This is a genomic window from Rhizobium pisi, assembly GCF_003938655.1.
GTDB classification, from domain to species: domain Bacteria; phylum Pseudomonadota; class Alphaproteobacteria; order Rhizobiales; family Rhizobiaceae; genus Rhizobium; species Rhizobium pisi.
This window is the reverse complement of record NZ_RJJT01000009.1, coordinates 56062-110766: the sequence shown is the minus strand read 5'-3', so window position 1 is coordinate 110766 and position 54705 is coordinate 56062. Positions and strand designations below refer to the sequence as shown.

General features: G+C 60.9%; 61 protein-coding genes, 1 tRNA gene and 1 riboswitch (2 of these 63 cut by a window edge). Of the genes, 31 read left to right on the top strand and 31 right to left on the bottom strand.

Annotation, left to right across the window (positions count from 1 at the left end):
- On the top strand, window positions 1-180 hold the 3' end of the coding sequence (locus tag EFD55_RS14335; RefSeq protein ID WP_125845719.1) for a YhdP family protein. The gene continues 3219 nt to the left of window position 1, outside the view; 180 of the gene's 3399 nt are visible here — the last part of the coding sequence; its start codon lies beyond the left edge, outside the window; it ends in the stop codon at window positions 178-180.
- A 206-nt stretch (window positions 181-386) separates the two neighbouring features.
- Window positions 387-671 carry a hypothetical protein gene (locus EFD55_RS14330; RefSeq protein ID WP_125845718.1) on the top strand — a complete coding sequence of 95 codons (285 nt, stop codon included), beginning with the start codon at window positions 387-389 and terminating at the stop codon, window positions 669-671.
- A gap of 133 nt (window positions 672-804) precedes the next feature.
- Here the strand turns inward: EFD55_RS14330 and tyrS are convergent, their stop codons facing one another.
- Window positions 805-2061: a tyrosine--tRNA ligase gene (tyrS, locus tag EFD55_RS14325; protein ID WP_125845717.1), complete on the bottom strand. Its 1257-nt coding sequence runs from the start codon at window positions 2059-2061 to the stop codon at window positions 805-807.
- 131 nt (window positions 2062-2192) lie between these two features.
- Between tyrS and EFD55_RS14320 the strand changes: the two genes are divergently transcribed.
- Window positions 2193-3311 (top strand): anhydro-N-acetylmuramic acid kinase, encoded by a 1119-nt coding sequence (locus tag EFD55_RS14320; protein WP_125845716.1) that lies wholly within the window; start codon window positions 2193-2195, stop codon window positions 3309-3311.
- 55 nt (window positions 3312-3366) lie between these two features.
- Here EFD55_RS14320 and EFD55_RS14315 read toward each other — a convergent pair whose 3' ends face one another.
- Window positions 3367-4044, bottom strand: coding sequence for an alpha/beta hydrolase (locus tag EFD55_RS14315; protein WP_125845715.1), 678 nt, complete (start codon window positions 4042-4044; stop codon window positions 3367-3369).
- A gap of 217 nt (window positions 4045-4261) precedes the next feature.
- Between EFD55_RS14315 and EFD55_RS14310 the strand changes: the two genes are divergently transcribed.
- The 9 genes from EFD55_RS14310 (at window position 4262) to EFD55_RS33165 (ending at window position 12340) form a co-directional block, all read left to right on the top strand.
- Entirely contained in the window at window positions 4262-5428 is a 1167-nt protein-coding gene (locus tag EFD55_RS14310; RefSeq protein WP_125845714.1) for a cysteine desulfurase family protein, read from the top strand.
- 191 nt (window positions 5429-5619) lie between these two features.
- Window positions 5620-7089, top strand: a complete 1470-nt coding sequence (gene sufB / locus EFD55_RS14305; RefSeq protein WP_125845713.1) for a Fe-S cluster assembly protein SufB — start codon at window positions 5620-5622, stop codon at window positions 7087-7089.
- A gap of 1 nt (window position 7090) precedes the next feature.
- Window positions 7091-7336 carry a hypothetical protein gene (locus EFD55_RS14300; RefSeq protein ID WP_125845712.1) on the top strand — a complete coding sequence of 82 codons (246 nt, stop codon included), beginning with the start codon at window positions 7091-7093 and terminating at the stop codon, window positions 7334-7336.
- Between the two features lie 80 nt (window positions 7337-7416).
- Window positions 7417-8172, top strand: coding sequence for a Fe-S cluster assembly ATPase SufC (gene sufC, locus EFD55_RS14295; protein ID WP_125845711.1), 756 nt, complete (start codon window positions 7417-7419; stop codon window positions 8170-8172).
- A gap of 25 nt (window positions 8173-8197) precedes the next feature.
- A complete protein-coding gene (gene sufD / locus EFD55_RS14290) occupies window positions 8198-9472 on the top strand; it encodes a Fe-S cluster assembly protein SufD (protein WP_125845710.1) in 1275 nt (424 codons plus the stop codon).
- 12 nt (window positions 9473-9484) lie between these two features.
- Window positions 9485-10726 carry a cysteine desulfurase gene (locus EFD55_RS14285; RefSeq protein WP_125845709.1) on the top strand — a complete coding sequence of 414 codons (1242 nt, stop codon included), beginning with the start codon at window positions 9485-9487 and terminating at the stop codon, window positions 10724-10726.
- A gap of 12 nt (window positions 10727-10738) precedes the next feature.
- The gene (locus tag EFD55_RS14280) at window positions 10739-11119 is read left to right on the top strand and encodes an SUF system Fe-S cluster assembly protein (protein ID WP_003559708.1); all 381 of its coding nucleotides are present in this window, start codon (window positions 10739-10741) and stop codon (window positions 11117-11119) included.
- Window positions 11120-11210: 91 nt separating this feature from the next.
- Entirely contained in the window at window positions 11211-11603 is a 393-nt protein-coding gene (gene sufA / locus EFD55_RS14275; RefSeq protein ID WP_125845708.1) for a Fe-S cluster assembly scaffold SufA, read from the top strand.
- A 284-nt stretch (window positions 11604-11887) separates the two neighbouring features.
- The gene (locus EFD55_RS33165) at window positions 11888-12340 is read left to right on the top strand and encodes a hypothetical protein (RefSeq protein WP_165504843.1); all 453 of its coding nucleotides are present in this window, start codon (window positions 11888-11890) and stop codon (window positions 12338-12340) included.
- Here EFD55_RS33165 and EFD55_RS14265 read toward each other — a convergent pair.
- The 3 genes from EFD55_RS14265 to EFD55_RS14255 all read right to left on the bottom strand — a co-directional run bounded on the left by EFD55_RS14265 (window position 12327) and on the right by EFD55_RS14255 (window position 14603).
- A complete protein-coding gene (locus tag EFD55_RS14265; protein ID WP_125845707.1) occupies window positions 12327-12632 on the bottom strand; it encodes a flagellar basal body rod protein FlgC in 306 nt (101 codons plus the stop codon). The genes EFD55_RS33165 and EFD55_RS14265 overlap by 14 nt on opposite strands.
- A 152-nt stretch (window positions 12633-12784) precedes the next feature.
- The gene (locus EFD55_RS14260) at window positions 12785-13825 is read right to left on the bottom strand and encodes a glycoside hydrolase family 25 protein (RefSeq protein ID WP_125845706.1); all 1041 of its coding nucleotides are present in this window, start codon (window positions 13823-13825) and stop codon (window positions 12785-12787) included.
- 193 nt (window positions 13826-14018) lie between these two features.
- A complete protein-coding gene (locus EFD55_RS14255) occupies window positions 14019-14603 on the bottom strand; it encodes a TetR/AcrR family transcriptional regulator (RefSeq protein ID WP_125845705.1) in 585 nt (194 codons plus the stop codon).
- Between the two features lie 134 nt (window positions 14604-14737).
- Here EFD55_RS14255 and EFD55_RS14250 point away from each other — a divergent pair, with 134 nt between their 5' ends.
- Window positions 14738-15706 (top strand): SDR family NAD(P)-dependent oxidoreductase, encoded by a 969-nt coding sequence (locus EFD55_RS14250; RefSeq protein ID WP_125845704.1) that lies wholly within the window; start codon window positions 14738-14740, stop codon window positions 15704-15706.
- Window positions 15707-15770: 64 nt separating this feature from the next.
- On the opposite strand, the gene EFD55_RS14245 is transcribed toward EFD55_RS14250, so the two are convergent.
- From EFD55_RS14245 to gcvT, 4 genes are all read right to left on the bottom strand, one after another.
- The gene (locus EFD55_RS14245) at window positions 15771-16016 is read right to left on the bottom strand and encodes a DUF982 domain-containing protein (RefSeq protein ID WP_165504844.1); all 246 of its coding nucleotides are present in this window, start codon (window positions 16014-16016) and stop codon (window positions 15771-15773) included.
- A gap of 128 nt (window positions 16017-16144) precedes the next feature.
- A complete protein-coding gene (gcvP, locus tag EFD55_RS14240; RefSeq protein WP_125845702.1) occupies window positions 16145-19009 on the bottom strand; it encodes an aminomethyl-transferring glycine dehydrogenase in 2865 nt (954 codons plus the stop codon).
- Window positions 19009-19371 carry a glycine cleavage system protein GcvH gene (gene gcvH, locus EFD55_RS14235; protein ID WP_125845701.1) on the bottom strand — a complete coding sequence of 121 codons (363 nt, stop codon included), beginning with the start codon at window positions 19369-19371 and terminating at the stop codon, window positions 19009-19011. The genes gcvP and gcvH overlap by 1 nt, the downstream gene beginning before the upstream one ends.
- A 26-nt stretch (window positions 19372-19397) precedes the next feature.
- Window positions 19398-20534 (bottom strand): glycine cleavage system aminomethyltransferase GcvT, encoded by a 1137-nt coding sequence (gcvT, locus tag EFD55_RS14230; protein ID WP_125845700.1) that lies wholly within the window; start codon window positions 20532-20534, stop codon window positions 19398-19400.
- 158 nt (window positions 20535-20692) lie between these two features.
- Window positions 20693-20785, bottom strand: a riboswitch (glycine riboswitch).
- Window positions 20786-20943: 158 nt separating this feature from the next.
- Between gcvT and EFD55_RS14225 the strand changes: the two genes are divergently transcribed.
- Both EFD55_RS14225 and EFD55_RS14220 read left to right on the top strand, forming a co-directional pair.
- The gene (locus EFD55_RS14225; RefSeq protein WP_125845699.1) at window positions 20944-21324 is read left to right on the top strand and encodes a hypothetical protein; all 381 of its coding nucleotides are present in this window, start codon (window positions 20944-20946) and stop codon (window positions 21322-21324) included.
- 73 nt (window positions 21325-21397) lie between these two features.
- Window positions 21398-22402 (top strand): copper chaperone PCu(A)C domain-containing protein, encoded by a 1005-nt coding sequence (locus EFD55_RS14220; protein WP_125845698.1) that lies wholly within the window; start codon window positions 21398-21400, stop codon window positions 22400-22402.
- Between the two features lie 75 nt (window positions 22403-22477).
- Here EFD55_RS14220 and EFD55_RS14215 read toward each other — a convergent pair whose 3' ends face one another.
- Window positions 22478-22744, bottom strand: a complete 267-nt coding sequence (locus tag EFD55_RS14215) for a hypothetical protein (RefSeq protein WP_125845697.1) — start codon at window positions 22742-22744, stop codon at window positions 22478-22480.
- Between the two features lie 120 nt (window positions 22745-22864).
- Here EFD55_RS14215 and crcB point away from each other — a divergent pair, with 120 nt between their 5' ends.
- The 7 genes from crcB to EFD55_RS14180 all read left to right on the top strand — a co-directional run bounded on the left by crcB (window position 22865) and on the right by EFD55_RS14180 (window position 28461).
- Window positions 22865-23242: a fluoride efflux transporter CrcB gene (crcB, locus tag EFD55_RS14210; protein ID WP_125845696.1), complete on the top strand. Its 378-nt coding sequence runs from the start codon at window positions 22865-22867 to the stop codon at window positions 23240-23242.
- 95 nt (window positions 23243-23337) lie between these two features.
- Complete coding sequence (locus EFD55_RS14205) at window positions 23338-24330, top strand: RluA family pseudouridine synthase (RefSeq protein ID WP_125845695.1); 993 nt, start codon at window positions 23338-23340, stop codon at window positions 24328-24330.
- Window positions 24327-24980: an HAD-IA family hydrolase gene (locus EFD55_RS14200; protein WP_125845694.1), complete on the top strand. Its 654-nt coding sequence runs from the start codon at window positions 24327-24329 to the stop codon at window positions 24978-24980. The genes EFD55_RS14205 and EFD55_RS14200 overlap by 4 nt, the downstream gene beginning before the upstream one ends.
- A gap of 9 nt (window positions 24981-24989) precedes the next feature.
- The gene (locus EFD55_RS14195) at window positions 24990-25775 is read left to right on the top strand and encodes an ATP12 family chaperone protein (protein WP_125845693.1); all 786 of its coding nucleotides are present in this window, start codon (window positions 24990-24992) and stop codon (window positions 25773-25775) included.
- Between the two features lie 66 nt (window positions 25776-25841).
- Entirely contained in the window at window positions 25842-26300 is a 459-nt protein-coding gene (locus tag EFD55_RS14190) for a calponin homology domain-containing protein (RefSeq protein WP_125845692.1), read from the top strand.
- Window positions 26301-26396: 96 nt separating this feature from the next.
- A complete protein-coding gene (locus EFD55_RS14185) occupies window positions 26397-27929 on the top strand; it encodes an acyl-CoA carboxylase subunit beta (protein WP_125845691.1) in 1533 nt (510 codons plus the stop codon).
- Between the two features lie 139 nt (window positions 27930-28068).
- Window positions 28069-28461, top strand: a complete 393-nt coding sequence (locus EFD55_RS14180) for a DoxX family protein (protein WP_125845690.1) — start codon at window positions 28069-28071, stop codon at window positions 28459-28461.
- A gap of 48 nt (window positions 28462-28509) precedes the next feature.
- On the opposite strand, the gene sugE is transcribed toward EFD55_RS14180, so the two are convergent.
- The 8 genes from sugE to lipB form a co-directional block, all read right to left on the bottom strand.
- Complete coding sequence (sugE, locus tag EFD55_RS14175; RefSeq protein WP_125845689.1) at window positions 28510-28824, bottom strand: quaternary ammonium compound efflux SMR transporter SugE; 315 nt, start codon at window positions 28822-28824, stop codon at window positions 28510-28512.
- Between the two features lie 179 nt (window positions 28825-29003).
- Window positions 29004-29468 (bottom strand): YaiI/YqxD family protein, encoded by a 465-nt coding sequence (locus tag EFD55_RS14170; protein ID WP_125845688.1) that lies wholly within the window; start codon window positions 29466-29468, stop codon window positions 29004-29006.
- A 43-nt stretch (window positions 29469-29511) separates the two neighbouring features.
- Window positions 29512-29910, bottom strand: a complete 399-nt coding sequence (locus EFD55_RS14165; protein WP_125845687.1) for a hypothetical protein — start codon at window positions 29908-29910, stop codon at window positions 29512-29514.
- 190 nt (window positions 29911-30100) lie between these two features.
- Entirely contained in the window at window positions 30101-30574 is a 474-nt protein-coding gene (locus tag EFD55_RS14160) for a GNAT family N-acetyltransferase (protein WP_125845686.1), read from the bottom strand.
- A 116-nt stretch (window positions 30575-30690) separates the two neighbouring features.
- Window positions 30691-32700, bottom strand: coding sequence for an acetyl-CoA carboxylase biotin carboxylase subunit (locus tag EFD55_RS14155; protein WP_125845685.1), 2010 nt, complete (start codon window positions 32698-32700; stop codon window positions 30691-30693).
- A gap of 90 nt (window positions 32701-32790) precedes the next feature.
- Entirely contained in the window at window positions 32791-33495 is a 705-nt protein-coding gene (locus EFD55_RS14150) for a hypothetical protein (RefSeq protein WP_125845684.1), read from the bottom strand.
- A 97-nt stretch (window positions 33496-33592) separates the two neighbouring features.
- Window positions 33593-34549 carry a DMT family transporter gene (locus EFD55_RS14145; RefSeq protein WP_376774093.1) on the bottom strand — a complete coding sequence of 319 codons (957 nt, stop codon included), beginning with the start codon at window positions 34547-34549 and terminating at the stop codon, window positions 33593-33595.
- Window positions 34550-34593: 44 nt separating this feature from the next.
- Window positions 34594-35313, bottom strand: a complete 720-nt coding sequence (lipB, locus tag EFD55_RS14140; RefSeq protein WP_125845682.1) for a lipoyl(octanoyl) transferase LipB — start codon at window positions 35311-35313, stop codon at window positions 34594-34596.
- A gap of 180 nt (window positions 35314-35493) precedes the next feature.
- On the opposite strand from lipB, the gene EFD55_RS14135 reads away from it, so the two are divergent.
- Together EFD55_RS14135 and EFD55_RS14130 are read left to right on the top strand one after the other, a co-directional pair.
- Window positions 35494-35578, top strand: a tRNA-Leu gene (locus EFD55_RS14135).
- 230 nt (window positions 35579-35808) lie between these two features.
- On the top strand, window positions 35809-36450 hold the full coding sequence (locus EFD55_RS14130; RefSeq protein ID WP_125845681.1) for a methyltransferase family protein: 642 nt from the start codon (window positions 35809-35811) through the stop codon (window positions 36448-36450).
- Between the two features lie 70 nt (window positions 36451-36520).
- On the opposite strand, the gene EFD55_RS14125 is transcribed toward EFD55_RS14130, so the two are convergent.
- The 3 genes from EFD55_RS14125 to EFD55_RS14115 form a co-directional block, all read right to left on the bottom strand.
- The gene (locus EFD55_RS14125; RefSeq protein WP_125845680.1) at window positions 36521-36886 is read right to left on the bottom strand and encodes a hypothetical protein; all 366 of its coding nucleotides are present in this window, start codon (window positions 36884-36886) and stop codon (window positions 36521-36523) included.
- Between the two features lie 315 nt (window positions 36887-37201).
- Window positions 37202-37735 (bottom strand): BON domain-containing protein, encoded by a 534-nt coding sequence (locus EFD55_RS14120; protein ID WP_125845679.1) that lies wholly within the window; start codon window positions 37733-37735, stop codon window positions 37202-37204.
- 71 nt (window positions 37736-37806) lie between these two features.
- Window positions 37807-38301, bottom strand: a complete 495-nt coding sequence (locus EFD55_RS14115) for a peptide deformylase (protein ID WP_125845678.1) — start codon at window positions 38299-38301, stop codon at window positions 37807-37809.
- A 239-nt stretch (window positions 38302-38540) separates the two neighbouring features.
- Between EFD55_RS14115 and mgtE the strand changes: the two genes are divergently transcribed.
- A complete protein-coding gene (gene mgtE / locus EFD55_RS14110) occupies window positions 38541-39953 on the top strand; it encodes a magnesium transporter (RefSeq protein WP_125845677.1) in 1413 nt (470 codons plus the stop codon).
- A gap of 63 nt (window positions 39954-40016) precedes the next feature.
- Window positions 40017-40409 carry a MerR family transcriptional regulator gene (locus tag EFD55_RS14105; RefSeq protein WP_164737485.1) on the top strand — a complete coding sequence of 131 codons (393 nt, stop codon included), beginning with the start codon at window positions 40017-40019 and terminating at the stop codon, window positions 40407-40409.
- Window positions 40410-40433: 24 nt separating this feature from the next.
- On the opposite strand, the gene EFD55_RS14100 is transcribed toward EFD55_RS14105, so the two are convergent.
- Both EFD55_RS14100 and EFD55_RS14095 read right to left on the bottom strand, forming a co-directional pair.
- Window positions 40434-41423, bottom strand: coding sequence for a heparan-alpha-glucosaminide N-acetyltransferase (locus EFD55_RS14100; protein ID WP_125845675.1), 990 nt, complete (start codon window positions 41421-41423; stop codon window positions 40434-40436).
- Window positions 41423-42187 (bottom strand): DUF599 domain-containing protein, encoded by a 765-nt coding sequence (locus tag EFD55_RS14095; RefSeq protein ID WP_125845674.1) that lies wholly within the window; start codon window positions 42185-42187, stop codon window positions 41423-41425. The genes EFD55_RS14100 and EFD55_RS14095 overlap by 1 nt, the downstream gene beginning before the upstream one ends.
- Window positions 42188-42504: 317 nt before the next feature.
- Between EFD55_RS14095 and EFD55_RS14090 the strand changes: the two genes are divergently transcribed.
- Window positions 42505-43701: an acyltransferase family protein gene (locus EFD55_RS14090; protein WP_125845673.1), complete on the top strand. Its 1197-nt coding sequence runs from the start codon at window positions 42505-42507 to the stop codon at window positions 43699-43701.
- Window positions 43702-43752: 51 nt separating this feature from the next.
- Here EFD55_RS14090 and EFD55_RS14085 read toward each other — a convergent pair whose 3' ends face one another.
- On the bottom strand, window positions 43753-44190 hold the full coding sequence (locus tag EFD55_RS14085) for a VOC family protein (protein WP_125845672.1): 438 nt from the start codon (window positions 44188-44190) through the stop codon (window positions 43753-43755).
- 416 nt (window positions 44191-44606) lie between these two features.
- Here EFD55_RS14085 and EFD55_RS14080 point away from each other — a divergent pair, with 416 nt between their 5' ends.
- On the top strand, window positions 44607-46010 hold the full coding sequence (locus EFD55_RS14080; protein WP_125845671.1) for an L-serine ammonia-lyase: 1404 nt from the start codon (window positions 44607-44609) through the stop codon (window positions 46008-46010).
- Between the two features lie 184 nt (window positions 46011-46194).
- Window positions 46195-46632 carry a DUF1489 family protein gene (locus EFD55_RS14075; RefSeq protein ID WP_125845670.1) on the top strand — a complete coding sequence of 146 codons (438 nt, stop codon included), beginning with the start codon at window positions 46195-46197 and terminating at the stop codon, window positions 46630-46632.
- Between the two features lie 58 nt (window positions 46633-46690).
- Here the strand turns inward: EFD55_RS14075 and EFD55_RS14070 are convergent, their stop codons facing one another.
- The 7 genes from EFD55_RS14070 to EFD55_RS14040 all read right to left on the bottom strand — a co-directional run bounded on the left by EFD55_RS14070 (window position 46691) and on the right by EFD55_RS14040 (window position 53167).
- Window positions 46691-46966, bottom strand: a complete 276-nt coding sequence (locus EFD55_RS14070) for a hypothetical protein (RefSeq protein WP_125845669.1) — start codon at window positions 46964-46966, stop codon at window positions 46691-46693.
- A gap of 113 nt (window positions 46967-47079) precedes the next feature.
- A complete protein-coding gene (locus EFD55_RS14065; RefSeq protein WP_125845668.1) occupies window positions 47080-48615 on the bottom strand; it encodes a D-alanyl-D-alanine carboxypeptidase in 1536 nt (511 codons plus the stop codon).
- Window positions 48616-48733: 118 nt separating this feature from the next.
- Window positions 48734-49480, bottom strand: a complete 747-nt coding sequence (locus EFD55_RS14060; RefSeq protein WP_125845667.1) for a hypothetical protein — start codon at window positions 49478-49480, stop codon at window positions 48734-48736.
- Window positions 49481-49768: 288 nt separating this feature from the next.
- Entirely contained in the window at window positions 49769-50374 is a 606-nt protein-coding gene (locus EFD55_RS14055; protein WP_125845666.1) for a transglutaminase-like cysteine peptidase, read from the bottom strand.
- Window positions 50375-50748: 374 nt separating this feature from the next.
- Window positions 50749-51723 (bottom strand): prolyl aminopeptidase, encoded by a 975-nt coding sequence (gene pip / locus EFD55_RS14050; protein WP_125845665.1) that lies wholly within the window; start codon window positions 51721-51723, stop codon window positions 50749-50751.
- Between the two features lie 63 nt (window positions 51724-51786).
- A complete protein-coding gene (locus EFD55_RS14045) occupies window positions 51787-52398 on the bottom strand; it encodes a PilZ domain-containing protein (RefSeq protein WP_125845664.1) in 612 nt (203 codons plus the stop codon).
- Window positions 52399-52522: 124 nt separating this feature from the next.
- Window positions 52523-53167, bottom strand: a complete 645-nt coding sequence (locus EFD55_RS14040; RefSeq protein WP_125845663.1) for a PAS domain-containing protein — start codon at window positions 53165-53167, stop codon at window positions 52523-52525.
- Window positions 53168-53431: 264 nt separating this feature from the next.
- Between EFD55_RS14040 and EFD55_RS14035 the strand changes: the two genes are divergently transcribed.
- Together EFD55_RS14035 and EFD55_RS14030 are read left to right on the top strand one after the other, a co-directional pair.
- Complete coding sequence (locus EFD55_RS14035; RefSeq protein WP_125845662.1) at window positions 53432-54220, top strand: rhomboid family intramembrane serine protease; 789 nt, start codon at window positions 53432-53434, stop codon at window positions 54218-54220.
- A 93-nt stretch (window positions 54221-54313) separates the two neighbouring features.
- Window positions 54314-54705: the 5' portion of a CBS domain-containing protein gene (locus tag EFD55_RS14030; protein WP_125845661.1), read on the top strand. The gene runs 43 nt beyond the window's last position; the window shows 392 of its 435 coding nt (coding positions 1-392); it begins with the start codon at window positions 54314-54316; the stop codon falls past the right edge of the window.

The window sequence follows — 54705 nt, the reverse complement described above, 5'->3', positions numbered from 1 at the left end:
CTCAATCGCCTGTTTGCCGAACTGCCACTGATTGGCGTCATCCTCGGCAACGGCAGCGACCGCGGCCTCATCGGCATCACCTTCAAGCTCACCGGCAAGTTCGACCAGCCGAACCTGCAGATCAACCCGCTGTCGATCATCGCACCGGGCGTGTTCCGGCAGATCTTCGAATTCCAGTGAGGCCGGGACGGCAGAGGTCGTGGCGACAAGTCCCTGAATCTCTTTCCTCCTGAGGAGATCAGAATCATGCACGGGCGGCAGACGGATCAGCCTCGATCCGAAGCCGAGAAGCGCGCCGTCGATGCTCGGCCTGCTATTTTAGAGAGATTTGATGTAAACTGCGGTTCTCGGCTTTGACAACGGCCGTTGCGATGTCGGAGGATGCCATGCAGTGCGCTCGGACAGGCTATTTCGTATGGGTCGCGGCGATCGCCGCTGCGCTCGGCGGCCATCCATCATATTCCGCCGAAAAGAGCGAGCGACTGAAGCAGCCGGAGCACGTTCGCTCCGCCCACGTGCTGACAGTTCCACTCGACGCGATGATGACGCCGCCGATCTTCTCAATCAGTTGGTGGTCGCGCGTGAAGCCTGCGTCAGACGTCAATCCGCCCAGCTATGTCTTCCGGGAGGCCGAAAGAACGGACGCGACATCTCGGCCTGGAGTTGAGTAATCCTGCACTGTGTGGTGCCCAAAAGCTTTCGGCACTCAAACGCCGCCCGGATAAGCGCCTGCCAATGCCATCAGCGGAATCGAAAAAGCCGGCGCGGACGCCGGCTTTGATATCGGTTCGAAATCGAAGCCGCCTACGCGGCGCGGCGGATCAGGATGTGCTTCTTCTTGCCGAGAGACAGCTTGATGATGCCGTCGGCGGTGATTTCGCCGCTGCCGATCATCTTGCGTTCGTCGCTGACTGCCTCGTCGTTGATACGGACAGCGCCACCCTGGACGTGACGGCGAGCTTCGCCATTCGACGAGGCGAGGCCGGCACGAACGATCAGCGACAGCAGACCGATGCCGGCGTCGAGTTCGGAAGCCGGCACGTCGACCGAGGGCAGGTTTTCCGAAAGGCCGCCTTCCTCGAAGGTCTTGCGTGCCGTTTCGGCGGCCTGCTCGGCGGCCGGACGGCCGTGCAGGATCGCGGTGACCTCAGTCGCCAGGATCTTCTTGACCTCGTTCAGTTCCGAACCGCCGATTGCCGAGAGACGAGCGATTTCGTCCATCGGCAGCGTGGTGAAAAGCTTGAGGAAGCGCGGTACATCGGCGTCCTCGGTGTTGCGCCAATACTGCCAGAAGTCATAGACGGGGAGCAGATCGGCATTCAACCAGACCGCTCCGGAAGCCGACTTGCCCATCTTGGCGCCTGATGACGTTGTCAGGAGCGGTGAGGTGAGGGCGTAGAGCTGCGGTGTCCCCATGCGGTGACCGAGATCGATACCGTTGACGATATTGCCCCACTGATCCGAACCGCCCATCTGCAGACGGCAATCATAGCGCTTGGCAAGCTCGACGAAGTCATAGGCCTGAAGGATCATGTAATTGAATTCCAGGAAGGACAGCGACTGTTCGCGATCAAGGCGCGTCTTCACGCTGTCGAAGGACAGCATGCGGTTGACCGAGAAATGGCGGCCGACATCGCGGAGGAACTCCAGATAATTCAACGAGCGCAGCCATTCGGCGTTGTTGATCATCAGTGCGGCGTTGCCTGATTTGCCGTAGTCGAGATAGTTCGAGAAGCAGTTCTTGATCGAGGCGATATTCTGCTCGATCGTCTCGATCGTCATCAGCTTGCGGGCCTCCTCCTTGAAGGAGGGATCGCCGACCATGCCGGTGCCGCCGCCCATCAGCGAAATCGGGCGGTGGCCCGTCGCCTGCAGCCAGTGCAGCATCATGATCTGTGTAAGATGGCCGACGTGAAGGCTCGATGCCGTCGGGTCGTAGCCGATATAGGCGGTCACGGTTTCCTTGGCGAAGAGGTCGTCGAGGCCGCTTTCATCGGAGATCTGATGAATGAAGCCGCGCTCTTTCAGCGTGCGGAGGAAATCGGACTTGAACTCGGACATGGCCTTCGTCTCTTGATATCTGCGCTCGCCCATGCGGGCCTTGCGCAAGTTCGTTGTTGTTGATCTGTCGCGGCGCGTTTAGCACTGTTTTTATAAAAGTGCATCCGGGAATCGCATGGGAGGCAAGCCTCATGAATGTCATCAGGACGGCGATCGGTCTGATGAGCGGCACGTCGATGGACGGGATCGACGTCGCGCTGCTCAGGACCGACGGGCGCGGCTTCATCGAGCGCGGGCCGTTCTTGGGGGTGCCTTATGATGCCGATTTTCGCGGGCGGCTCAAACGGGCATTGGAAATCGCACGTCCGCTGAGCGACAGAAGCGAACGGCCCGCTGAACTTCGCGACATCGAACTGGAACTTACCTTACGGCATGCAATTGCCATTACGGCATTCCTGGAGCGTTTCGGGCTTTCTACCGATGCCGTCGATGTTCTCGGCTTTCATGGCCAGACCGTGCTCCATCGCCCCGACGAAGGTTTGACGATCCAGATCGGTGACGGCCCGGAACTTGCGCGCCGAACCGGCATATCGGTGGTTTACGACATGCGTGCCAACGACATGGTTCATGGCGGGCAGGGTGCGCCGCTGGTGCCGGCCTATCACGCGGCACTTGCGGGAAAATTCCAGCAGGCGGGACAGTCGGTGTGCTTCGTCAATATCGGCGGCATCTCCAATCTCACCGCCATCGGCTCGGATGGCCGGTTATCGGCGTTCGACAGCGGCCCGGGCAATACGCTGATCGACCAGTGGGTGGAGATGCAGACCGGCAGAACCTATGATCCCGGCGGGGAGATTGGCGGGCGCGGCGCGGTCGTCGCAGCGCTTGCGGAGCGTTATCTGGAAAGTCCGTTCTTTCGCGGCAATGTTCGCCGGTCGCTCGACCGCGGCGATTTCGCGCCGCTTCGACCTGGAGAGGCGAGCCTCGAAGACGGCGCCCGGACGCTTGCGCATATCGCCGCCGCGTCGATCATCAAATCCGCCGATTTCCTGCCCGAGACCCCATCGACCTATATCGTCTGCGGCGGCGGGCGGCTGAACAGTACCCTGATGGCAGAATTTTCGACGATGGCTGAACGGCTGGGGTCGAATGTATTGACTGCCGAGGAGGCAGGCTTCGACGGTGATGCGATGGAAGCCGAGGCCTGGGCCTATCTCGCCGTGCGCTCGCTGGACGGGCTGCCATTGACATTTCCCGGCACGACGGGGGTTAGCGCGCCGGTGAGCGGCGGGGTGCTGGCAACGCCATAATCGGTCCGGGTAAACCCCGGACCGTGCCGCATAGGATAATCTCGGCGCAATGAAATCAGCGAATGCGCTTGGCGGCCGGTTCCGGCACCAGCTCGCCGTTGAGGCGGCGATCGAGATAGTCCTCGCATTCGCCCATCAACGTTTCCACCTGGCCGTTGAAGAAGTGGTTGGCGGCAGGCACGGTGCGGTGGGTGATGAGAATGCCCTTCTGGGTCTTCAGTTTCTCGACGAGGCCGTTCACATCCTTTTCCGGCGCGACCTTGTCGGCATCTCCGTTGATGATCAGGCCGGAAGAGGGGCAGGGAGCCAGGAAGGAGAAGTCGTAGGTATTCGGCTGCGGGGCGATCGACATGAAGCCCTCGATCTCAGGCCGGCGCATCAGAAGCTGCATGCCGATCCAGGCGCCGAAGGAATAACCCGCGACCCAACAGGTCTTGGAGTCGGGGTGCAGGCTCTGCACCCAGTCGAGCGCGGAGGCCGCATCCGACAATTCGCCGGCGCCGTGGTCGAATTCGCCCTGGCTGCGGCCGATGCCCCGGAAGTTGAAGCGCAGCGTCGTGAACCCGCGCTTCTGGAACATATAGAAGAGCTGGTAGACGATCTGGTTGTTCATTGTGCCGCCGAACTGCGGGTGCGGATGCAAAATGAGCGCGATGGGCGCGCTTTTTTCCTTGGAGGGCTGGTAGCGGCCTTCAAGACGGCCGGCAGGGCCGTTGAAAATAACTTCGGGCATTGGTACTCCGGGTTTTATTTCGCGTTCGCGCTGCGTTGGATGACAACATGACTTGACTAATGTTGTCAGCTTTTCTAAAACGCAGTTTAGAACAATTCGAAACTTGCATGGCGATCCACGCATCGTGGAACGTGTCATAAGGCAAGCCCGGCGGAAATTTCAAGAAAAATGAACCGCGGATGCTGAAGCAAGCTCGTCAAGCGCAGGACTGAAGATCATGGCGCCGCCACGCCTTTATCTTGATTGGAATGCCACAGCGCCGCTGCACCCCGCGGCGCGCGAGGCGATCATGCGCGCCATCGACATATTTGGCAATCCGAACAGCGTGCATGGCGAGGGGCGCGCCGCCCGCGCCGCCATCGAAGGCGCACGGCGCAAAGTCGCACTGCTGACGGGCGCTGACCCTGCCAACGTGATCTTTACCAGCGGCGCCACCGAAGCCGCCAATATGGTTCTGACGCCGGAATTCAACATGGGCCGCACCCCGCTGAAGCTCGGCCGTCTCTATTTTTCGGCCGTAGAGCATCTGGCAGTGCGCGAGGGCGGCCGGTTCCCAAAGGACAGCACGACCGAGATCCCGGTGACGGAGGCCGGTGTCGTCGATCTGAACGCGCTGGCAGCGCTTCTCGAGGTCCACGACAAGTCGACAGGCCTTCCCGTGGTGGCGATCATGCTCGTCAACAATGAAACGGGCATCGTCCAGCCGGTAGAAGAAGCGGCCAGGATCGTGCATACCCATGGCGGTCTCTTCATTGTCGACGCCGTGCAAGCGGCCGGTCGTCTGCCGATCGAGATCGAGCGCATCGGCGCGGATTTCATGATCATCTCCTCCCACAAGATCGGTGGGCCGAAGGGCGCGGGCGCGCTGATCGCCCGTGGCGAGGCGCTGATGCCGAAGGCGCTGATCCGCGGCGGCGGGCAGGAGAAGGGTCACCGATCGGGGACACAGAATTCGCTGTCGCTGATCGGCTTCGGAGCTGCGGCGGAAGCCGCGCTGGAGAATCTCGGGGAACGCAACATTGCGATTGCCGCGTTGCGCGATCGGCTGGAAGCCGGCATGCGCGCTGCCGCACCCGATGTCATCATCCACGGCGCGGGCGGTCCGCGGGTCGCCAACACCATCTTCTTCACGCTTCCCTGCCTGAAGGCGGAGACCGGCCAGATCGCTTTCGATCTCGAAGGTGTTGCACTTTCGGCAGGCTCTGCCTGCTCGTCCGGTAAGGTCGGTGAAAGCCATGTCCTGACGGCGATGGGACGTGACCCCAAGCTCGGGGCACTGCGCATCTCGCTCGGCTTTTCGACGACGGATGAGGACATCGACAGGGCGATCGCGGCTTTTGCGAAGATCGCCTGCCGGCGCAGGTCGGCGGGCGAGGCGGCCTGACTGGATCAGAAACTTGCGGAAACGCAAATTTCCGCTTGCCAATCGGGCTGAAAAGTCCCTTTTGGCCTCCTACATAAGGGCAAACAATTGCCCGGCATGAGGGGCAAGTACTTGCCCGACGTGAAGGGCAAGTGAATTGCCCAGACGCTACAACCTGCCGGACCTTGTATCCGGCGAGATTGGAGAATGAAATGGCTGCGGTGCAGGAAACAATCGACCAGGTTCGCCTGATTGATGTGGACCAGTACAAATACGGTTTCGAGACCGTCATCGAGATGGACAAGGCGCCGAAGGGCCTGTCCGAGGATATCATTCGCTTCATTTCGGCCAAAAAGCAGGAGCCGGAATGGATGCTGGAATGGCGTCTCGAAGCCTATCGGCGCTGGCTGACGCTGGAAGAGCCGACCTGGGCGCGCGTCAACTATCCGAAGATCGATTTCAACGACATTTATTACTACGCCGCGCCGAAGAGCACGCCGGGTCCGAAGTCGCTTGACGAAGTCGATCCCGAGATTCTCAAGGTTTACGAAAAGCTCGGCATTCCGCTGAAGGAGCAGGAAATCCTGGCCGGCGTCGAAAGGCCGAAGATCGCCGTCGATGCCGTTTTCGACAGCGTCTCTGTTGTCACCACCTTCAAGGAAGAGCTGAAGAAGGCCGGCGTGATCTTCATGTCGATCTCGGAAGCGATCCGCGAACATCCGGAACTGGTGCAGAAGTACCTCGGCTCCGTCGTTCCCACGAGCGACAACTATTATGCGACGTTGAACTCGGCCGTCTTCACCGACGGTTCTTTCGTGTTCGTTCCGAAGGGTGTTCGCTGCCCGATGGAGCTGTCCACCTATTTCCGTATCAACGAGAAGAACACCGGCCAGTTCGAGCGCACGCTGATCATCGCGGAAGAGGGCGCCTACGTCTCCTACCTCGAAGGCTGCACCGCGCCGCAGCGCGACGAAAACCAGCTGCATGCTGCCGTGGTCGAACTGGTGGCGCTCGACGATGCCGAGATCAAATATTCCACCGTCCAGAACTGGTATCCTGGCGACAAGAACGGCAAGGGTGGCATCTACAACTTCGTCACCAAGCGCGGCGATTGCCGCGGCGACCGCTCGAAAATCTCCTGGACGCAGGTCGAAACCGGTTCGGCGATCACCTGGAAATATCCGTCCTGCATCCTGCGCGGCGATGACTCCAGAGGCGAGTTCTACTCGATCGCCGTATCGAACGGCCACCAGCAGATCGACAGCGGCACCAAGATGATCCATCTCGGCAAGAACACGTCGAGCCGCATTGTCTCCAAGGGCATCGCCGCCGGCGTTTCCAACAACACCTATCGCGGCCAGGTCTCGGCCCACCGCAAGGCCTCGAACGCGCGCAACTTCACCCAGTGCGATTCGCTTTTGATCGGCGACAAGTGCGGCGCCCATACGGTGCCTTACATCGAGGCGAAGAATTCGACGGCGCAGTTCGAGCATGAAGCTACGACCTCGAAGATCTCCGAGGACCAGCTGTTCTATTGCCTGCAGCGCGGCATCCCGACCGAAGCTGCGATCGCACTGATCGTCAACGGCTTCGTCAAGGAAGTCCTGCAGGAACTGCCGATGGAATTCGCCGTCGAGGCGCAGAAGCTGATCAGCATCTCGCTTGAGGGCTCGGTGGGCTGACATGAACGAGACGGACAAGAAGCGCATTCTTGAACGTCTGGAGAATATGCGCGGGGAGATATTGGCGAAAATTCGCCCCCGCGAGCAGAGATATGAAACCGAGAAGCCGCCGGAGCAGCCTTATGTGTTTCTCCAGCAGCGCATGGAAAAGCCGGGAAAGATCGTTGAGGGGATCCCGGAATTTCTCGAATGGCTTTGGCTCGTAACGGTCGCGGTTTTCCGTGTTATCCGTTTCTTTTGGCGATAGCACCGAGCCCAACATATTGATGTCCTTAGAAATTACGCGAGGCTCTGATGAGCTACGCAGAGAAAACGCAGGAACCAAAGATGCTTGAAATCAGAAACCTCCATGCCCGCATCGCCGAAGACGGCACCGAGATCATTCGTGGCCTGAACCTGACGGTGAAGGCTGGTGAAGTTGCCGCGATCATGGGGCCGAACGGCTCCGGCAAGTCGACGCTCTCCTATGTGCTGTCCGGCCGCAGTGACTACGAAGTCACCGAGGGCGACATTCTCTATAACGGCGAGAGCGTTCTCGAGCTCGATCCGGCCGAGCGCGCCGCCAAGGGCATTTTCCTGGCTTTCCAGTATCCTGTGGAAATTCCGGGTGTCGCCACCATGCAATTCCTGAAGGTGGCGATGAACGAGCAGCGCAAGGCGCGCGGCGAGGACGAGTTGACGACGCCTGACTTCATGCGCCGGGTCAAGGACGCTGCGGCCAAGCTGCAGATCAATACCGAGATGCTGAAGCGTCCGCTGAATGTCGGCTTCTCCGGCGGCGAGAAGAAGCGCGCCGAGATCCTGCAGATGGCACTGCTCGAGCCGAAGCTTTGCGTGCTCGACGAAACCGATTCCGGCCTCGACATCGACGCGCTGAAGATCGTCGCCGACGGCGTCAACGCGCTGCGTTCGCCGGATCGCGCCGTGGTCGTCATCACTCACTACCAGCGCCTGCTCGACTATATCGTCCCTGATACCGTCCACGTGCTCTACAAGGGCCAGGTGATCAAGTCGGGTGACAAGACGCTGGCGCATGAGCTTGAGGCCAACGGCTATGCCGACATCATCGGCGCGGCAGCCTGAGTTTCGGGCGGAAAGGACGACGTCCATGAATATGCAGACGACGGGCCGCCTGACCGCGGCCGAGGCGGCGCTGATCGAGGCCTTCAACCAGCAGATCGGCGAACTGCCGGGCAATGGCGCTGTGACGGCGCTGCGAGACCGGCTACTCGACGACCTGAAGAAGGCCGGCCTGCCGACGCGCCGAATCGAGGCCTGGCACTATACCGACCTCAAGAATCTCCTGCGCACTATCCCGTCGCAGGCAGGTGATGCCGGCTCGGAGGCTTTGGAGCCGCTCGTTGCCGATGCGACGGTGCTGGCAGTGATCCAGGGCCATTCCAACCAGAAGGCTGTCGCCGACGGTCTCGGTGTTTCAGCCTATTCCGAATATCTGATCAACGGCTCGGCCGCGGACGGCCTGGATGCACTCGGTTCCGATGACGCGGTGGGCCGCATCAACGGCAGCTTCGTGCGCGACGGTTATGTTGTCGACGTGCCCGCCGAGACCGAGTTTGAATCTCCGCTCGAAATTCAGTTCATCCATTCCGGCGGACAGGCGCATACGCGCCTTCCCGTCTCCTTCGGCGCCGGCGTCAAGGCAACCGTCATCGAACGTCACCTTTCGGTGACAGGCGATGCGGCCCTCGTGTCCCACGTCAGTGACATCACTGTCGGCGAAGGCACGGAGCTGACCTGGATCATCCTGCAGCAGCAGGGCGCCGAGGACACGCATCTCGGCCAGATCCGCATTGATCTCGGCGCTGACGCCAAGCTCCGGCTTTTCGTCATCAATGCCGGCGGCAAGCTGGTGCGCCAGGAGCTGCATATCAAGGTGACGGGCGAGGGCGCGGATCTCACACTGCGCGGCATCAACCTGCTTGGGGCCGACAGCCATACCGACGTTACGATGGTGCTCGGCCACGATGTGCCGCACACCGGCTCGACCGAGGTGATCCGCAACGTTGTCTTCGACCGCGCCAAGGGCGTCTTCCAGGGCATGATCCGGGTGGCACCCGATGCACAGAAGACCGATGCCAAGATGGCCTGCAACACGCTCTTGATGTCCGACGATGCCGAATTCTCGGTCAAGCCCGAGCTCGAGATCTTCGCCGACGACGTCCAGTGCGGCCACGGCGCGACGGTGACCGATATCGACGCCAATCATCTCTACTACATGATGGCGCGCGGCATTCCGGAGAACAAGGCGCGGGCAATGCTCGTCAACGCCTTCGTTGCCGAGATCGTCGAAGAACTTGATGACGAAGCCCTGGTCGAGGCGCTGGAAGGCGTGATTTCGGCCTGGCTCGAAAAGCACGCCTGATCGGATTTTGCCATGGACAAGATAGTACCGGCCACGCAATACGACGTCGAAGCCATCCGCCGGGATTTTCCGATCCTCAGCGAGAAGGTGTATGGCAAGCCGCTGGTCTATCTCGACAACGGCGCCTCGGCACAGAAGCCGCAGGTGGTGATCGACGCCATCTCGCATGCCTATAGCCATGAATATGCCAATGTGCATCGCGGCCTGCATTATCTTTCAAATGCCGCGACGGACGCCTATGAGGCGGCGCGCGAGAAGGTCCGCCGCTTCCTCAACGCGCCCTCGGTCAACGACATCGTCTTCACCAAGAATTCGACTGAAGCGATCAATACCGTCGCTTACGGCTGGGGCATGCCCGAGATTGGTGAAGGCGATGAGATCGTCCTGACGATCATGGAACACCACTCCAACATCGTGCCCTGGCATTTCATCCGCGAGCGGCAGGGCGCCAAGCTGGTCTGGGTTCCCGTCGACGATGAAGGCGCCTTCCATATCGAGGATTTCGAGAAGAGCCTGACGGAGCGCACCAAGCTCGTCGCCATCACCCATATGTCGAATGCTCTCGGTACGATCGTTCCCGTCAAGGAAGTCTGCCGGATCGCACATGAACGCGGCATTCCGGTACTGATCGACGGTTCGCAGGGCGCGGTGCATCTGCCGGTCGACGTGCAGGATATCGATTGCGACTGGTACGTCATGACCGGCCACAAGCTCTATGGCCCCTCTGGCATCGGCGTGCTCTACGGCAAGAAGGAGCGGCTGCAGGAGATGCGCCCGTTCCAGGGCGGCGGCGAGATGATTTTCGAAGTCGCCGAGGACGCGGTCACCTATAATGATCCGCCGCATCGCTTCGAGGCCGGCACGCCGCCGATCGTGCAGGCGATCGGGCTCGGTTATGCACTTGATTACATGGAGAAGATCGGCCGCGAGGCGATCGCCCGTCATGAAGCCGATCTTGCAGCTTACGCGGCCGAGCGCCTCAAATCCGTCAACTCGCTGCGGGTTTTCGGAACGGCGCCCGACAAGGGCGGCATCTTCTCCTTCGAACTGGCGGGCATTCATGCCCATGACGTCTCGATGGTGATCGACCGGCAGGGTGTTGCGGTACGCGCCGGCACGCATTGCGCCATGCCGCTCTTGAAACGTTTCGGCGTCACATCCACATGCCGTGCATCCTTCGGGATGTATAATACCCGCGCCGAGGTCGATGCCCTGGCCGATGCGCTTGAATATGCGCGCAAGTTCTTTGCTTGAGGAGTGTCCGTGATGAGCCTGGACGAAAGCGAACAGAAGATCGACGTGCGCGAAGGCATCGTCCATTCCAGCATCCCCGCCGATGAGCTGGCGCGGCTGAGCGACGACGTCATCAGCGCGTTGAAAACCGTCTACGATCCGGAAATTCCGGCCGACATCTTCGAGCTCGGTCTGATCTACAAGATCGACATCGAGGACGACCGGATGGTGAAGATCATGATGACGCTGACCGCGCCCGGCTGCCCAGTTGCCGGCGAGATGCCCGGCTGGGTCGAAAATGCCGTCGGCGCCGTCGAAGGCGTGTCGGGCGTCGAGGTCGCGATGACCTTCGATCCGCCGTGGACTCCGGACCGCATGTCGGAAGAGGCGCAGGTCGCCGTCGGTTGGTACTGATCCCCCGGTATTGATCCGTTTACCTCAGGGTACTACATTTGATTCACGATGCGCCGGATCTTGACCCCGGTTGCGGAAGGAGAATGAGCCGATGGGCTTTGCAATCATGAGCATGACGGACGGGGCTGCGGCCCGCGTCAAGGCGATCGTTGAGAATTCGGGGCCTGAGGCCAAGGGTGTGCGCGTCGGCATCAAGAAGGGCGGCTGCGCCGGGATGGAATATACCATCGACCTGGTGACCGAACCGAATGCCAAGGACGACCTGATCGAGCGCGATGGGGCGAAAGTCTGGGTTGAGCCATCGGCCGTGCTCTATCTGCTCGGCACCGAGATGGGCTTCGAGACGACGACGCTGCGCTCGGGCTTCACCTTCACCAATCCAAACCAGACATCGGCCTGCGGCTGCGGCGAATCCGTCGAGTTGAAGCCTGCCGATCTGGCGGCCCTTGCCGCACAGCGCCAGAGCGAACCGGCGCATTCCTGATAGCGTCGCCCTTCAGGCTGGTGGGAAATTCTCTGCCAGCCAATTCCCAATAAAATCCGGTTCCCGCTCATCGAGGCCATGGCCCGTGGGAACAGTCTTGTCGTGACTCGGGCGCCGCTCTTTTCGATCTGATGGCTGACAAGAACGACATCCTCCGGCGCGCGCCGCTCGTCGCGTTCGCCGGCAAGAATGAGGATGCGATGGTTCTTCAGCTCGGGAAAATCCGCGGCAGGCGCGGGTGAGAGCGGCCGCAGCAGGACGGCACCGATTGCCGTTTCCGGACGATGCAGCAGGACCGAGGCGGCCATGATCGCACCATTCGAAAAGCCGAGCAGCACGGGCGGCCGTTTCAAGAGCCGGGTCTCCAGCGCCTTCTGCAGAAAATCCGCGAGGTGGTGTGTCTGGTTGAAGAGATCGGTATAATCAAGTGTGCGGTCCGGGTTTCGCCGGAAAAAGGCGAAGCCTTCCTCCCATGCGACCGCACCTCTCAGCGACAGATAAGGACGATCCGGGCCGACCCTGTCGGCGAGCGCGATGAGATTGCGTTCATGCATGCCACTGCCATGCAGCAGCACCAGCGGCGGCGCATCATGTTCGGCTCTTGCAGAAAGGCTGAGAAAATCCTGATGCTCAGGCATGGGGTCATCCGCGTCAATGGCGCAGACCGGCATAGGTCTGATTCAAGACGGGGTTATTACAGCGCTGTGCCTTTAAGTGTCGTGCTCAGTCGCGCTTGATGCTCATGAGCATTTCCCACATGTCGGCGCCGGTCTCGAAGACCACCGCATTCGCCTTGTAGCTCTGCTCGGCTTGCATCATGTCGGTCAGTTCGGTCGCGGGATCGACATCAGAAGCCGTCGGTTCGACGACCGCCTGGACACCGCCTGGTTCAACGGAAGTGAGGCTGGTGTTCAGCCTAGCATAGCCCGGTGTACTGACGTTTGCGAGGTTGTTGGCAATCGCGCCGATCCGCGTCGTCTGCGCCCGCATTCCCGAAAGCGCCGTGCTGGCAATGCCCGATATGCTCATCAGCCGTTTTCCCTGAACTGGATGAAATTCTTGTACATGCAAGGGCTTAGGGAATGCTGAAGGCGTTGCGTTAGCAAAGACCTACAGGCGCGCGTCCAGCTCCTGCACCTGTCGCGGATTGGCACGCAACGGGACCAGCGAGGTGGCGTTCGCTATCGCGTCGCCACCCAGTCGTGCCAATCGCTTTCGTTGCCATTGAACACGTTGAGATCGATCTTGCCGTCGACGCCGTCGGAGAGGCCGGAGCCGGAATATTGCCAGAAGAGCCATTTGCGGCCCGGATAGACCTTGGAGGGATGGGCGGCCACCGAGCGCAGCCAGAAGGGATAATTGAGCAGTTCGCCCTTCAGGTTGTCGCGATAGAAGTCCGGCGCGGTATAGATGATCGGGCGCTGGCCGTAATGGCGCTCTACCTTTTCCAGGAACACCTGCATCTTCTCCAGAACGCGAGCGCGGGAGATTCTTTGCTTGCAGCTCGATTCACCGTTCCATTCGACGTCGATGACCGGCGGAAGCGCGTTTGCTTCCTTTGGCACGTTGCGGATGAACCAGTCGGCCTGCTCGCCGGCCGTCCGGCACCAGTAGAAGAAGTGATAGGCGCCGCGTTTCATGCCGGCTTCCTTGGCCTGACGCCAATTCTTCTTGAACATCGGGTCAAGGTGATCGCCGCCGTCGGTCGCCTTGATGTAGACGAAGTTCGCGCCTTGCTTCTGCAATGTCTGCCAGTCGATCTCGCCCTGCCAGCGCGAGACGTCAACGCCGTGGACGGCAAGCTTTCTGGGCGAGGTGGAGCCGAAGTTGATCGGCTTTGCGTCACGGAAGCGGTGGCCGTAAATTCGGCTGCGGGTCGGCGATTTCGTGCCGGCGCCGGGATCGACATCCGGGTCGGCAGGCATGAGCATCGCGACGGGTCTTTCCGTCGGCATCGGCATGCCGACCGGCCTGTCCGCGGGCACGAGCGCTTGCGGCTCTGGAACCGGCCCTGTCCAGCTCAGCGCCTGCTGCGGCGGGCTTGCCTGCGGCGCGGGATTGCCGACGGCTGCAGCCGGTATCGGGCCGCTTGGCTTGGTGATGGCGTTGGTGGTTTCCGATGACGGCACGTTCGCCAGCACATCTTCAGCGCCGGAACTGGCGGAGCATCCCGAAAGAATCAGGGCGGCGAGGAGAATTGCTGGCACAGCCGATGAACGCATGAGAACCTGCACGCAAAACAAAAATCGACGGCAACATCCATGCGGAGTGGAAATCGCCCATTTTGAATTGCTAACAGAGACTTGCTAAGAAAGGTTAAATTTGAACCTATGCCTCGAAATGGGCACACCCGAGTTCGCCCCGCGCGTCGAAGCTTGGCGCGGAAATCCTCCATGTCGATGTCGCCATTCAGCCTCAGCGACCGGCTCTCATTCCGGCAATCAGAATATCGATGAGTTGCCTTGCCGCATCCCGCCAGGCGGGGCCGCAGCTGATGCTCGCGCCGCCCGCCAGCGCGCGCAGGATATCGAGCGGGTCCATAGACAGACGGATTTCACCGGTGGCAACTGCGCGATCCACCAGCAGATTGACGGCACCTATGATCAAATCGGCAGAATCGGCATAGAGTTCGGAGGTGCCGCCGACTAAAGAATCCAGCACCTCGGACATGCCGCGTTTCGTCACGACATAATCGACGAACTGCACCAGCCACAGGCGAAGCGCTTCGACAGGAGGATGCGTTTCGGCGAGGCTTTTGGCGGCAGCGGCAAGCTGCTTCGTCTCGTTGCGGTAGATGGCGGAAACCAAAGCATCGCGCGTCGGGAAATGGCGATAGAGCGTGCCGATGCCGACGCCGGCGATGCGGGCGATTTCCTCCAGGCTGGCGCTGGAACCCTTATCGGCAAAGACGATCTTTGCCGTTTCCATCAAAAGAAGGCGGTTGCGTTCGGCGTCCGCACGCGGCTTTCGGACGGTGGATCGGTCACTTTTTTCGGCCATTTACGAGAAGTCCTCTTGATAAGCGGAGGAGCCCTCCGTATTTATCTGGAGGCATCCTCCTTTTATTCCATTTGAGGCCGGTGGGCAATGGTTCACCAGTCCGGAGCGGTGCGTCCATGATCAAGGAGATAATCATGAGTGGACTTTTTGGCGCGACATCGACCACCGACGAGGTGCTCGCCGGCGTCGATCTCAAGGGCAAGCGCGTGCTGGTGACGGGTGTTTCGGCCGGCCTCGGCGTGGAAACCGCGCGCGTGCTGGCAGCCCACGGAGCGCAGGTGGTGGGTACGGCACGTGACCTTGCAAAGACGAGGGCGGCAACGGAAGTCGTGCGCACGGATGCTACCAATGGCGGTAGCCTTGATATCGTAGAGCTCGATCTTGCTTCACTCGCAAGCGTGCGCGCTTGCGCAGATGCGCTCATTGCGGATGGCCGCCCCTTCGATGTCGTCATTGCCAATGCCGGCGTGATGGCCGCTCCCTTCGGCCGCACTGCCGATGGTTTCGAAACGCAGTTCGGCACCAACCATTTCGGTCATTTCGTGCTGGTCAACCGCATTGCGCCGCTTGTCAAATCGGGCGGCCGCGTGGTGATCGTCGCATCCTCGGGCCATCGCATGGCACCTTTCAGCCTCGATGACCTCAATTTCGAGAGCAAGACCTACGAGCCCTGGGCGGCTTACGCTCAATCGAAAACCGCAAATATCCTGTTCGCGGTGGAACTCGACCGACGCCTGAGGGAGCGCGGCATCCGTGCAACGGCACTGCATCCCGGCGGCATCCAGACCGAGCTCGACCGTCATCTCGACCCCGGCATGATCGAAGGCATATTGGCGCAGATCAACGCCGCACTCGCCGCCGAGGGCAAGCCGCCCTTCCAGCGGAAGACGATCCCTCAGGGTGCCGCTACATCAGTCTGGGCAGGTTTCGTCGCCCCGGCAGACGCGGTCGGCGGCAGATATTGCGAGAATTGCCACATCTCCGAAGTGACGGATGCGGAGGTCAGCCCGATTTCCGAAGGCGTGCGCAGCTACGCGCTCGATCCCGAGACGGCCAGGGCTTTGTGGGCCAAAAGCGAGGATATGGTCGGCGAGCGCTTCTAGGTTTTAAACCGGCAGCGCCGATAGAGAGCAGGGGAACTGGCTCGCATCGTCCGATCGCCGCCGTTCAGGCCTTGATATCGAGGCCTGCTTCGACGGCGGCGGCAATGAATGCCTTGCGTGCATCTTCGCCGGTCCGCTTGCCCTTGATGACATCGGCGCAGATCAGCAGCGCCTGGTCGAGTGCGGAACCGTCCTCCGTCGGCCAGTCCTCGATCATCGCCCACGAGGCTGCTTGGGTGTTATCGATGGTCACGTATTGGCCGGGCTCTTCGAGGGCGAGGACCACAGGCTTCGACCAGGGCGCCTGCATTCTGGCTTCGCTTTGATCCTGGGGCATGGGGACTTCCTTCGCGCATTTCTATCAGAATTTAGAAAGCCCCTCCCATGATGGAAGGGGCTTCGATTGTGAGGCCCTTTACTACGGCATCGGACTTGACGCTACTCCGCTGCCTCTGCGTAGGCCTCGACCGGTGGGCAGGTGCAGATCAGGTTGCGGTCGCCATAGACGTTGTCGACGCGATTAACAGGCGACCAGTACTTGTCGACGCGGAAGGCGCCGGGCGGGAAGCAGGCCTGTTCTCGGCTGTAAGGCCGGTCCCATTCGCCGACGAGGTCTTCGACGGTGTGGGGCGCGTTCTTCAACGGGTTGTTGGTCTTGTCCATGCGGCCTTCTTCGATGGCCCGGGCTTCCTCGCGGATTGCCAGCATCGCTTCGCAGAAGCGGTCGAGTTCGGCCTTGGTCTCGCTTTCCGTCGGCTCGATCATCAGCGTGCCGGCGACCGGCCAGCTCATCGTCGGCGCATGGAAGCCGCAGTCGATCAGACGCTTGGCGACGTCATCGACGGTGACGCCTGCGCTGTCGACCAGCGGGCGCGTGTCGATGATGCATTCATGCGCGACGCGGCCGGTCTTCGACTTGTACAGCACGTCATAGGCGCCCTTCAGCCGGGTGGCGATATAGTTGGCGTTGAGGATCGCCACCTTGGTCGCCTGTGTCAGCCCTTCGCCGCCCATCATCAGGCAATAGCTCCAGGAGATCGGCAGGATCGAGGCCGAGCCGAAGGCTGCCGCCGAAACCGCACCCGAACGGCCGTCGGTTTCGGGATGGCCGGGCAGGTAGGGCGCCAGATGCGCCTTGACGCCGATCGGGCCCATGCCGGGACCGCCGCCGCCATGCGGGATGCAGAAGGTCTTGTGCAGGTTCAAGTGGCTGACGTCGGAACCGATGTCACCAGGCCGGGACAGGCCGACCATGGCGTTCATATTGGCGCCATCGAGATAGACCTGGCCGCCATGCTCATGCACCAGATCGCAGATCTCTTTGACCGTCTCTTCGAAGACGCCGTGCGTCGAGGGATAGGTGATCATGCAGCAGGCGAGGTTTGCCGCATGCTCTTCGGCCTTGGCGCGGAAATCGTCGAGATCGATATCGCCGTTTTCACGCACCTTGACGACCACCACCTTCATGCCGACCATCTGCGCCGAGGCCGGGTTGGTGCCGTGCGCCGAGGTCGGGATCAGGCAGACGTCGCGATGGGCGTCGCCATTGGCGAGGTGATAATTGCGGATCGTCAGCAGGCCGGCATATTCGCCCTGTGCGCCCGAATTCGGCTGCATGGAGAAGGCGTCGTAGCCAGTCACGGCGCAGAGCTTTTCCGTGAGATCGTCGATCATCTCGCGATAGCCGAGCGCCTGGTCTGCCGGCACGAAGGGATGGATATCCGAAAATTCCGGCCAGGTGATCGGCAGCATTTCCGCCGTCGCGTTGAGCTTCATCGTGCAGGAACCGAGCGGGATCATCGAGCGGTCAAGCGCGAGATCGCGGTCGGAGAGCCGGCGGATGTACCGCGTCATCTCGCTTTCGGCGCGGTTCATGTGGAAGATCGGATGGGTGAGATACTCGCTGGTCCTGAGCAGGCCCTTCGGCAGGCGGTAGGAAGGCTCGAAATCGGCGATCGCGAAATTGCCGCCGAAGGCGCGCCAGACGGCTTCCAGCGTTGCCGGACGCGTGCGCTCGTCGAGGCTCATGCCGATCTTCGTTTCGCCGACCTTGCGCAGATTGACGCCTTCGGCGACGGCGGCGCGCAGGATGAGTCCCTGCATGTGGCCGACATCGACGGTGATCGTGTCGAAGAAGGTTTCGGGTTCAACCTTATAGCCGAGCTTTTCCAGGCCCTTGGCCATCAGCACGGCCTTCTGGTGGACCTGCTGGGCGATTGCCTTGATGCCCTTCGGACCATGGAAGACGGCGTACATCGAGGCCATGACGGCGAGCAGCACCTGGGCGGTGCAGATGTTCGACGTCGCCTTTTCGCGGCGGATATGCTGTTCGCGCGTCTGCAGCGACAGGCGATAAGCTCGGTTGCCGCGGGCATCGACGGAAACGCCGACGAGGCGGCCAGGCATGGAGCGCTTGATGGCATCCTTGACCGACATGTAGGCCGCATGCGGACCGCCGTAGCCGACGGGAACGCCGAAGCGCTGCGAGGAGCCGACAGCGATATCGGCGCCCATTTCGCCGGGGGATTTCAGCAGCGTCAACGACAGGATATCGGCAGCGACGACAGCGATGGCGCCCGCCTGGTGCAGGCGGGAGATCAGGCCGGTGAAATCATGCACGTGACCGTGCGTGCCGGGATATTGGAAGATCGCGCCGAAGACATCGACCGGATCGAGATCGGTGAAGGGATTGCCGACGATGACGCTCCAGCCGAGCGGCTCGGCGCGGGTGCGGATGAGTGCGATGGTCTGCGGATGGCAATCGGCATCGACGAAGAAGGCCTTGGCCTTCGACTTGGCGACGCGCTCGGCCATGGCCATGCCTTCGGCGGCCGCTGTCGCCTCGTCGAGCAGCGAGGCGTTGGCGACGTCGAGGCCCGTGAGATCGCAGATCATCGTCTGGTAGTTCAGGAGCGCTTCCAGGCGGCCCTGGCTGATCTCCGGCTGGTAGGGCGTGTATGCCGTGTACCAGGCGGGGTTCTCCAGAATGTTACGCTGGATCACAGGCGGCGTGATCGTGCCGTAGTAGCCCTGGCCGATCAGCGAGACCAGCACCTTGTTCTTGTTGGCGGTCTCGCGCAGTTTGTCGAGCGCCTCGCGCTCTGTCATCGGCGCGCCCCAGACGAGCGGCGCCTTCTGGCGGATTGCGGGCGGCAGCGTCGCGTCGATCAGCCCGTCAAGGCTGTTATAGCCGATCACCTTCAGCATGTCGGTCATCTCGGCCGGCGAGGGGCCGATGTGACGGCGATTGGCGAAATCGTACGGCTGATAGTCGGTGAACTGGAATTCGGTCGGCGTCGTCATTACGCGATGAGCTCCTTGTAAGCGGCCTCGTCAAGCAGGCCGTCGGCATCGGCAAGATTCTTGAGCTTCAGCTTGAAGAACCAGCCGGCGCCCTGCGGATCGGAGTTGACGAGCGACGGATCGGCGACGATCGCCTCGTTGACCGCGGTGATCTCGCCATCGAGCGGACAATAGACTTCGGAGGCGGCCTTGACCGATTCGACGGTGGCCGCATCGTCGTTCTTCGCGAAGCTCTTGCCGATCTCCGGCAGTTCGACGAAGACGAGGTCGCCCAGCTGTTCGACGGCATAGGTGGTGATGCCAACAGTTGCGACATCGCCGTCGAGCTGGAGCCATTCATGTTCAGCGGTAAATTTCAGCATGGAAAAATCCTCTCGGAAAACAGGTTTCAGCGTTTGTAGGTTGGCGTAACAAAGGGCAGGGCGGAGACGGTAACCGGCAGGAACTTGCCGCGCACCTCGGCATAGACCTGTGTGTCCACCGCGGCGTAGGACACCGGCACGTAGCCCATGGCGACAGGGCCTTCGGCGCTTGGGCCGAAGCCACCTGAGGTGACTTCGCCAATTTCGACCTTGCCCTCGGCATCGGCATAAAGCCTGGCGTGGCCGCGCACCGGCGCCTTGCCTTCCGGCTTCAGGCCGACGCGGCGGCGCGAGGCGCCGTTTTCGAGCTCGGAGAGGATGCGACCTGAGCCCGGGAAGCCGCCGGCGCGCGCGCCCCCGGAACGCCGCGCCTTCTGCATGGCCCATTCGAGGGCCGCCTCGACCGGCGAGGTGGTCGTGTCGATATCGTTGCCGTAGAGGCAGAGGCCGGCTTCGAGGCGCAGCGAATCGCGAGCGCCGAGGCCGATCGCCTGGACGTCTGGATGTTCGAGCAACCGCTTGGTGACATCCTCGGCCTTGTCTGATGGGATAGAGATTTCGAAGCCGTCCTCGCCGCTGTAGCCGGAGCGCGAGACCAGACAGGAAACGTCGTGCAGGCGGCAGTGGCGCACGTCCATGAATTTCATCGCCGCGACATCGGCCCAGAGCTCGGCAAGAACCGCGACCGCGCGCGGTCCCTGCAGCGCGATCAAAGCGCGGTCGAGGACGGTGATGTCGCATTGGTCGCTAATGTGTGCCTGCAGATGGGCGACGTCGGCCTCCTTGCAGGCGGCATTGACGACGACGAAGAGGTGGTCGTCGAGATGGGTGATCATCAGGTCGTCGAGAATGCAGCCGGTGTCATCGGTGAAGAAGCCGTAGCGCTGGCGGCCTTCGGCAAGACCCAGGATATCGACGGGCACCAGGCTTTCGAGCGCCAGCGCGGCGTCCTCATAGCTGCCGGATTTCGCCTTCACGATGACCTGGCCCATGTGGGAGACATCGAAGAGGCCGGCTTCAGCGCGGGTATGAAGATGTTCCTTCATCACGCCGGCGGGATATTGCACCGGCATGTCGTAGCCTGCAAACGGCACCATGCGGGCGCCGAGCTGGAGATGCAGGGCATGCAGCGGGGTTTTCTTCAGGGCAGCAGTATCGTCCAAAAGACGCCTCCGGGGTTTGCGCCTTCTTCACGAAGGCGCGGGCTCAAATCTGAAGGCGCGGCTGCGCACTTCTCTCCTGAGCCCCCTCTGTCTTTGACGCCTGAGATTGTTATCCCTTCGGCGAGCGTTTCGAGAACGCTTCTCTCCAGAGTTCCGTCTGCCCCTTGCTGGTCCTTTTGCCTGAGAGTTTCCGGGGCGGTTGCTCCTTCGGCACCGGTGGCGAAAGCACCGGATTCTCCCAACAGGGTTGGCGCAATTATCCGGCGGGCGTAGCGCTTGGCAAGACCAAATGTCGTGACCTGACAAATTTTTGTCGCCATACTTCATGGGTACGCCCGATCCGTGGCAAATCTGCTTTTGCATTCGGCGGGGAAACCGGCTATCGCGAGATGCTGTTGAAGGGGATCTCATGCGGCAGACCAGACTGAAAGCGACGCTCTTCCTGCGCATGCTTTGCGCATTGAGTCTGCTTTTGCTCGGCCTCGCCCATCAGGCGCCGCGAGCCGCCGATTCCGCGGCGTATCAGGCAGGCGCCTATATGCTGCCCGACGGCACCTTTGCCTCGCTCTGCGTGACGGTGAAGGACGACGACGGCAAGACCGCTGCCTTCAGGCCGAATTGCGAAGCGTGCCGGCTATCGGCCTCGGTCATCCTGCCGACGCCGGATGCGGGTTGCTGGCTTGAGCGCAAGCTCGCCTCGTTCGTCAACTCGCCGATCGAAACATCAGCGGTTGCCGGGGCCAGCGCCGTCAGCCGGCCGAATTCCCGAGCGCCTCCTATTCCCGTCTGATTTTTCTCCGCAATCTGAACGCAACATGCCGGTCCGCCTGAGAGAAATGCCGCGGCCGGCGAGGAGATATCCGATGAAAACGATCAAGACGCAGACCATCAAGACGTTGGGGCTTATCGCCCTCTTTTCCGCAACCGCCGCTGCCGGCGCCGAAGCGCATGTGACCTTCCTTGACAAGCAGGCGACCCAGGAAAGCACCATTCTCGCCACGCTGCAGCTGCCGCATGGCTGCGACGGCAAGGCGACGACGGAAGTGCGGGTCAAGCTGCCTGAAGGCTTCGTCTTCGCCAAGCCGCAGCCGAAAGCCGGCTGGGAGCTCGAAGTGATCAAGGGCGATTACCAGAAGACCTACGACAATCATGGCGACAAGGTGAAAACTGGCGCGATCGAGATCCGCTGGAAGAACGGCAATCTCTCCGACGATTTCTACGACACCTTCGTCATCCAGGGTAAAGTTTCAGGCGTCGAGGCCGGCACCTCGCTCGCCTTTCCGGTGATGCAGATGTGCGGCGATACGGTCACGGCCTGGGATCAGGTGGCGCCGGCAGGCAGCGATGCCCATGGCCTCAAAAGCCCGGCGCCGCTGCTGAAGATCGTCGCCAGCGAAGAACATGGCCATGACCATGACGACATGGCCGGCATGGATATGTCCGGCATGGCAGGCATGGCTGCGGCGGCGCCGGCCGGCGAAACGGTCAAGGCCGGCGATCTCGAAATCTCCGGCGGTTTCGCCAAGGCGATGCTGCCCGGTCAGCCGGTCGGCGGCGGCTTTTTCACGGTGAAGAACAACGGCCATGCGGAAGATCGCCTGATCTCGGTGACATCGCCTGCGGCGGGCGAGGTTCAGATCCACGAAATGGTGACCAAGGACAATGTCATGCGGATGCGCCAGCTGAAGGACGGCATCGCCATTGCCGCCGGCGAGACGCTCAAGCTCGAGCCCGGCAACCTGCATCTGATGTTCCAGAAGGTGAAGACGCCGTTCAAGCAGGGCGACACGGTGCCGGTGACACTGACCTTCGAAAAGGCCGGCAAGGTCGATCTGGCGCTGCAGGTACTGTCGGCACAGGGCAAGTAAGGCTAGGCCAGCGAAGACAAAAAAAGCCCGCGACAGCAATTGCAGTCGCGGGCTTTCGTTTGAAAGGCGGTTGCCTCAGAAATCCTCGTAGGATCGCAGCGCCTGCTCCAGGCCTGCCTGCGGCTGGCGGTTGCCCTTGGCCATCAGGTCGAGCGCCACTTCCGTCGACTGGATGATGCTGGAGGGCTCGTCGACATCGTCGGTGCTCTCAGCCTTCAATTGCCTGTCAGCCAGGCGCCGTGCGTCGCGCGCTGCGGTGCTCGTTGCCACACGCTGCGGGATTCGGAGCGATTCGAAGGCAATGGCGGCAGTGCTGGCCGATATCGACAAGAGTTGGGTCATGCCGTCACCGTATCGGCATGATCTTGGCGCCATCATAAGAAAATCGCTGGCATTTTACAAAATGGTAAGAATTCGTCCGACCTGATTGGAATCGCTTTCGAAACGCGATAAATCCGGCTCATGATCCAGGCTCTCCTAGTCGCAGTCGGCGGCGCTATCGGTTCCCTCCTCAGATATTATGTCGGCCAATGGGCGCTGAGGCTCATGGGCCCGGCGTTTCCCTGGGGCACGCTCACGGTCAATGTGGTCGGCTGCTTCGTCATCGGCCTCTTCACCGAGCTGATTGCGCGGAAATTTAACGCTTCGGTCGAACTGCGCCTGCTACTCGTTACCGGCTTCCTCGGCGGCTTCACCACCTTCTCGGCCTTCTCGCTCGATGCCATCTCATTGTTCGAGCGCGGCGAGGCTGTCGCCGGCGGCGTCTACATCGTTGCGAGCGTCGGGCTTTCGATGGCGGCCGTCATCGCTGGGCTCGCCGTGATGCGGGCTTTGGCCTGATTTCTTTTCCGGTTTCCGTTTTCCATGAAAATGCTCTAAAGGCTGCGGCAAGGACGCCGGCTGGGCCTGCGCTGCAATTTCCGAAAGATCCGTTTATGGCTGGCATAGAACATATCAAGGTTGAACCTGACGAGGCGGGCATGCGGCTCGACCGGTGGTTCAAGGTGCACTTTCCGGGCCTCGGCTTCGGTCCATTGCAGAAGCTCCTGCGCTCCGGCCAGGTGCGCGTCGATGGCGGCCGCGTCAAATCGGATGCCCGCGTGCAGCCCGGCCAGACCGTGCGCGTGCCGCCGTTGGATGTCGATGCGAAGCTGAAATCCGGGCCGATCGCCGGCAAGGATCTCAAGCATTCCACGGATTTCGAACTGCTGTCGCGCATGGTGCTGCATGAGGACGAAAAGGTGATCGTGCTCAACAAGCCGCCCGGTCTTGCCGTGCAGGGCGGTTCCGGTGTCGCCAGGCACATCGACCAGATGCTCGAAGCCTGGACCAGCCCGAAAGGCGAGAAGCCGCGCCTCGTCCACCGTCTCGACCGCGACACATCAGGCGTTCTCGTCATCGCCCGCACCCGCGGCGCCGCACAGAAGCTGACGGCGGCCTTCCGCGAGCGCGACACCAAGAAGACCTATTGGGCGCTGGTCAAGGGCGTGCCGCGCAAACACGAGGACAAGATCTCCACCTGGCTCGTCAAGGAGCCCACGATCGACGGCGACCGCATGCGCATCGCCAAGCACGGCGAGGACGGGGCTGACCACGCCGTCTCGTTCTACCGCGTGCTGGAAACCGCCGCGCAGAACCTCGCCTGGCTGGAGATGGAGCCCTATACCGGCCGTACCCACCAGCTGCGCGTGCATGCGCTGCATATCGGCCACCCGATCATCGGCGATCCGAAATATTTCGACGACGATCCGAACTGGGATTTCCCAGGCGGCGTCCAGAAAAAGCTGCATCTGCACGCGCGTCACATCGACATCCCGCATCCCTCCGGCGGGCGCCTGCGCATCAGCGCGCCGCTGCCGCCGCATATGGTGCAGACCTGGAATCTTCTCGGCCTCGATCTCGCCGGTGCCGAAAGGGATGCCGAATGAAACTGGCGCTCTTTGATTGCGATGGCACGCTGGTCGATAGCGCCGGTCTGATCCACGAAACCATGCGCAGGACCTTCGATAAATTCGGCAAGCCGGAACCTCGATTTGAAGACACCAAGGCCATTATCGGCCTGTCCCTCGATATCGCCATTGCCCGCATGCAGGGCAGGCCGCATGTGGAGCAGGACGACATCGAGATGACGGCGCATTACAAATCGCTGTTCTCGATCGTGCGTCAGGACCTCGACTACAAGGAGCCGCTGTTTCCCGGCATCCGCGAGATGATCGATGCGATCAGCGGGCGCGACGACCTGCTGATCGGCGCGGTGACGGGCAAATCCCGACGTGGGCTGAAGCTGGTGATGGAGACGCATGGCTTCGACAAGCATTTCGTCGTCGCGCGCACCGCCGACGATTGCCCCTCCAAGCCGCATCCGGCGATGGTCACCGAATGCTGCGATGAAACCGGCATGAATGCTGCCGACACCATTGTCATCGGCGATGCGGTTTACGATATGCAGATGGCAAAGGCTGCCGGCGCCAAGGCGATCGGCGTTGCTTGGGGCTATGCCAGCGTGGATGAGCTGATCGCCAACGGCGCCGATGCGATCGCCTACCATCCGAACGAAATATTGCGCCATTTTTCCTGAGGTGAGCCCATGCGCGATCTGCTGAACGACCTTACCGAAGGCCTGAGCCATCCCGATCCCATCCGCCGCGCGCAGATCCAGATGAAGAAGCCGCTGCCGAAGCGCTTCTACACTGATGTTTCCGTTGCCGAGCACGAGGGCGGTTTTGCGATCACGCTCGACGGCAAGATGGTGCGCACGCCGGCACGCCAGGTTCTCGCCGTGCCGACCGAGGCACTTGCCCGGCTCGTTGCCGCCGAATGGGAGGCGCAGGCTGAGGTCATCGACCCCGTCACCATGCCGGTAACGAGGCTCGTCAATACTACGCTCGATGGCATCGTCTCCAACTCGCAGGCGATCTTCGAAGATATTCTGCGCTTTTCCTCGAGCGACCTGCTCTGCTATCGGGCAGATGGGCCGGAGCGGCTGGTGGAGCGCCAGGCGGAACGCTGGGATCCGATTGTCGACTGGGCCGCGAACGATCTCGGCGCCCGCTTCATCCTTGTCGAAGGCGTGATGCATCACGAACAGCCGCGCGAGGCAACCGCTGCCTTTGCGGTCACGCTCGCACGGCATGAAAACCCGCTGGAGCTCGCCGTGCTCCACACCATCACGACGCTGACCGGCTCGGCGATCCTGGCGCTCGCCTTCGCCGAGGGCAGGGTGACCACGGAGGAGGCATGGTCGCTTGCCCACCTCGACGAGGATTGGACGATCGAGCATTGGGGACGCGACGAGGAGGCCGAGGAGCGGCGGGCGAAGCGCTTTGCAGAGTTCAAGGCGGCGACGGACGTTTTTTTCGCCCTAAGCGCCTGAAACATATTGCCTTCCCAGACATTATGACGAAATCTGCGACTCCAACGGGGAATGCGGGATTTTGCAATGAATTGGCTGAGGTCGTGTTTTTGCCGGGCCGCACTCGTCTGCATTGCGCTTACGGCCTGCGTCAGCCTCTCGGCCAACAAGCACGAGGCGCCGGTCTACGATGTGCGAAGCGCTGTCGTTCTCTCCGGTCCGAACATGCCGGCCGAATTGCTTTCCGGTATCAATGACCGTGTCAATGCTGCGATCAACTCAACGGTGCGTGACACCGTGCTGCCGCGCGTGGTGCTGACGATCCGGGTGGTTTCCATCCAGAAAGGACTCGGCTTCCAGAACGACCGCAACGTCGCCAAGATCAGCATCGACGCAGCCTCTGTCGAGGACGGCTCCGTCATCGCCGTCAGCGCTTTCGAGGTGACCAGTATCGCTGCCGATCCGAAGCTTGCCGACGAGATCATGGCCGAAGACGTCGCGGCACGGATCCGTTCGGTCTTCTCGCTCAGCGGACGTGGCCGCTAAAGAAATTAAACAGTTTGATATCGTCCGGAAATCGCTCACATTTTTCGGTATCATGCGCTAGCGCATATTGAATACGCAGCGGCGAGGAGAGATCGCATGAAGGAAATTCTCGAAGAACTGGAACGCCGCCGCGGCGTTGCCCGCCTCGGTGGCGGCAAGGAGCGCATCGACGCCCAGCACAAGCGCGGCAAGCTGACGGCGCGCGAGCGCATCGACCTCTTCCTCGACGAGGGCTCCTTCGAGGAGTTCGACATGTTCGTCGAACATCGCTCCACCGATTTCGGCATGGACAAGAGCCGTATCGCCGGCGACGGCGTCGTCACCGGCTGGGGCACGGTCAACGGCCGCACGGTCTTCGTCTTCGCCAAGGACTTCACGGTCTTCGGCGGCTCGCTTTCGGAAGCGCATGCCGAGAAGATCATGAAGGTGCAGGACATGGCGCTGAAGAACCGCGCGCCGATCGTCGGTATCTACGATGCGGGCGGCGCCCGCATCCAGGAGGGCGTGGCGGCACTCGGCGGCTATGCCGAGGTGTTCCAGCGCAATGTGCTCGCCTCCGGCGTCATCCCGCAAATCTCGGTCATCATGGGCCCCTGCGCCGGCGGCGACGTCTATTCGCCTGCCATGACAGATTTCATCTTCATGGTGCGCGATTCCTCCTACATGTTCGTCACCGGCCCGGACGTGGTCAAAACGGTCACCAACGAGACCGTGACGGCCGAAGAACTCGGCGGCGCGGTCGTGCATACGACGCGCTCATCGATTGCCGACGGTGCCTATGACAATGATGTGAAGACGCTCTTACAGGTGCGCCGCCTGATCGATTTCCTGCCGCAGTCCAACACGTCGCCGGTGCCGGAAATCGAATGTTACCAGTCGGTGACCGACACCGACAATTCGTTGGATACTCTTGTGCCAGCCAGCGCCAACAAGCCTTACGACATCAAGGAACTGATCCGGAAAGTGGCGGACGAGGGGGATTTCTTCGAGATCCAGGAGAGCTTCGCCAAAAACATCGTCTGCGGCTTCGGCCGCGTCGAAGGCTCCACCGTCGGCTTCGTCGCCAACCAGCCTATGGTGCTGGCCGGCGTGCTCGACAGCGACGCCTCACGCAAGGCGGCCCGTTTCGTGCGTTTCTGCGATTGCTTCAACATTCCGATCGTCACCTTCGTCGACGTGCCGGGATTTCTGCCGGGCACGGCGCAGGAATATGGTGGCCTCATCAAGCACGGCGCCAAGCTACTTTTCGCCTATGCGGAGGCGACGGTGCCGAAGCTCACCGTCATCACCCGCAAGGCCTTCGGCGGCGCCTATGACGTGATGGCGTCGAAGCATTTGCGCGGCGACCTCAACTATGCCTGGCCGACGGCGCAGATCGCCGTGATGGGCGCCAAGGGCGCGGTCGAGATCATCTTCCGCAAGGATATCGCCGATCCAGAGAAGATCGCCGCCCATACCAAGATGTACGAGGACCGGTTCCTCTCGCCCTTCGTCGCCGCTGAGCGCGGTTATGTCGATGAGGTGATTATGCCGCATTCGACGCGGCGGCGGCTGGCGCGCGGCCTGAAGATGCTGCGCAACAAGGATCTCTCCAACCCCTGGAAGAAGCACGACAACATTCCGCTTTGACATTCGCCTTCGAATAAAGCCGCGCAGTCAGGTGTTTACCCGCTGTCGAAAAAGTGAACGGCCGTCAGCGATCCGTGTGTTCAATCCTTGCGGGGGACAGGCTAACGCTCGGCTCTTATTCTTTTAAAGGAGAGGTTTAATGTCAACTTTCGAGCGTCTTTCTGCCTATCGCCCCTATGGGCTGGCCGCTCTCAGAATCATCACCGCGCTGCTGTTCATCGAGCACGGCACGATGAAGCTTTTCGGTTTCCCGGCTTCTCAGATGTCCGGCTCGTTGCCGCCGCTGATGCTTTTCGCCGCACTTCTGGAATTGATCGGCGGCCTTCTCATTCTCGTCGGCCTGCTGACGCGCCCCATCGCCTTCCTTCTCGCCGGCGAAATGGCGGTCGCCTATTTCATGGCGCATGCGCCGAGCAGCTTCTACCCGGCCGTCAACCAGGGCGACGCCGCAATCCTGTTCTGCTTCGTCTTCCTCTATCTGTTCTTCTCCGGTCCAGGCGCTCTTGCCGTCGACAACCGCAAGACGGCTTGATGCTTATCGGCTGCGGGGCGCTTCGGCGCCCCGCAGTGTTTTCGCGGATCAGGCAGTAAGCTTGAGGCCGGCGATGCCGGCAACGATCAACGTGATGCAGGCAAGGCGGGAGACGCTGGCCGAATCGCCGAGCAACCAGACGCCGAGAAGCACGGTGCCGACAGTGCCGATGCCAGTCCAAATCGCATAGGCTGTGCCGATCGGCAGGTGCTTTACGGCAAGACCGAGCAGCACGACGCTCACCACCATGGATATAACCGTCAGGGCCGTCGGCAGCGGCCGCGTAAAGCCATCGGTATATTTAAGACCGATCGCCCATCCACATTCAAAAAGACCGGCAAGAAAAAGCAGAAACCAGGCCATGCGACTCTCCTTGTTCAAAGAGCGAGGCCGTCCCCGCGACGGTTGCATCCTCAGGATGCCGCAGTCGTCTGCGATGAAAACTATATGCGCGAGGGAACGGCTGTGTTCAAGGTAGGAATTGGCATGGCTGCCATGCCACCCGTTTCTTGCGGGCCTTTGTGGCCGGCGCCTGGAAGCTATTACGTGTTGTCGGCGCCCTGTGAATGGCTCTTGGCGCGTCGGCAGAGGCGATCGAAAGTTTCGAGGAACCGTGAGCGATCCTTGGGGCTGAAGGCAGCATTATAACCTTTGCTCTCGCCGGTTTCGCGCAAATGCGCCCCGAGGTCCCGCATGGCGCTCGCCATGCCGATATTGGTCTCATCGAAGACGCGGCCTGTCGGGCCGCTGACGAAAGCGCCGGTCGCGACACAGCGGACGGCGAGCGGCACATCGGCGGTGACGACGACATCGCCCGAGCCGGCGCGCTCGGCAATCCAATTGTCGGCGGCGTCGAAGGCGTTGGAGACGATGACGTTGTGGATCATGGGATCGCGCGAGGGGCGCAGGCCCGAATTGGCGACGAAGGTAACTTCGAGGCCGTGGCGTTCGGCGACCTTGAGGATTTCCGGCTTCACCGGGCAGGCATCGGCATCGACATAGATCAAGGGTTCTTTACCTCATTCAATGCCGACGCCTGATACGCTCCGATTATTGGCGAGTCCAGGTTTCGCTCGCAACCTTTTCCGAGCCGCCATAGGTCCAGACACCTTGCCAGCTGCCGTCCGGCTGCTCGAAATACATGGCGATGCCGAAATTTTCCTTGGAGACGTAGCCGACGGAGATCGCCGTGTCCTTATCGCTCGCCGGACCCATTTCGAAACTGTTACCACTGAATTTCGCGCCGATACCGGTGCCGACCGACTCGTCCTTGCCGATCATCCAATCGACCACATAGGTCGAGCCGCTGCGAAGCACCTTAACGGTGCCCTGATATTTGCTGCCGTCCTCGCTGGTGCCGGCGACCTTGTAGGAACCTGTGGGGTCCGCAAGTGCGATGGCGGGCAGTAAGACAATTGCACAGGCCGAAATAACAGTCCGAAAAATCATAGAATCCCCCTCTTGCGCAGCATGAGTGCCAAGCACCGAAGCGGTAACATGAAAGGGCTTCACACTTGGTGAAGCCTTGCCAAATCTTTCACGGTGATTTTTGCGACGTAACAACCGATCGCCTGGATTTCAGCTTGCTGACCACTTCGTCTTGCAGGCATCGGCATCGACGTAGATCATGGCGATATCCTCATGCCGGCTGAGGGACCGGCTGGCGGATCATATCGATATGGGGAATGCCGTCCTCCAGATATTCCTCAGACGTGCCGATAAAGCCGAAGGATTCGTAGAAGCGGCGCAGATGGGCCTGCGCCGACAGTGCAATGGGGTTTGCCGGAAAAAGCCGCTCGCAGGCAGCGATCGCTTCGCTCATCAATGCGCCGCCCAGACGCTTTCCGCGATGGGCCGGCGAGACGACGACGCGGCCGATCTTTGACGGATCCTGCGCACTGTGCGGTTTCAGCAGCCGCGCAGAGCCGAGCAGTTCGCCGCCGTCCAGCAGCCGCAGATGCAGGGCATCGATATCCTTGCCGTCGAGCTCGGGATAGGGACAGTTCTGCTCGACGACAAAGACGTCGACTCGCATTCTCATGAGGTCGTAAAGTTCACGGGCAGAGAACTCGTCGAGACCCTTGAGGTCGGTTGTGTAAGTCGTCGGAGCCATCAGTTAATCCCGCTGCGGATGCTCTCGCCGAATACATGAGCTCGAGGTTTTCCGTATATGTACGACGGGACGGCTGACTTCAAGCAAGGAATGACGGGCTGACCCGCGCCGTCGCCTCAGGCGAATTCCATGATCACGGCATCGACGGCCAGGCTTTCGCCAGGCGCGGCATTGATCTTCGAGATGACGAGATCGCGTTCGGCACGCAGCACGTTTTCCATCTTCATTGCCTCGACGACCGCAAGCGTCTCGCCGGCCTTGACCTCCTGACCCTCGGCAACGGCGATGACAACGACGAGGCCTGGCATCGGGCAAAGCAGGAACTTGGACGTATCGGGCGGAAGCTTCACCGGCATCAGCCTGTCGAGTTCCGCGTGACGGGGCGAAAAGACCTTGGTCGTCACCGAAAGCCCCTGCCAGTCGATGCGCAAGCCGTTGAGAACAGGACGGATTTGCGCAATGACGTCGCGACCGCCGACCTTACCGCTCCAAACTGGATCGCCTGGTCTCCAATCAGTGACAACACTCTTGTTTTCACCCTCTATCGCCATATCCATGTCGAAGGGGATGGTGACGAGACCGTCGAGCAATCTGGCGGCGACATAGTTGCCGCCGAGCTTGACCACCCAATCCTCATGCAGAGCGCCCGATGCGGCGCGCAGGCGATCGGCGAAACGTTCGCGGCGGGTCGTCTCGATCAGCGAGGCGGAGAGCGCGATCGCCGCGAGCACAGCCTCTTCCGCCCGATCCGGCTTCATCGGCGCGAAGCCGTCGGGATATTCCTCGGCAATGAAGCCTGTGGAAAGCCGGCCCTCGCGCCAGCGCGGATGTTTCATCAGTGCCGCAAGGAAAGGCACATTGTGCTGGATGCCATCGACGACGAAGCCATCAAGCGCTTGCCCCATGGCCTCGATCGCCTCGAGCCGGGTTGGCGCCCAGGTGCAGAGCTTGGCGATCATCGGATCGTAATACATCGAAATCTCCGCGCCCTCGAAGACGCCGGTATCGTTGCGCACAACGACATTGCCGGTCCTGCCTTCGGCCGGCGGACGATAGCGCGTCAGGCGGCCGATCGAGGGCAGGAAGTTGCGGTAGGGGTCTTCGGCATAGAGCCGGCTCTCGATCGCCCAGCCGTCAAGCCTGATATCGGCCTGAGTGAAGGGTAGGTGCTCTCCCGCCGCGACGCGAATCATCTGCTCGACAAGATCAATGCCGGTAACGAGTTCGGTCACGGGATGCTCGACCTGCAGGCGGGTGTTCATTTCGAGGAAATAGAAGTTGCGGTCGCGGTCGACGATGAATTCGACGGTGCCGGCGCTCTGGTAGTCGACGGCTCTTGCCAGCGCCACCGATTGCTCGCCCATGGCCTTGCGGGTGGCTTCGTCGAGGAAGGGCGAGGGCGCCTCTTCCGCCACTTTCTGGTTCCGGCGCTGGATCGAGCATTCGCGCTCGCCGAGATAGACGACATTGCCATGCGCATCGGCCAGCACCTGGATCTCGATATGGCGCGGCTCGACGACGAACTTCTCGATGAAGACGCGGTCGTCGCCAAAGGAGCTTTTCGCCTCCGAGCTGGCGCGATCGAAGCCGTCGCGCACTTCCGCCGGGTTCCAGGCGATGCGCATGCCCTTGCCGCCGCCGCCGGCCGAGGCCTTGATCATGACGGGATAACCGATCCCGCCAGCGATCAATTCCGCATGGGCGGCGTCCTCGATGACCCCGAGATGGCCGGGCACGGTGGAGACGCCGGCGGCATTGGCGAATTTCTTCGATTCGATCTTGTCGCCCATCGCCATGATGGCTTTGGGCTTCGGCCCGATGAAGACGATGCCCTGCTTTTCCAGCTCGGCGCAGAAGGAAGCACGTTCGGAGAGGAAGCCGTAACCGGGGTGGACGGCCTCAGCGCCCGTCGCCTTGCAGGCAGCGATGATCTTATCGGCGACCAGATAACTCTCGGAGGCCGCGGCTGAGCCGATGTGAACGGCCTCGTCGGCCATCTCGACATGCAGCGCGTCCCGATCGGCATCCGAATAGACCGCAACGGTCGAAATGCCCATGCGGCGCGCAGTCTTGATCACGCGGCAGGCGATTTCGCCGCGATTCGCGATCAGGATTTTCTTGAACATCGAGACTCCACCCAGAAATGCGTTCCGAAGTTTTACGCACAAAACATCGGAACGCACAATCAGGCTTGAGGCAGGTCACGCTGCAAGGCGTCAGGCGACGGCGGCTTCCCAGACGGGTTCTTCGTCGACGATGCGCAGCCAGCGGCTACGCCGCGGCTCGGGACGGTCGCGCAGCTCGAAAGCGGCCATGATGCCGTTCCAGTGCGGATGATTCGCGCTAGGCAGCGTTGCCTGCTCGATCTGCTGGAGCACGCCATATTCGGCCGGCGAGACGGCGATGACGCCGCCTTCGGCGATGGCTCTGAATATGCGCATCGCGAAATCGACATCCTGGCGGGTGATGTTCCGGCGGTCGACGGCGCGCGATAACTTGTAGCCGCCGATGCCGTCGGTGATCGCCAGCCGAAGCTGATCGAGGGCGAGGGCTCTCAGTTCGCCCGGAACATAGGCCGAAATCTCCATAACATGGAGAATGAGCTCGAGCTCCAGCGCCGAGTTGACGACACCATCGGTCGTAAACATGCGCATGATCCAGGCGACGTTGATTTCATCAAGCGAGCCCTGCGGATAGGTGTGATTAACGATGAAACCGGCGAGTTGCTCCACGAAGAAAGCATTCCACTCGGTGCATCTTTCAGGGCAGGAATTGTTCAGCGCCAACATCGCCACGACATCCTGGGATGTCCGGATACCTTCCGGAAAGGCATGTTTGCGCAGCAGCACTATATCTTCGGCCGTCAGCCGATGCTTACCGGCCACGACGGAGGCCGGAAAAGCGAGACGGAATTCGCTCATGTTTTAACTCCAGACTTCATCATGAAGCCGAAGATTGTTCTACCGTCTGCGAATTGACGATCCCTCAAGAAGGGGAGTTAACCCCGTATTTGCCCGGTCAGGAAGATTTTAACGATCGTGCCTGCAGCCGCTCGCGCCAGATGATGAAGAGACCGGAAGCGACGATGATGAAAATGCCGATCCATTTGGAAAAACTCGGGAAATCGTTGAACACCGCATAGCCGAGCACGGTCGCCGAGATGATCTCGAAATATTGGAAAGGCGCAAGCAGCGAGAGCGGTGCGAGCCGGAAAGCCCTAACGACCAACAGGTGCGCATATCCCGAAATCGAGCCGAGGATGAGAAGCAGGACGAGGCCGAGAATGGAGGAGGGCAGGGAGATGGCAAAATCAGCACTGCCGGAACCGCTTCCGACGATAAGGGCGGCCGCCATGAAAACTGCTCCACCGATGCCGGACATCGTCTGCATGGTCAGCGGCGAATCAGCTTCGCCGATCGCGCGATTGAGGAAAAGATAGAGCGCGAAGAGAAAGGCGCAGGCAACCGGCAGCAGGGCCTTCAGGCCGAAGATCTCGTAGCTCGGCTGAATGACGATCATCGCGCCGCCGAAACCGACGACGATCGCCATCCAGCGACGCCAGCCGACCTTGTCGCCGAGAAACAGCGCGGACATGGCGGTGAGCATGAAGGGCTCGACGAAATAGATGGCGAAGACATCGGCGAGCGGCATGTATTTGACGGCGACGAAGAACAGCAGGCTCGCGGCACCATGCAGCACGCCGCGCAGCAGGTTCATCCACGGCCGTTTGGCCGAAAGCGCCTTCCGCCCGAAAAGAGCGAAAAGAAACGGCAGGGTGCAGGCAAGCTGAAAGAAGAAGCGGTAGAAAGTGACCTGGCCCGGCGACATCGCCTCGAAGGTCGCCATGTATTTGGCGATGGCATCCATGGTCGGCAGGATGAGCATGGCGCCGGACATGATGGCCATGCCCTGCAGGGAATTTTGATGGGCTGAATGCTCTGACATGGCTGCCGATTCTGAAGGGAACCATGCCATCAACCACGGGAAAGCCAGGCAAATCAAGCCGGCAACGGCGAAGATCAGACCTCGCTCACCGTTTCGCCGAAAACCTGCTCGAAGGCGGCCCGCAGCCGGATATCCACATCCGCCATCATGACAGGCAGGCCAAGATCGACGAGGCTGGTGACGCCATAGCCCGATATCCCGCAGGGCACGATGCCGCTGAAATGATCGAGATCGGGGTCGACGTTGAGCGACAGCCCGTGGAAAGTCACCCATTTGCGCAGCCTGATGCCGAGGGCCGCGATCTTGTCTTCCGCCATCGTTCCGTCGGCCAGCAGCGGTTTCTCGGGGCGGCGCACCCAGACGCCGACGCGATCCTCGCGCCGCTCGCCGCGCACGTTCATCATATCGAGCGTCCGGATGACGATCTCCTCCAGGGCGGCGACGAAGGCGCGCACGTCCTGGCGCCTCCGCTTGAGGTCGATCATGACATAAGCGACGCGCTGGCCAGGCCCATGATAGGTATATTCACCGCCGCGCCCCGTCCCGAAGACCGGAAAACGGTTCGGGTCCACCAGATCCCGCGCATCGGCGCTGGTGCCGGCGGTATAAAGCGGCGGATGCTCGACGAGCCAGACGAGCTCGTCGCCACCATCTGATATCGCCGCCACCTCGCGCTCCATCGTCTCCACCGCCTCCTCATAGGGAACGAGGCCATCGGCGATGCGCCAGCGCACCGGGCGGGAGCCGAGTTTCGGAAGCATGGAGAATTCGAGATCGGTACGAAGCATAGCCATTCCTTGCCGCTTCCCGTGTTGCCTGCGAAAAAAGGGCGGCAGCAGCCGTATATGGACCCGTTTGGAGGGCAATTCAAATGCTGTGACAGGTTTTCAAAAAAACTGTCATATCGCCCTTGTGCACCCCAGATGCTTTTGCTACATGCTGCCCCGCCGACGCAAATCGGCACCTACCACGATGCGGTCGTGGCGGAATTGGTAGACGCGCAGCGTTGAGGTCGCTGTGGGGCAACCCGTGGAAGTTCGAGTCTTCTCGACCGCACCATCTCCCTTTCAGGGGAGCGCTCGCCGCGCGATAGTTGCGGTAGATCCTGACAGAACTCTACTGCCTGTGACAATGCCTCCGGGCCCGTCATTGTTGCTCCGTTCTGCAGCCGGATCGGCGAAGCAAGAGCATTTGCACCGTGAAAATTCATAGAGCGCCTTAACACATAATTAGCAATGGCGAATATAGAGGTAAGCTCGGCTCTGTGCATGCGAAAGTGGTTGAGGACAATGAAAAAACAGGCGTCAAGCTGGTCACTCCTCGATGTTCATTTTGCTCTCGATATCGTCGAGAAGGCCCTCATTGGATATTTCTTCGTCGCCATTGTCATGCGTGTCGTGCCCCAGATGCGGGACAACCGGGCGATCATCGATTGCCTGTTGATTGTCTCAGAGGCGGCCGCGGCCTTCCTCATTCTGACGCGCCGGCCGACGAGGGATACGTCGCTGCGCCTTTTCGACTGGATGGTCACCGCCGTCGGCACTACCTTCCCGCTGCTCGTCTCGCCCTCCGATTCGCAGCCGCTTGCGCCGATCCCGCTCTGCGTGATGGCAATGGCCTTCGGTTTCAGCCTGCAAATCGCGGCAAAGCTGACGTTGCTGCGAAGCTTCGGGCTGGTGCCGGCCAATCGCGGCGTGAAGATCGGCGGACCCTATAAATTTATCCGCCATCCGATGTATGCAGGCTATCTGCTGACACATATCGGCTTTTTCCTGGTCCATCCGAGCTTTTGGAACTTTGCCGTCTATGCAACTGCCCTTGCGGCACAATGTTTTCGGCTCCTGGCTGAAGAGCGTCTGCTCAAGCAGGATCCTTTATACGTAACCTTCATGGCCACGACCCGTTACCGGCTCATTCCATTCGTCTTCTGAGATGACGAAGCGGATTTAAAAGAAAAAGGGCCGACTTCCGGCCCTTCCTTCAGTCAACGATGATCGCTGATCAGTGCATTGCACGGCATGCATCGGTGCGGGAAGCTCCACTGTCGGCACCCTTGGTGTGGGAGCCGCTCGGGCCGATCATGCTATGGCATGGGGGCAGGGGCTTGATGCTGGCGGTCGCCATCTTGTCGACGGCCGGGCCGGACATACGGCTCGGGGCAAAACCGTCGCTGTCATTGGTGTAGTCGCTGGAATAGGCCGGGGCCTTGCGGTTGCTGTAATGCACCGGGGCCGGCTTCGACATCGGGCTCGGGGCAAAACCATCGCTATCGTTGGTGTAGTCGTTGGAATAGGTCGGCTGGGCAAAGGCAGCGCCTGCGAGGCTGACGGCGAACAGGGAGGCGGCGAGAGCAAATTTGATGCGCATGAGTTTATCTCCTCAATCTGCTGTTGAATTCAACAGCATAAGCCATCCCCGGCGAAGAGAAGTTCGCGCCCCAATTCAGGCAATTTTGTGAAATGAAAAAGGCCTGCCTCCGCCCTTTTGTTCAAATGAAATCACAGTCTTGTCAACGGATTTGACGTTTTCGTTACGGAAGCCGCCTAAGAAAAACGGGCAAAATTGACAGGCACAAAACAGCGTTCGATACAATCGGAAATTGATTAACTTTTGGTAATATTGCGGCGACCATTCGGGAGGCGACGGGCAGCCTTCCGCGGTGTTCCTTTATCGGACATGCGCTCAATCCTCGTTCGGGATATGCGCGTCGACACCGGTCAGCTGCAGTTTGTTGCGCACATGATGGACCCCATCGACCGAAAGCGCGCTGAGTTCGACCTTGCGCGCAATGCCGATCGTCTCCACGGAGCCTTCCAGGGTGACAACGTGTCCGTCGGCGTGGACCTCGATGCTGTTTATGTCGACCTCGGGAATGTTTTCGAGGTTGTCGGTCACCCGCGCCTCCAGATCATCGCTTTCATCCCGATCGATCATATTGGCGCGCAGCGAATCCTTCAGACGATTCTCGTTTCCGTCCCTGTCGATGCCGTCGATCCGGAAGCCCTTGTTGGGATCGGTCTCGAAATTGGCCGCGGTTTCGCCATAGGGCCGATTTCCCGGGCCCTCAGTGCCGGTGCCGTCGGCATAGGGCCAGCCATCGTCAAGATTGCGTTCCTCGAGGTCGCGATAATCTTCTTCTCGGGAAAGCTCCAGATTGTTTCGGGAAACCTTGGGCTTATCGCCTGTAGGCGGGGTTTTGCCATCGATCCTTGCCATATCAGTCGCTCCTTGCTTTCTCTTTTGAGAACGCGAGCAACGGCCAATGGTTCGAGGCGAGGCGCGATTTGTCAGCCGCTCGTCTTCGCCCATTTCTTCACGAGACGGTCGCGCTTCAGCCGCGAGAGGCGCTGCAGCCAGAAAATGCCGTCGAGCTGATCGATTTCGTGCTGAATGCAGATGGCGAGAAAACCTTCGGCCGCATCCTCGTGCACGGCGCCCTCGCCATCCTGATAGCGGAAGCGGATTGCCCGCGGGCGCGTCACCTCGTCGGTCGCGCCGGGCATGGAGACGCTGCCTTCGGCGTGGCTCATCGTCTCCTTCGAAAACCAGGTGATCTCCGGGTTGACGTAGAGGCGTACGCCGTCGGCCTTGTCGAGCTCCAGCACCGTCACGCGGCTGAGGACGCCGATATGGGCGGCAGTGATGCCGACGCCGGGAGCAGCGCGCATGGTCGCCAGCAGGTCGTCAGCGAGCTCGGCAAGCGACGGATCGAAGGCCATCACCGGCGTGCACACGGTCTTCAGACCGGGATGCGGATAGCGCAGAATCGGACGAATGGGCATGGGACGGGCTTCCTGTGCTTGGACGGTCGCGGAAACTATCGCCGGCCGCAGGCATTGTCATCACGAAGCATGGCTTGCAGCTTTACGGCAAGGATGCTTTGGGCTAGCAGGAGCAGGAATTCCGGCTGCGGGAAGCGCGCGCCGGATTGACTTATCCGCTTGTTGACAATGTGTTTTCGGCCGACATTTGCGAATGGCGGCGGCAGTCGTTGAAATTCGAACCAGATGCGAGGCGGCAGATGACGACGACCGACGGGGAAGACCGCATTCGCAGGCGCGATGACGAGGAAGCCGACATCTACGACGAGGACGGCAATGTCCGCAGCGATTTCCTGGCGCTCGTCGGCGCCGCGATCGCCGACCGCGATACGCTGTTCCTGCGCCAGAACGTTGCCCGCCTGCATGAATCCGAAATAGGCGACCTGCTGGAATCGATCCAGCCGGACCAACGCCTAGCGCTGGTCAGGCTGCTCGGCGACGATTTCGACATGACGGCGCTGACCGAGGTCGACGAGGCGATCCGCCGCGAAATCGTCGACCAGATGCCGAACGAGCAGATCGCCGCGGCAATCGGCGAACTCGATTCGGACGATGCGGTCTACATTCTCGAGGATCTCGACAAGGAAGACCGGGAAGAGATTCTCGCCCAGCTGCCATTCACCGAGCGGGTGCGGCTGCGCCGGGCGCTCGATTATCCCGAAAGTTCGGCCGGACGCCGCATGCAGACGGAATTCGTCGCCGTGCCGCCGTTCTGGACGGTCGGGCAGACGATCGACTATATGCGCGACGAGGAGGATCTGCCCTATTCCTTCTCGCAGATCTTCGTCATCGATCCGACCTTCAAGCTGCTCGGCGCCGTCGATCTCGACCAGATCCTGCGCACCAAGCGGCAGACGAAGATCGAGCAGATCATGCGGGAGACGAACCATCCGATCCCGGCCGAGATGGACCAGGAAGAGGCCGCCCAGCTCTTCGAGCAGTACGACCTTCTCTCGGCCGCGGTCGTCGACGAGAACGGCCGGCTGGTCGGCGTCTTGACCATCGACGACGTCGTCGACGTCATCCACGAGGAGGCCGACGAGGACATCAAGCGCCTCGGCGGCGTCGGCGACGAAGAACTGTCCGACAACGTGCTCTCGACGGCGCGCTCGCGTTTCCTGTGGCTTTTGATCAACCTCGGCACGGCGATGCTGTCGGCAAGCGTCATCGGCCTGTTCGACGCTTCGATCGAGAAGATGATCGCGCTTGCCGTGCTGATGCCGATCGTCGCTTCGATGGGCGGCAATGCCGGCACGCAGACGATGACGGTGACGGTGCGCGCGCTCGCTACCCGCGATATCGATATCTACAATGCCGGCCGTATCATCCGCAGAGAGGCTGGCGTCGGCATCCTCAACGGCATTATCTTCGCGACGATCATGGGCGCAATCGCCGGCATTTGGTTTCATGACTACCAGCTCGGCGGCGTGATCGCTGCGGCGATGATCATCAACCTGATGGCGGCGGCCCTTGCCGGCATCCTTCTGCCGCTGCTGCTCGACAAGATGGGAGCCGATCCGGCGATCGCCTCGTCCGTTTTCGTCACGACGGTGACCGACTGCACCGGTTTCTTCGCTTTTCTCGGCATCGCCACCTGGTGGTTCGGCATCTGATCGACCGCTGAAATTGACTATTACGTAAAAGTCAATATTATGACCTGTGCAGACGGGGAACACATGCCGGTGAACAAATATTATAGCATAACGGAGCTGACGCGCGAATTCGGTGTATCCACGCGCACGCTCCGCTTCTACGAGGACGAGGGGCTGATCCATCCGGAGCGGCGTGGGCGCACCCGTCTCTTCCGGCAGGCCGACCGGCGTCTCATCGCGGAAATCCTGCGCGGCCGGCGCATCGGTTTCACCATCGCCGAGATCCGCGAGATCATCCAGGTCTACAAGGAGCCGCCGGGCGAGCTCGGCCAGTTGAAGCTGCTGATGAAACGTGTCGACGAGAAGCGCGAGGATCTGCGCCAGAAGCGCAAGGACATCGACGACACGCTGACCGAACTCGACAACATCGAAGAGGCCTGCCTCGGTCGCCTCGCCGAAATCGGCGTCACCACCTGAAAAACTGCCGCAAAGCGGCCGCCATTATTGCGCCTCGGCGCTGCATTCGGCGGCGATCGTCTGGACGCGCTCGTCGTTTTCTATGTCGATCGTCCCCGCCTGCAATGGCGTAAGCAGGCTTTGCGTCTGCAATTTCTGCAGCGTGCACTGGCAGAAGCTGCGGCAGAGCGCTTCGCCCTGCTGCATCACGCAAGCGGCATTGCATTGCTTTAGGTAAGTTTCGACCGGATCAGGCTTCGGCGGCGGCACCACAAGGGAAAGCCCGTAGGCGAGAGCGATCAAAACCGGCTGGTGAATGAGGTAGAAGGCAAGGCTGTGACGGCCAAGCTTTGCCGTCCACCAGGAGCCGGTGCCGATAGCGGCAAGGCGGTGAACAATCCCGGTTCTGAGGGCGATCGAGGCAAAGCTCAATCCTGCGAAAAAGGGCGTTGCCCATGGAAAGAGCGGGACGTAGTCGTTGGAGCGTTCCGGCATCTCGGCAAGGCCGATCCAGGCAAGATATCTGGGATCGAAGAAAGATGATCGAAGCAGGCCTGGTGTTCCGAAATTATCGGTGATCCACGCGGCCACGAGGGCGACCGTGACGATCAGCGCGAAAGCGAGCGGCAGCCTTACGAAAACGACGCCGATGAGCGTGAGCACCGCGATGCAATGCAGGATGCCGAAATAGATCCACTCGTTCGGCATTGCGATGCGCGTGGCGATCGAGATGAGCACGGCTGCGGCGGCAATCATGCCGAACCGCTTCCAGAAGGAGGGCCAGCGCACTTCGGGCGTGCTCGAAAGCGCCAGGCTGATGCCGACGATGAAGAGAAAGGTCGTGGCGATCGCCCGGGCATAGATTTTCAGCCAGCCGGTCTCGGCCGTGCCCGGCGCGAGATACCCCATGAACTCCATGTCCCAGCTGAAATGGTAAGTCGCCATGGCGATCAGCGCGGCGCCGCGCGCGGTATCCAATAGACCGATGCGTGGCGGTCTGGCCGCGGCATCGGCTTCAATTGCCGGCAATGTCATCAGAAGCCCTCGGGCAAATCATTTCCGTCGCGCGACGGCATATCGCGGCGAATAGCAGAAAGGTGGAGATTTGATGGCGAACCGACATCCATGATCGCCAGACGCGCTTCCGAGAAGAACTGCCGGCGTGCCAGCACGAAAATGACGACCGATGTCGTCACCATGAAGACATAAGGGTTGATGAGCCAGCCGAGATATCCGATCGACAGGAAGATCGCCCTGAGGCCTTCGTTGAAGTTGCTGGCAGCGATGACGTTCATGCGGATGACGCGTTCGGCGGCTCGCTCGGCGGCGATGACGTCGCTCTCGGCCTCGCGCAGCATCGGGATCGAGCCGAAAAGGATCGTGCAATAGTTGAACAGCCGGTAGGACCAGCCGAACTTGAAGAAGGCATAGCCGAAAAGCGCCGCGAGCCCTCCGACCTTGAGCTCGAAGGCGGCGTGGCCGCCGTGGAAGACGAAGGGCAGGTCGGCGAAAACGGCGTCGACCTTTTCCGTCGCGCCGAGCAGGGCAAAGCAGCTGCCGATCGCAAAAATCGAGGTCGAGGCGAAGAAGGCGGTGCCGTTCTGCAGGCCGGCCATGATCTGCGTATCGATCATCTTCAGGTCGCGGCGCAGCGAATTGTAGATCCACTCCCGTCGCCGCTCGATCATCGCATGCGTCAGACTGGTGCGTCCGAAGAAAGTGCGGCCCTGCAGCAGCCAGGAATAGCCCACCCACATACAGGCAAAGAAGGCCAGAGCGATGTAGTCCGCCATCGTCATCAGTGATTCAATCTCCGCAGGAAAGCGGCCACTATGCCGCAAGTCGGATTATGCCGCATGGCCGAGTTCGGCGGCTTTACGCGGGCTTTCGGCCACGCAGCACTTCGGCATAATCGAGCCGCTTGGAAACGACAAGGCTTAGTGGATCGCCGACCGGCATCTTCTGGAGAAAGCGCCGCCTGGCCGGAAAACTTAGCTACCCGAAGTGGCGTCCTGCATGGCAACCAGCAGACGAACGCACCGCGTTAACCGCTTGTAAAGTTGTGACGGCCAATTGTTCAGGACTGGATATGAACACCTAATTTGAAAAGTGCCCCATGAGCCGGCCGGATTACATCCCGAGTCTTGATGGCCTGCGCGGTGTCGCTGCGCTTCTGGTCGTTGGAGCCCATATTGGCTTTATCTTTCCCGTGACAGCTCGGCATCTCGTGACGATGGGCGATGAAGCTGTGGGTTTGTTTTTTTCTCTTAGCGGCTTCCTGATGGCTCATCTCTACGGCTCACGGCCGGTCACGAGAGAAAACGTGATGGATTTTCTTGTGAGCCGCTTTGCTCGCATCTATCCGGTTTATCTCGCCGCCGTCGTTTTTGTAGCGATGCTGTCGAGCATGCAAAATCTGGATTTTGTTCAGCCGATCATGGGCGGCGCGGATTTTGTGCGCCATGTCTTCCTTCTCGGCTCCAGCGGTGTTTTCTGGTCGATACCACCTGAGATCCAATTCTATCTGCTTTTTCCTGTCCTGTGGCTTTGCTTGGCCCAGCCGCAACGCTATAGCGGCCTGATTGTGAGCATCACCGTGGTCGTCGTCGCGGATGGTCTGGTTGAATTGCCAGGCCCGGGAATAATGCTCGTCTCCAAGCTCCCTTATTTTCTTTTCGGCGCACTTGCCGGAATGATGCATTCCTACTGGAACAGCTGGATTCCATCTGTCCTCACAGGGATTTTGACGCTTTTCCTTCTGGCTGTGTTTTTCACTTACAGGCATATCTTGCCGGGCTTTTCCCCCGAATTCTGGGGCCTGCAAAGTGCGGTGGCCGCAGCCGTAATTGTCGGGCTCGTCGCTCGACAACCTCCCGTCGCCGCACATGTCCTGGCAGCTGCACCAATACGGTTTCTAGGGAGGATCAGCTTTTCACTTTACCTTTTCCATGTCCCCATCATGTTCCTGACGCGTCTGACTTTTGATGCCTTGATGCCGGAACCGGCGCTCATTGTGGTGACGCTTTTCGTTGCGGCAGTCGGGGCATGGTTCATCCACGAGACGATCGAGGTTCCCGGTCGGCGGCGGCTGGTTCGGCTATGGCACGATAATCGATCGCGTGTGGTTTCGCGCAAAACTCCGGCTGATCAAACGGACCGCGCGATCATCAATCTGCAAGAGATCGAAAAGCGTCTGTTGCACGGCGCGACTTCAACCATGGCCGATCAACGGCAGATCTCGACTACGCCCGAAGCGGGGGATGGGGCCGATGGCGTCATTCAAGATAATCTCAACGAGAAGCGTCGCGCATAGCGCAGATTCTCGCTGGCATTGACGCTCTTCGTCATCGTCTTCGTATTGCGCTCAGCCGAGTTCTTGGGCGAGTCCGATGAGAAGCCCTTCGGGCCCTCTTATGTAGCAGAGCCGATACGCGTCTTTATACTGCACGACTTCGCCTACGAGCTGCGCGCCGCGCGTACGGAGCCTTTCAAGCGTGTCGTCGATGTCATCAACGGTGAACATGACGCGGAGATAGCCGAGCGCATTGACCGGGGCGTTCCGGTGATCGGCGACGACACGCGGCTTCAGAAAGCGGGAGAGCTCGAGCCGGCTGTGTCCATCGGGTGTACGCATCATGGCTATCACGACATGCTGGTCGCCCAATCCGGTGATACGTCCGGCCCATTCTCCTTCGATCGTGGCCCGCCCTTCGAACTCGAGGCCGAGTTCTCGAAAAAAATCAATCGTCCCTTCGAGGTCTTCGACGACGATTCCTACGTTGTCCATCCGCTTGAGCGCCATGTTTCAAATCTCCGAGATGTCGTTCCAATCTGCAAGGTCACTAGTCTAGCAATGGACAGGTTGTTCAACCTTCCCCCGGCCTCATCCGGGGGCCAAGATCGCGATCCAATCTTTTCTTGCGCTATGTCCAATCGGTTCTACGCCGATATCGGCATAAAGCACACTCTACATATGCCTCGAATGCTGCAATGACTGGTAACGCAGGCCGCTTGGTTTAGCGCATAATCCGGAAAAATCGGATTCGATTTTCGGAAAGGACTATGCGCAAACTCAAAGTACTAGTGCGTTCTGTTGGACGCGCGGCGCTCTAGCGTGTAGTCCCAATGTCGCACCGGCTCCATGCGATGTCGGTGCGCCGCACGGATCCGAAACCGGCCTGGCTTAAGCTTGCAATCTCGTGTTCAAAAGGCGCATCCATGTTTCTTTCGGTATTCGATGTCTTCAAGATCGGTGTCGGGCCTTCAAGCTCGCACACGATGGGTCCGATGTCCGCCGCCAACAGGTTTCTTGAGCTGATCCTGTCGGACGAATGGCCGCGTCCGTCGTCGGGCGCGCAGGTCGCCGCGATCAAGGTCAGCCTGCACGGCTCGCTCGCCCATACCGGAATCGGCCACGGCACGGGCAGGGCGGTCATTCTCGGGCTGATGGGCGAGGCGCCCGACAGCGTCGATCCGGACAAGATGGACGGCATCATCGATACGGTGGAGCGCACCGGCCGCATTGCGCCGGCTGGCCATCCTTCCTATCAGTTCCAGCCGAAGACCGATCTCATCTTCGACAAGAAACAGCCGCTGCCAGGCCATGCCAACGGCATGGCTTTTTCGGCCTATGACAGGGATGGCCGGCTGCTCCTCAAGCGCATTTATTATTCGGTCGGCGGCGGCTTCGTCGTCACCGATACCGAGCTGGAGCAGATGCGGGCGAAGAAGAATGCCGCCAGCGGCGCGCGCGTCCCTTATCCCTTCTCGACCGCCAAGCAGATGCTCGAGATGGCGGAGCGCTCCGGGCTTTCGATCGCGCAGATGAAACGAGCGAATGAGGAGAGCCAGCGCTCGCGCGAGGAACTCGACCAGGGGCTTGACCGCATCTGGGAGGCAATGCGCTCCTGCATCGAGCGCGGTCTCAAGGTGGATGGCATCATGCCCGGCGGCCTCAACGTCAAACGCCGCGCACGCAAGATCCACGACAAGCTGGAGGAGGAGTGGCGCAGCAACCGGGTCAACCCGCTGCTCGCCAACGACTGGCTGAGCGTTTATGCGATGGCCGTCAACGAGGAAAACGCGGCCGGCGGGCGTGTCGTCACTGCGCCGACCAACGGGGCGGCCGGCGTCATTCCGGCGACGATCCGCTACTACGAGCATTTCCACGAGGACTGGGACCAGGAAGGCATCCGCGATTACCTGCTGACCGCTGCCGCGATTGGCGGCATCATCAAGCACAATGCCTCGATCTCGGGCGCTGAAGTCGGCTGTCAGGGCGAGGTCGGCTCGGCCGCAGCCATGGCCGCCGCCGGCCTTGCGGCTGTCATGGGCGGCACGCCGGAGCAGATCGAGAACGCCGCCGAGATCGCGCTCGAACACCATCTCGGTATGACTTGCGATCCGGTCGCAGGCCTCGTGCAGGTTCCCTGCATCGAGCGCAACGCGCTCGGCGCGGTCAAGGCCGTCACCGCGGCCTCACTCGCCGTCAAGGGCGACGGCCAGCATTTCGTACCCCTCGACGCCTGCATCGAGACGATGCGCCAGACCGGCCACGACATGAGCGAAAAATACAAGGAAACCTCGACCGGCGGCCTTGCCGTCAACGTCGTCGAATGCTGAGTTTGTGGGCGCCGCCGTTAGAGCGGTTCAACGCTTAACGCGAGCGCAAAACTGCTCTAAATTTTTGTTTTTACGCAATTCCCGGCAAGGCGCTTTGCGCTTTGCCTGGGAAAACCGCTTCGCACTTTTCCTGGAATTGCTTTAGACGCTTGACGCTCGCTGCCAAAAGGATTTCAACGGCAGCATGGCATTGCATCTCATCAAACTCTGTGTCGGCGCCGACTCGATAGAGGATCTGCGCGAATGGGTGGCAGAGCGGTCGCTGCGCGCCATTGCCGCCGGCCTTGAGCCGCATTCGGTGCACACGACGCGCATGGTGCCGAAACGGATGGAGGAGCTGCTGGATGGCGGCTCACTCTACTGGGTGATCAAGGGTCAGGTACAGGCGCGCCAAAAACTGCTCGACATCGAGACCTTCACAGACGACGAGGGGATTTCGCGCTGCCGGCTGATGCTCGGCCCCGAGGTCATCGAGACGGCGGTGCAGCCGAAGCGGCCCTTCCAGGGCTGGCGCTACTATGTGCAGGACGACGTGCCGCCCGACCTGACAAGCCTAGGCGCCGGCGTCGCGGAAATGCCGGCGGATCTTCGCCGCGAGTTGACCGAACTCGGCCTGCTCTAGATTCTGATGGCTCCGGGCCACCCGGCCCAAATCTGAAACCGTATCGACCTGTCGAGGATCAACGCAGGCGCAGCTGCACCGGTGCGCTGCCGTCCGGCGAGGTCACATGCAGGTGGATGCGCGCCTCCGGCTGGGAATAACGCCAGGCGCGGGCGCCATGGCAAAGCAGCAGATTGATGAGATCCCGGGTCTTCGCGGACTTCGCCCTCGGCCGCTGCAGGCCGAGCTCGGCGAGGCGCAATGCGGCCTCGTGCAGCGGGTGCAGGGAGGAACGCATCTTTGCCGCGGCGCGGCGCTCTGAAGGCGTTCCCGGAACATTCTCATTGATCGCCATTGTTTTCCCCGTAAGCAATACTGATCGAGTTCAAAAATGGTGGCCGGAAACGCAAACACCGATTCCGGCCGTCACCGATGCCGCCGGCACTTGCGTGGGCAGCATCGAATGGGTCATTGGGCGGCGGCCCAGCACTTGACGCCGGCCTTCTTCAAGGCCTTGCAGGCGTTGATGGCGTCGCGCTGGTCGTCGAAGCCGCCGAAGCGGGCGCGATAAACCTGCTCACTGCCGGCGCCGTAGGCGATTGCGAAGGGCTTCGCCGAGGCCAGTGCTTTGCCACCCTTGCTCTTGGCGCTATCCAGGAGATCCATGGCCATCTGCCGGCTCGGCGAAACGCCAACCTGCACGACCCAGCCGGCCGGTCCTGTATTGGCCGAGGTCGGGCTGGTCGAAGCGGTCGTGACGTTGTCAACGGCAGCATCGCTCTCGTCCGTCGGCACAGCGGCCGCAGCCTGCGGCTTGAAGGTCTTGGTCTTGACTTTGGTCGGCGCAGGCATTGCCTGGGTCACCAGCGGGTTGTCTGTCTTCGGCGCAGCGGTCTCGGCATAGGCGACCTCGGTCTCGGCAACCTGATAGCGTGCATCCGGCAGAGGTCCCTTATGCGGCAGGCCGAGATCGGCGGCAGCGGCCGAAACCGGCGGCTGGGCCGATGTGATCGTTTTTGCGACCTGCTGAGGAGCTTTCTGCGGCTCGACCGGAGCGGGCGTTTCGATCATCGCCGGGGCAGGGGCTGTCTCGGCGACCAGCGCCGAGGAACCACCGCGGCTCGAGGCCTTCGGCAGGTAAGTCGCAATCAAATTGCGCATTTGGGCGTCGCGGGCGGGCGTCGACGCGCCGCCGAGCACGACGCCGACGATCGACTTGCCGTCCACCTGCACCGAGCTCACCAGATTGAAGCCGGCAGCACGCGTGTAACCCGTCTTGATGCCATCGACACCACGCACCGAACCGACCAGGCGGTTGTGGCTGCGGATCGTCCGTGTGCCGAACTTGAAGGCGCGGGTGGAGAAATAACCGTAATATTGCGGGAAATGCTGGCGAAGGGCGATGCCGAGACGTGCCTGGTCGCGCGCCGTCGTCATCTGCGCCGTGTTCGGCAGGCCGTTGGCATTGCGGTAGGTGGTGCGTGTCATGCCGAGTGCATGCGCCTTGGCGGTCATCAGCTGGGCGAAGCGATCCTCGCTGCCGCCGCCGAGCATTTCGCCGAGGGCGGTCGCGGCATCGTTGGCCGAGAGCGTGACGAGACCGAGAATGCCCTGTTCGACGGTGATCGAGCCGCCGGCGCGCACGCCGAGCTTGGTCGGCGCCTGGGCAGCCGCACGAGCGGAAAAGGGAACCTGCGTATCCAGGCGGATGCGACCCTGCTCCAACGCCTCGAAGGTCATATAGAGGGTCATCATCTTGGTCAGCGAGGCTGGATACTGCAGCCGGTCGGCATTCTCGCTGTAGAGAACGTTGCCGGTCTTGGCGTCGACGACGATGCCCGCATATTTCGGATTTGCCGCTTCCGCTTCGGCACTTATCGAATCGACCAGAACGATCGTGACGGCCACCGAAAGGACCGCCAACAGCCTTGCGAAAAGGCTACCGGATCGGGACGATGATACGGAGGAGACTGACCTTGACACTATTCCACTCTTCGCTTGCATTTCAGATATTTGGCAGGAACCGCACACCTCCCGCCGCACAGTCCGTCGTTTGAAACTAACGGCTCAGCGTTACCAATCCGTTTATGATGAATCGTTTATTTCACGGTCCGGGAGCATTTTAGAAACTTGTCGCGGAATGGTTCACAAGACGGGCTTCCACAAAGGTGCGGATAGCGGCATCAATATGTTCCCAGTCATTCAGATGGCTGCTGGAGAAGCGGTAGAGAACGCTGAGATCCCTGCCGACCTTGATATCGCGCTGACAATCTCCGCTTGCCGCCTTGTCTGGGGCTGAAGGCAATATGCAGCGCACGACATAGTCCGGCCCGCCCTTGACGGGCGCCGTCAGCAGCACCTCGTCGCCGTAACCCGCGTCGGCGCGAAGACGATGCAGCGTCAGCCCGTCGTGATAGGGCTCGGGCATTCCGTCGAGCAGATGTGAATAGATCGGCTCCAGCCGCCCGGACATGTCGCGCGACATGGTGCTCTGGGTGATCTGGAGAAAGATCAGGCCGGAGGACTGGGCGATATCGTCGAATCGAAGGTGATTTGCCTTGTTGTACCCCTGCATATCGGGCCATGCGAGGTAAAGATCGACGCGCTCTGCCGCACCTTCATGTCTCTGGCTCGGAAAGCGGATGGCATTCTCGGGAAATTTCACGGTATCCCGACCGACGGTCAGGGTGATTTCGGCCGCGCTGTCGGTATTGCCGGCAAGCGAGATATGCCGGCCGAACCAACGCCCGCCGATGCTGATCGCGACCGTGAGAATCGCAAGGACAGCGATCACCGTCATCGTTCGGAACAGGAAACCCATGGAAAGGAGCGGCTGCTCCTCCGGTGCGCTCTGCGCGGCGTGGCTCATGGCGGTTCTTCGCTGTTTCGGCCACGGGAAAAGAAACGAACCGCCGGTGCCGATGATGAATCTGATCAGCATCATCGGGTCGACAGGGTTAACAATTTGCTAAAAAATCGAAGGGCGTGTTGTCTTGAGACAACGTCACCGGAACGGGACGAGCTAGCGCTCGCCCTGGGCCAAAAATGGGTGAGCCGTTCCCGGGACAGCGGGAACGGCTCTTGGGCACCGGTCGGGGACGGGATGCGGGGACTGACCGGGCCGAGGCCTGTTGCCGGCAGAGCCGGCGGGCCGTTCTTACTTGACGCTACCAACCGCGACAGTGCGGCCGTCCTGAAGCTTCGACCAGCGAGCCGGATCGTCGGCGGACTGGCGCTTCAGATAGGTGTATTCGGTATCCGACCACAGCAGCACCTTGTTGCGCATGTTGTCGAGGATGAAATCGCCGTGGTCGGTACGAACAGTCAGCACGGCATGGCCTTCGCCGTTCGGCTGCAGCACGACGGTGATCAGCGTGTCGGACGGCGAGAAGCCGTCGTCGATCAGCATCTTGCGCTTCAGGAGGGCATAGTCCTCACAATCGCCGACGGTGGTCGGATAGGCCCAGTGCTCTTCGACACCGTAGATCTGTTCATCCGTTTCCGGCTGAATCGTCGAATTGACGGTGTAATTGACCTTGAGGATTTCCTTCCAGCGATCCTCGGTAAGGATGGCCGGTCCGGCGTCGCCGCCGGCATAGGCGCATTCTTTCGGATTCGCCTTGCAGAATTCGTAGTGTCCGATCGGCGGGCTGGCATTGCCTGCCAGTGCCATGCTGGCGGGCATCGCCTGTCCCGAACCCGCCATTGCCATCATGATGGCACCGGCCAGAAGGCCGCCTTTCAGGATGTTCGCAGTTGTCATTGCCGTCTCCCCTAAGTTGGAGCGACAATGGCACAGACGTTTTTATCTCACGCAAAATTACGCAATAGAATTAAAGGCTTAGTTGATTCAAATACCGATAAAGATTGGCTCAAAACAATCTCGAATGCGCGTAAAATTCGACGCGGATTTGTCTCGAAATCGAATAAAATTGTAATTCACGCAACAAGGCTTTCGCCCGTAAAGGGCCTGGGTTGCCGTCCTGATGTTAAGGATTTTCGTTGAGCCGGATAAATTCCGCTGCGCCACCGGCAGCAAACGCCTGCGTTTAGCAGGCGGGCGATGCGGCCAAGATCGGCTGATTCGGGCGGTTCAGAACCAGAATATCGCTCACATCCGTGGTTTCGGCGGGAAAATTATTTTTGACGAGAATCGCGAAATCGGTCGGTGGCGGCAACGATCGCCGCAGTCATATCGGGATTCGAGGTGGAATGGGCGGCTTGCGCGATGATCTTGAGCTCGCTTTGTGGCCAGGCACGGGCCAGTTCCCAGGCGCTGACAAGCGGCGCCTCGATATCGAATCTTCCCTGCAGCAGAACACCGGGAATGCCGCTGAGTCTCGCTGCATTCTTCAATAGAGCGCCGTCTTCCAGCCAGGCACCATTCACGAAGTAGTGGGTGATGATGCGGGCGCGCGTCAACAGATAAGCCGGATCGGCCCAGCGGCGCGGCAGGCCTTCGGGGTCGACAAGAAGGATCGAGGCCGCCTCCCAGTCATGCCAGTCGCGTGCCGCCTTGAGGCGCGTCGCGGGGTCCGGATCGTTGAGAAGACGATGGTAGGCGGCGACCATATCCTCGTCCTGCCCTAGCATGCCCGAGGGAATCGCCTGAAGAAAACGGTGCCATTCCTCGGGAAAGAGGGGCGCCATACCCCGATAGAGCCAGTCGATCTCCGAGCGGCGCGTGGTGGTCACGCCAGCGATGACGATCGCGGCGACGCGCTCCGGATGGGTTTCGGCATAGGCGAGCGCCAGCGTCGACCCCCAGGAATTACCGAAAAGGAGCCAGCTGTCGACTCTGTGATAGGTCCGCAGTTGCTCGATATCGGCAACGAGATGCCAGGTCGTGTTGAGGGAAAGATCGGCTTCGGGATCGGCAGCACTCGGGAGACTGCGGCCGCAATTGCGCTGATCGAAGAGGATGATCCGGTAGGCGTCGGGATCGAAATAGCGGCGTGCCACAGTCGAACAGCCGGAACCTGGCCCGCCGTGCAGCACGAGCGCCGGACGGCCAGCCGGGTTGCCGCAGGCTTCCCAATAAATCAGATTGCCGTCGCCCGTATCGAGCAGGCCGTGATCGTATGGTTCGATATCAGGATAGAGAGGTGACATCAGCGCGCCCGCGATCGAGGAGGGCAGCCTTATCCGTCATATCGGTGACGGATGGATGACGGCCTAAAGGAATTCGCGCAGCGTCTCGCGGGACTGGATCGAGAGGAATTCGATCGCGACACCTTCGACGAAGTGGCGAACGACACGCCCGCGCATGTTGCCGAGACGCACCGCCGTTCCGATCGAGGGACGCATTTCAATGTCGACGGCAGCGCCCGACAGCGAAAGGTCCATGATGCGGCAAGAATAACGCGTGCCGTCCTCAAGCGTGAGTTCGGTCTTCACGTCGCGCGGTGTCAGGCGGTCGTGGCGGCGATCCTCGGGCAGGCCGAGCTCGTGTTTATTGGCAAGCCAGGTGAGCTGGGCGGCAAGCTTCTCGCGCTTGCGGTCGGTGGCATTGATCGACATGGTGAAGCCGCGGCTGTCGAGCGTCTGAACATAACCTTCGACGCGGCCGAGGTGGTCGATATAGGCGATCACGCGTTCGCCGGCACGCGGCCGGCCAAGACAGGTGACGTACATGTCGCCGGGCGACATGTCGATCACCATGCATTCGAATTCCTCGTAATTGGCAAGCATCAGCCGGCCCTGCATATTGATGGGCACACGCTGGAAAACGCCCTGTTCAGGGCGCGGCGCAGGTCTTTGCGTCTGAGCTGGCTGGAACGAGTGCATCAAAGGACTTCTTCATGAAAAGGGCAGAGCTCGATCTTTACCCGCAATCCATTAACAGAAGGTTGTTCCGACCCATCCCAGCATAGCCGAAAACGAGTATGCCTCGTGTTCCAAAACGGGACCGTCAGCGCGCCTCCACGCTCAGCAGCTGCGATACCATGCGACGCATGACCTGGCCGAAACGGGCGCCTATGCCGGCGACGACCTCGTTGACGGGGCGCACGTCGGCTGGCGCGGCTCTGCCGAAATGTGTCGGCAGCAGGCGGCTGCGGTCCAGCGCCAGGAATTCGAGCGGCACGATCTCCAGCCAGCTCGCGGCCGCCGCCGGCGTGATTGCGCCGAGCAGGCGGTCGCAGGCGCCGTCCCGTGAGCGCAGCGGCATCATGACGATCTCGAAAGAAGCCTGATGGCCGACGGTGCTGTAACCAGTGGCATTGAAAAGGGCCGGCATGGCGTGGTCCATCACGCCCATCGCCGTACGCTCGATATCGGTATGCTGACCATTCGCCCAGAGCGAGGAAAAACGTTCGCCGCGCAGATCGCGCCCGAAGAGATCGCAGATGCGGGTGCCGGCAAGCCGGAAACCGATGTCTCCACCGTCACGCTTCTCCAGAATGAAGAGGCTCTGAAGAAGATGGGGAACGGCGGAAGGTTCGACCTGGGATTTCAACGGTGCATCCGCGGTGCCACGGATGCGGTTCCAATAGTCAAATATTTCGATGGTCGTCTGTAAACGCATTTCACACCAACCTGTCCCATTCCGGAGCAATTTCAGGCCGTCATGGCCCTCATAGGCCTTACCTTGCGGATTTCATGCCAAACCGCGGCGGTTAAGGTTAAGAAACGGTTTCGGTTGAGATGAGGCGCCTCTCATGACACTGTCCCACCATCGCTTCGACTTTCGAAGTTCTGCACAACCTCCCCGGGCCAGGGTCTTTCCAGGCACTCCGGGTTACGCCGTCCGACACTGCGGGCGGCTTTTTTTTTGACAGGCGCTCCTGTATGGCTGTGGCTTCAACGAGGCAAAACACAGATGAATGAGCAGACGGCCGAGCCGACCAAGGCGCCCGAACCTCCCGAGGTCCAGCCGCCGGCACGGCCACCGCGCGTACCGGTCTTCAACCTTCCGCCTGCGCTGTTCTTCAGCCTTTGCCTGCTGATCGCCATTTATGCCGTGCAGACGCTGGTGCTCTCCGACGATGCGGTAAGCTGGCTGTTCTTCACCTTCGGCTTCGTTCCCGCCCGCTATGTGATTCCGCTGTCGCAGCAGGGGCCGGAACTGTTCTGGACGCCCGTCACCTATTCGCTGCTGCACGGCAGCGTCCAGCATATCGTCTTCAACGGATTCTGGCTCATGGCTTTCGGCGCACCGGTCGTGCGCCGGATCGGAACGTTGCGTTTCGTGCTCTTCTGGATTCTTTCCTCCGTCGCATCCGCCGCCTTGCACGCAGCGCTCAATTGGGGCGACATATCGCTGCTGATCGGCGCGTCCGGCGTCATCTCGGGACTGATGGGAGCCGCCTGCCGATTCGCCTTTCCGTCCGAACGGCGGCCGATGCTGCCGACGCATCTCAATGCCCGGCTTTCCATCCTCGAGGCGCTGAAGAGCCGGACCGTCGTCATCTTCATGCTGCTCTGGCTGGTCGGCAACGCGCTGATCGCCATCGGCATCCCGCTCGCCGGCGACAGCGATCAGGCGATTGCCTGGGATGCGCATATCGGCGGGTTCGTCTTCGGCTTCCTGCTTTTTTCGCTTTTCGACCGGGCGCCTAGCCCGCCTGTGGAAGCTGCCGGCACCAAGAAGGATATGTTGCAATCCTGAGCCGGGCGGTGCACCATCGACCTATATCCGCGCTGGGGGGAGAAACCGCCGCGGATGCCTGTGACAAGTGTTTCACGGACATAGGAGGTTCGAATGACAAGTTCAGTCAAAGCAATCCTCGACCTGAAGGGCAGGGACGTCGTCACCGCCGGGCCGAACACCACCGTCGCCGAGGCGGCCAATATCCTAAGCAAGAAGAAGATCGGCGCCATCGTCGTCGTCGGCATGGAAAACCGAATTTCGGGCATGTTCACCGAGCGTGATCTGGTGCATGCCATCGCCAAACACGGCAAGGATGGCCTCGATCAACCGCTTGCCCAGATGATGACGTCGAAGGTCTATCGCTGCCACGAAGAGACGACCGTCAACGAGTTGATGGAACTGATGACCAGTCGCCGTTTCCGTCACGTTCCGGTGGAAAGCAATGGCAAGCTCGCCGGAATCATCTCGATTGGCGACGTGGTGAAATCACGCATCGCCGAAGT

Excerpts from the sequence above, each read along its gene's own strand:
- EFD55_RS14205 (WP_125845695.1), top strand. The coding sequence starts at position 23,338 with ATGGCTGGCATAGAACATATCAAGGTTGAACCTGACGAGGCGGGCATG.
- EFD55_RS14315 (WP_125845715.1), bottom strand. The coding sequence starts at position 4,044 with ATGCCCGAAGTTATTTTCAACGGCCCTGCCGGCCGTCTTGAAGGCCGC.
- EFD55_RS14085 (WP_125845672.1), bottom strand. The coding sequence starts at position 44,190 with ATGGCGCTCAAGCGGATGGACAACGTAGGAATCGTCGTCGAAGACCTC.
- gcvP (WP_125845702.1), bottom strand. The coding sequence starts at position 19,009 with ATGACGACGCCGACCGAATTCCAGTTCACCGACTATCAGCCGTACGAT.
- EFD55_RS14155 (WP_125845685.1), bottom strand. The coding sequence starts at position 32,700 with ATGTTCAAGAAAATCCTGATCGCGAATCGCGGCGAAATCGCCTGCCGC.
- lipB (WP_125845682.1), bottom strand. The coding sequence starts at position 35,313 with ATGGCTATGCTTCGTACCGATCTCGAATTCTCCATGCTTCCGAAACTC.
- crcB (WP_125845696.1), top strand. The coding sequence starts at position 22,865 with ATGATCCAGGCTCTCCTAGTCGCAGTCGGCGGCGCTATCGGTTCCCTC.
- sufD (WP_125845710.1), top strand. The coding sequence starts at position 8,198 with ATGAATATGCAGACGACGGGCCGCCTGACCGCGGCCGAGGCGGCGCTG.
- mgtE (WP_125845677.1), top strand. The coding sequence starts at position 38,541 with ATGACGACGACCGACGGGGAAGACCGCATTCGCAGGCGCGATGACGAG.
- EFD55_RS14100 (WP_125845675.1), bottom strand. The coding sequence starts at position 41,423 with ATGACATTGCCGGCAATTGAAGCCGATGCCGCGGCCAGACCGCCACGC.
- EFD55_RS14220 (WP_125845698.1), top strand. The coding sequence starts at position 21,398 with ATGAAAACGATCAAGACGCAGACCATCAAGACGTTGGGGCTTATCGCC.
- EFD55_RS14180 (WP_125845690.1), top strand. The coding sequence starts at position 28,069 with ATGTCAACTTTCGAGCGTCTTTCTGCCTATCGCCCCTATGGGCTGGCC.
- EFD55_RS14255 (WP_125845705.1), bottom strand. The coding sequence starts at position 14,603 with ATGGCCGAAAAAAGTGACCGATCCACCGTCCGAAAGCCGCGTGCGGAC.
- EFD55_RS14060 (WP_125845667.1), bottom strand. The coding sequence starts at position 49,480 with ATGAGCCACGCCGCGCAGAGCGCACCGGAGGAGCAGCCGCTCCTTTCC.
- EFD55_RS14090 (WP_125845673.1), top strand. The coding sequence starts at position 42,505 with ATGAGCCGGCCGGATTACATCCCGAGTCTTGATGGCCTGCGCGGTGTC.
- EFD55_RS14105 (WP_164737485.1), top strand. The coding sequence starts at position 40,017 with ATGCCGGTGAACAAATATTATAGCATAACGGAGCTGACGCGCGAATTC.
- EFD55_RS14055 (WP_125845666.1), bottom strand. The coding sequence starts at position 50,374 with ATGACAACTGCGAACATCCTGAAAGGCGGCCTTCTGGCCGGTGCCATC.
- EFD55_RS14215 (WP_125845697.1), bottom strand. The coding sequence starts at position 22,744 with ATGACCCAACTCTTGTCGATATCGGCCAGCACTGCCGCCATTGCCTTC.
- EFD55_RS14280 (WP_003559708.1), top strand. The coding sequence starts at position 10,739 with ATGAGCCTGGACGAAAGCGAACAGAAGATCGACGTGCGCGAAGGCATC.
- EFD55_RS14185 (WP_125845691.1), top strand. The coding sequence starts at position 26,397 with ATGAAGGAAATTCTCGAAGAACTGGAACGCCGCCGCGGCGTTGCCCGC.
- EFD55_RS14145 (WP_376774093.1), bottom strand. The coding sequence starts at position 34,549 with ATGGCATGGTTCCCTTCAGAATCGGCAGCCATGTCAGAGCATTCAGCC.
- tyrS (WP_125845717.1), bottom strand. The coding sequence starts at position 2,061 with ATGTCCGAGTTCAAGTCCGATTTCCTCCGCACGCTGAAAGAGCGCGGC.
- EFD55_RS14165 (WP_125845687.1), bottom strand. The coding sequence starts at position 29,910 with ATGATTTTTCGGACTGTTATTTCGGCCTGTGCAATTGTCTTACTGCCC.
- EFD55_RS14200 (WP_125845694.1), top strand. The coding sequence starts at position 24,327 with ATGAAACTGGCGCTCTTTGATTGCGATGGCACGCTGGTCGATAGCGCC.
- EFD55_RS14190 (WP_125845692.1), top strand. The coding sequence starts at position 25,842 with ATGAATTGGCTGAGGTCGTGTTTTTGCCGGGCCGCACTCGTCTGCATT.
- EFD55_RS14065 (WP_125845668.1), bottom strand. The coding sequence starts at position 48,615 with ATGCAAGCGAAGAGTGGAATAGTGTCAAGGTCAGTCTCCTCCGTATCA.
- EFD55_RS14080 (WP_125845671.1), top strand. The coding sequence starts at position 44,607 with ATGTTTCTTTCGGTATTCGATGTCTTCAAGATCGGTGTCGGGCCTTCA.
- EFD55_RS14285 (WP_125845709.1), top strand. The coding sequence starts at position 9,485 with ATGGACAAGATAGTACCGGCCACGCAATACGACGTCGAAGCCATCCGC.
- EFD55_RS14125 (WP_125845680.1), bottom strand. The coding sequence starts at position 36,886 with ATGCGCATCAAATTTGCTCTCGCCGCCTCCCTGTTCGCCGTCAGCCTC.
- EFD55_RS14260 (WP_125845706.1), bottom strand. The coding sequence starts at position 13,825 with ATGCGTTCATCGGCTGTGCCAGCAATTCTCCTCGCCGCCCTGATTCTT.
- EFD55_RS14095 (WP_125845674.1), bottom strand. The coding sequence starts at position 42,187 with ATGACGATGGCGGACTACATCGCTCTGGCCTTCTTTGCCTGTATGTGG.
- EFD55_RS14195 (WP_125845693.1), top strand. The coding sequence starts at position 24,990 with ATGCGCGATCTGCTGAACGACCTTACCGAAGGCCTGAGCCATCCCGAT.
- EFD55_RS14115 (WP_125845678.1), bottom strand. The coding sequence starts at position 38,301 with ATGCCCATTCGTCCGATTCTGCGCTATCCGCATCCCGGTCTGAAGACC.
- sugE (WP_125845689.1), bottom strand. The coding sequence starts at position 28,824 with ATGGCCTGGTTTCTGCTTTTTCTTGCCGGTCTTTTTGAATGTGGATGG.
- EFD55_RS14130 (WP_125845681.1), top strand. The coding sequence starts at position 35,809 with ATGAAAAAACAGGCGTCAAGCTGGTCACTCCTCGATGTTCATTTTGCT.
- EFD55_RS14075 (WP_125845670.1), top strand. The coding sequence starts at position 46,195 with ATGGCATTGCATCTCATCAAACTCTGTGTCGGCGCCGACTCGATAGAG.
- EFD55_RS14035 (WP_125845662.1), top strand. The coding sequence starts at position 53,432 with ATGAATGAGCAGACGGCCGAGCCGACCAAGGCGCCCGAACCTCCCGAG.
- EFD55_RS14160 (WP_125845686.1), bottom strand. The coding sequence starts at position 30,574 with ATGGCTCCGACGACTTACACAACCGACCTCAAGGGTCTCGACGAGTTC.
- sufB (WP_125845713.1), top strand. The coding sequence starts at position 5,620 with ATGGCTGCGGTGCAGGAAACAATCGACCAGGTTCGCCTGATTGATGTG.
- EFD55_RS14150 (WP_125845684.1), bottom strand. The coding sequence starts at position 33,495 with ATGAGCGAATTCCGTCTCGCTTTTCCGGCCTCCGTCGTGGCCGGTAAG.
- EFD55_RS14300 (WP_125845712.1), top strand. The coding sequence starts at position 7,091 with ATGAACGAGACGGACAAGAAGCGCATTCTTGAACGTCTGGAGAATATG.
- sufA (WP_125845708.1), top strand. The coding sequence starts at position 11,211 with ATGGGCTTTGCAATCATGAGCATGACGGACGGGGCTGCGGCCCGCGTC.
- EFD55_RS14330 (WP_125845718.1), top strand. The coding sequence starts at position 387 with ATGCAGTGCGCTCGGACAGGCTATTTCGTATGGGTCGCGGCGATCGCC.
- pip (WP_125845665.1), bottom strand. The coding sequence starts at position 51,723 with ATGTCACCTCTCTATCCTGATATCGAACCATACGATCACGGCCTGCTC.
- EFD55_RS14245 (WP_165504844.1), bottom strand. The coding sequence starts at position 16,016 with ATGCAGGCGCCCTGGTCGAAGCCTGTGGTCCTCGCCCTCGAAGAGCCC.
- EFD55_RS14310 (WP_125845714.1), top strand. The coding sequence starts at position 4,262 with ATGGCGCCGCCACGCCTTTATCTTGATTGGAATGCCACAGCGCCGCTG.
- gcvH (WP_125845701.1), bottom strand. The coding sequence starts at position 19,371 with ATGCTGAAATTTACCGCTGAACATGAATGGCTCCAGCTCGACGGCGAT.
- EFD55_RS14250 (WP_125845704.1), top strand. The coding sequence starts at position 14,738 with ATGAGTGGACTTTTTGGCGCGACATCGACCACCGACGAGGTGCTCGCC.
- EFD55_RS14225 (WP_125845699.1), top strand. The coding sequence starts at position 20,944 with ATGCGGCAGACCAGACTGAAAGCGACGCTCTTCCTGCGCATGCTTTGC.
- EFD55_RS14070 (WP_125845669.1), bottom strand. The coding sequence starts at position 46,966 with ATGGCGATCAATGAGAATGTTCCGGGAACGCCTTCAGAGCGCCGCGCC.
- EFD55_RS14045 (WP_125845664.1), bottom strand. The coding sequence starts at position 52,398 with ATGCACTCGTTCCAGCCAGCTCAGACGCAAAGACCTGCGCCGCGCCCT.
- EFD55_RS14120 (WP_125845679.1), bottom strand. The coding sequence starts at position 37,735 with ATGGCAAGGATCGATGGCAAAACCCCGCCTACAGGCGATAAGCCCAAG.
- EFD55_RS14265 (WP_125845707.1), bottom strand. The coding sequence starts at position 12,632 with ATGAGCATATCGGGCATTGCCAGCACGGCGCTTTCGGGAATGCGGGCG.
- EFD55_RS14320 (WP_125845716.1), top strand. The coding sequence starts at position 2,193 with ATGAATGTCATCAGGACGGCGATCGGTCTGATGAGCGGCACGTCGATG.
- sufC (WP_125845711.1), top strand. The coding sequence starts at position 7,417 with ATGCTTGAAATCAGAAACCTCCATGCCCGCATCGCCGAAGACGGCACC.
- EFD55_RS33165 (WP_165504843.1), top strand. The coding sequence starts at position 11,888 with ATGCAGCAGGACCGAGGCGGCCATGATCGCACCATTCGAAAAGCCGAG.